The following is a 57,671-nucleotide window of genomic DNA, read 5'->3' as shown; positions in this document are numbered from 1 at the left end:
TCACCGATCTGTTGACCGTGGCCATGGACCGCATCGCCGAACTCTATGAGAACAAGGGTGAGGTGACCGGGCTGGCCACCGGTTTCAGCGACCTCGACGACATGACCACCGGGTTGGGCAAGGGTGATTTGGTAATCGTCGCCGGGCGCCCCTCGATGGGCAAGACCACCTTCGCGATGAACATCGCCGAGAATGTCGCCTTGTACAGCAAGAAGGCCGTGGCGGTCTTTTCCATGGAAATGCCGGGTGACCAGCTTGCCGTGCGGATGCTCTCGTCACTGGGGCGGATCGATCAGACCAAGGTGCGTACCGGTCGTCTGGAAGACAGCGATTGGCATCGCATCTCGGGGGCAGTGGGCCAGCTGAGCCAGACCAAGATTTTTATCGACGATACCCCGGCACTTTCGCCCTCCGATCTACGTTCCCGCGCTCGACGCCTCGCGCGGGAAGAGGATCTCGGCATGATCGTGGTCGACTATCTCCAGCTGATGCAGGTGCCGGGCTCCAAGGAGAACCGGACCAACGAGATTTCCGAGATCTCGCGCTCGCTCAAGGCGGTGGCCAAGGAACTGAACGTGCCGGTGATCGCGCTCTCCCAGCTCAACCGCTCGCTCGAACAACGACCCAACAAGCGACCGGTGATGTCCGATCTGCGCGAATCGGGCGCCATCGAGCAGGACGCCGACATCATCATGTTCATCTACCGGGAAGAGGTCTACGAGCCGGATACCGAGAAAAAGGGCATGGCGGAGATCATCATCGGCAAGCAGCGAAACGGCCCGGTGGGCACGGTTCCGATGACCTTCCGCGGCCAGAACACCCGGTTTGAGGATTTCATCAGCCCCGAGAGCGTTCCGGAAGCCTATCGGTGATGCGGCGTGCGCGACTGCTCATCGATACCCGGGCGATGCGCCATAACCTGGGCGTCGCCCGCCAGGCGTCGGGTACGCGCTCGATCTTTGCCGCGGTCAAGGCGGACGGTTATGGTCACGGCCTGCTGACGGCCGCGCGAGCGTTCTCGAAGGCGCAAACCGACGGGCTTGCCGTGGCCACACCGGGCGAGGGCGTCGCGCTGCGTGAGGCGGGGCTTGCCGAGCGCGTTCTGGTCCTGCAGGGGGCGCTGACAGCCGAAGAACTTGACCTTGCCGCCCATCGATCGCTTGAGCTGATCTTTCACGACCCGGCACAGCTGGACATGCTCGAGCGGCAGGCCGCGTCTTTGCCGGCCGGATGCATCCGCGCCTGGATCAAGGTGGATACGGGCATGCATCGCGCGGGATTGATGCCCGAGGACGTGCAATCGGCCCGTGAACGACTGACGCATTGCCCGGCGGTTGGCGGGACGGTCGGACTGATGACCCATTTCGCCCGCGCCGATGAGCCGGATAGCGCGCCCACCGAGCAACAGATCGAGACGTTCCGCTCGATCGCATCGGATTGGACGGGCGAAACAAGCCTGTGCAATTCCGCGGCCTTGCTGGGTGCGAGTGCGGCCGGTGGCGACTGGGTGCGTCCGGGCATCATGCTTTATGGCGGCAACCCGTTCATTTTCGGCGAGGCGGCCCAGCATCGTCTGCAGGCCGCCATGACCCTCAAGACCGTCCTGGTGGCCGTGCGCACGGTGACGAGCGGCGCGTCCGTCGGTTATGGCGGGCGTTTCGTGGCCCCGGAGACCATGCCGGTGGGGCTGGCATCGGTCGGCTATGGGGATGGTTATCCGCGTCACGCGCCTGATGGCACGCCGATCCTGGTCAACGGTCAGCGCAGCCAGGTGATCGGACGGGTGTCGATGGACCTGGTCACGGTGGATTTGCGTGGCATCAAGGCACAGGTGGGCGACGAGGTGGAGTGCTGGGGCAATGGATTGCCGATCGACCAGGTCGCCCAGGCCGCCGGCACCATCAGCTATGAGTTGATGTGCCAGGTCAGCGGGCAGTTGCGAGCCGAGGCAACGATTCTTAGCTAGGAAAGGACAGCAGCGGGACCTGCGGCAGGCGACGCGTCCCTCTGAGGGAGGTGGAGCCGGGCAGGCAATTGCCGTGTGTGGCCTCAGCCCTGCTCCTGCTCACGTTGAGTGAGCGCAGCGAGGGTGCGTTCGATTAACCCGACCTGCGCGTTTGGATGAGCCTCCAGGAGTGCCTCAAGCTGCCGTTCGCCTTCCACGAGGGCGACGAACGCGTGAGCCGTCGAGCCCTCGATGCCGGCTGCCCGGGCCGCCTCGCGCATCTCGTTCAAGGCCGCCAGGGCCTCGCGCTCCCCCCAGGTGGCGGCGAGGATCAAGGCGGCAATCTGCTCGGCGGCCTCGACTTCTGCCTGTTCGGCGACGCTGTCCAGCCACGTCGGGTCATGCGCGGCCCGTTCGATTGCCGCGAGGATCATGCGGTCTTCGTCATCGAGTTGCGATTCGTCGACCTTGGAATCCGACAGACGCGCCTTGATGGCCGCGGCCAAATCGTTCCAGCCATCTTCCCGGTAACTGTCGATGACCAGCATCGCGGCAGTGCGAGCCGTGGTGGAGTCGGGCGAGGCTAGCGCGGCGCTCACGCTCTCGATCAACTCGAGGTGTGCGGCGGCGACTTGACTGGAAACGTCTGTCATCTCGGCTACTCTTTTGGGCTAAATGGGCCGGGCCCGATTGGCCGGGCATGATCGACATGTCTTACATTGTATGCGGCCGCTCCGCGTGGGCGGCATCACAGGGTAAAACGCGTGGAGTAACGATGGAATACCGACGACTGGGCAATAGTGACCTCAAGGTAAGCGAGATCTGTCTCGGCACCATGACCTTTGGCGAGCAGAACACACAGGCGGAGGCACACGAACAACTCGACCATGCGGTCGCGTCCGGGATCAACTTCATCGACACCGCCGAGATGTATCCGGTGCCCCCACGCGCCGAGACCCAGGGGCGGACGGAGGAGTACGTCGGTTCCTGGCTGCGCAAGCAACGGCGCGACGAACTGACCATTGCCACCAAGATTACCGGGGCAGGGCGCTCCAGTCTCAACCACGTGCGTGGCGGTCCTCGCGTGACGCGCGAGCAGGTCCGGCAGGCGATCGATGACAGCCTGCAGCGGCTGCAGACGGACTACGTCGATCTCTACCAGATTCACTGGCCGGATCGTTACGTGCCCAAGTTCGGCCAGGTCTATTACGACCCCGATGAACGGTGGGAGAGCGAGTCGATCGATGACCAGTTGCGGGCGCTGGGCGAACAGGTCGAGGCCGGCAAGATCCGGTATGTGGGGCTGTCGAACGAGACGCCCTTTGGGGTGATGGCCTTCGTCGAGGCAGCGCGTCGACATGGTCTGCCGGTGGTCACCTCGGTGCAGAACGCCTACCACCTGATGAACCGCACCTTCGAGACCGGTGGCCTGGCCGAGGTCTGCAACCAGCTGGATGTGGCGTTGTTGCCCTACAGCCCGCTGGCATTCGGTCATCTGACCGGCAAATACCTGAACGATCCGTCTACTCCGGGACGAATCACGCGCTTCCCTGATTTCGGTCAGCGTTACGAAAAGCCCAATGCCACCGCGGCGACACGCGCCTATGTGGAGTTAGCTCGCGAGCACGGGCTGTCACCGGCCCAGATGGCAATCGCTTTCACCCTGCGTCGTCCCGAGGTCGCCGCGACCATCATCGGTGCTACGACGATGCGCCAGCTGGAGGAAAACATCCGTGCGACCGATGTTTCACTCTCGTCGGAATTGCTGGACGCGATCGATGTGATCGATGCTCGCTATCCGAACCCCACGGTCTGAAGGATGGCGAGGATGAGCGAAGAGTTGATCGCATCAATTGACGGCAAGTCGTTGTTCCGTGAGGCCTGTTTTATCGACGGGCAGTGGATTTCACCCGAAGATGTGGAACGTCAGGCGGTTACCAATCCGGCCAACGGCGCGCAGATTGGCACGGTCCCGCGATTGGGTCGCGAGCATACCCGGCAAGCGATCGAGGCTGCCAACCGGGCCTGGCCGGCCTGGCGGGAGCAGACCGCCGAGGCGCGGGGCGCGGTTTTGTACCGTTGGTACGAATTGATGCTCGAGCACGAACAGACCCTGGCGCGAATCATGACGATCGAGCAGGGCAAGCCACTGGCCGAATCGGCCGGCGAGATCCGCTACGGGGCCTCGTTTCTCAAGTGGTTCGCGGAAGAAGCGCGGCGGGCCTATGGCCGCACCATCCCGCCGGCCAAGGCGGGGCAACAGATTGTGGTGCTGCGCCAGCCGATCGGTGTCTGTGCGGCGATCACGCCGTGGAACTTCCCTTCCTCGATGATCACCCGCAAGGCCGCCGCGGCGCTCGCGGCCGGTTGCCCGATCGTGGTCAAGCCGGCCAGCGCCACGCCGTTTTCGGCACTCGCGTTGGCGGTGCTCGCGGAGCGGGCAGGGGTGCCGGCCGGGGTGTTCAACGTGTTGACCGGTTCGGCGAGCGAAATCGCGACCGAAATGACGGCCAATCCGACCGTGCGCAAGATTTCGTTTACCGGATCGACCGAGGTCGGCAGTGCCTTGATGCGCCAGGCGGCCGGGAACGTGCAGAAGATTTCCCTGGAACTCGGCGGCAATGCGCCGTTTATGGTCTTTGACGATGCCGATCTCGAGGCCGCCGTTGAAGGCGCGATTGCCGCCAAATTCCGTAACACCGGCCAGACCTGCGTTTGCGTCAATCGCTTCTATGTTCAGGACGGGGTGTATGACGCGTTCGTGGGCCGGCTCAAGGCCCGCATCGAGGACCTCCAGCTGGGCGACGGGATGAACCCCGATTCCGACGTGACTCCGCTGATCGACAAGGCGGCCGCCGACAAGGTGCTGGCACAGGTCGAGGATGCCACGGGACAAGGCGCCACACTGGTTTCCGGCGGGCGGCGTGATCCTCGCGGCGAGAATTACGTGCTGCCCACGTTACTGACGGAAGTGCGCCAATCGATGCAGGTGATGCACGAGGAGACATTTGGGCCGCTGGTGGCCGTGTCACGTTTCACCGACGAGTCCGAGGCGATCGAGATGGCGAACGACACACCCTTCGGCTTAGCGGCGTATTTCTACAGCGAGAACGTGCACCGGGTCTGGCGGGTCGCCGAGGCCATCGAGGCGGGCATGATTGGGATCAATACGGGCCTAATCTCCAACGCCGCCGCCCCCTTTGGTGGGGTCAAGGCATCGGGTCTGGGTCGCGAGGGGGCGAGCGAAGGGTTGGATGAGTACCTGGAGACCAAATACCTGCTGATGGGGTGAATAGGCTGATGCCCGATTGCTTCGCCATCGAGGCCGGCCAGTGGCGTGCGGATCGGGGAGCGGGCAGGCTCAGGCCATGGCGTTGAGGTTCGATCCGCTGTCCGATTGGTCGGCCGTGCGTTGATAGGCGCTGGTGGCGTCGCTGGCCCCGTTGTTGTCGCTGGTCCCGTTGTTCGTCGATGAAGGGTTTGTAGATGATCGGTTGTCGTCGCTTGCTGCGCCGGGGTCCATGCGGGCCTCGCTCTGGGCGCGATTACGTTCGGTCGTGGCCTGCGCGGCCACGGCGAGGTCGGTGGGTGAGGGCTTGGCCGGGGCCAACGCTGCGCGAATGACCTGCGCCATTTTGTCCGCGGTGGCGCGTGGATCGTCCGGGACGGGGGTGGTGTCGATCTGGACATCACCACCGACCGCATGGCGTTTCCCGTCCGGCCCCTGTTGGTAATCGTAGGAGCCACCGCGCACGAGATCGCCACCAGCCGCGCGATGGGCACTCTCATGGGTACGCACCTCGCGATCGCGCGCCTTGAGGTTCGTGAGCATGCGTTGTTCTTCGATCGAGGCCGCATCGGTCGCCACGGGCGAACGCACGGGCCGCCCCTCTTCGCCCTTTGGGTCGCCCTTCGGGCCCGCAGCCGGTGGTGTTTCTGTGGTTACCGCCGGCGCTTTTGGCCTGCCGATTTCCACCACACCGGCCGAACCGCCCGGCACAAAGCGCGGGGCGGGCGGCAGGCTGGGCAATGAGGCAGCGATCGGTGTCATGGGAGAGAGTGTGGAGTCCCGATTCAGATCAACCATTTATAGTCGCTTTGCGGAAGACCTGCAATGTTTGTTGGTGGGGAGGGACGTGAAAGGTGTCCCCAGTGGAGGTGTGTGCAGGGGGCGACGGAACCGCGTGATGCCCACACTGTCTCTACATTGCTCCGTGGTCAGCACGACTTGGATTCGTTCAAGCGGACGACTACGCTCTAGGGCAAGCGTTCCCACTTTTTCATCATGAGGATTACCGACATGGCACAGGCACCCCAAAAAGACAGCAACGAAGAGCTGGAAGCGGTCAAGGCCGATCTGGCGAAACTGCGTGGCGACATGGGCGATCTTCTCCAGGCGGTCAAGGAACAGGGCGAGAGCCGTGTGCGCCATGGCGCCAGCTGGGCACGCGACGAAGCCAAGGACGCCTTCGATGAAGGCCTGGACACCCTGAACCGGGGCTACGAGCAGGCACGCAAGCAGGGGGAAAAGCGCGTCGATGAGGCCGAGCAGCTGGTCGGTCGTCATCCGCTGACCTCGGTGGTTGCCGCCTTCGGCATCGGGTTCGTCATCGCCAAGCTGATCGACGGAGGCCGGCACTGAAAGCGCTGACTGATTACGTTCTCGCCCTGACCAACCTGGTCGAGGCCGAAGGGCGCGTGCTTCGCCAACAGGTCGGTCGCGTTGCGGTCGCCCTCGTGGCGGTAAGCGTGGTGGGCATCTTGGCGGTTGCCGGTATCGGGTTGGCATTGGCGGGCCTGTACCACTGGGTTGCCCCGATCTGGGGCGCGGCAGTTGGTTTTGCCGTGATTGCCTTGTTGTGCCTGTCGACTGCCGCCGCGTTGAGTTTCTGGGCCTACCGATGGTTGCGGTGACCACGGGGGCTCGGCGGCTGCAAGGGCGTGCCCAGCGTCCCGATCCGACCGCCTATCCGCTTGCCCGGCGTGAGCTCTCGCCATCACAGGAACTGGAAGAAGCCAAGTGGGCGTTATCTGGCTGCAGCCAGCGTCTGCAGGGTGATGTCGATACGCTCTGGGTGCCGGTGGCGGTCGGCGTGCAGGTGCATCCCTGGCGAACGCTCGGACTGGTGGTAGCCACCGGCGCGGCCTATGGCTGGATAGACGACGCAACACACGGTTCGCTGTCCCGGCTGGCTCTGAGGTATTTGCGAAGTCAACTGCTTGGCGGCGGTCTCAGGTAGCGATAACCACGTTCACGGGGGACCGCGGCAATGCCGCAGGACGAGAATCGGTCGGAGCCGGATCAGGCACTGGCCGTCGATGGGATACCACGCAATCTGGGCGATCTGCTGCAACGGATCGCGCAGGTGGCGGCTGATCGCGATAGGGTATCGCTCTCCGCGATCATGGATGCCTTGGGCACGCGTTCGTTCGGCCCGGTGCTGCTCCTGATCGGCGTGATCCTGGTCTCACCATTGAGTGGCGTGCCGGGCATGCCGACGGCCATGGGTCTGGGGCTGGCGCTGATCTCCCTTCAGTTGGTCATGGGACGAGAGGCATTCTGGCTGCCTGGTTGGCTGCTGAACCGTCACGTCTCGAGCAACCGTCTTCAGGACGCGCTGCAATGGCTGGACCGGCCGGCGCGTTTCATCGACTGGTGGTTGCGACCGCGGCTTCCCCTGTTGGCGTCCCAGGGCGGCGCGATCGTCATCGCTGTCGTCTGCCTGCTGTTGGCGCTGGCCATGCCGGTGATGGAAGTGGTGCCATTTTCGGCGACGGCCGCTGGGTTGGCCGTCGTGGCGTTCGGCCTTGCGCTGGTCGCCGTGGATGGCCTGTTCGTCTTGCTGGGTCTGTTCTATCTGCTGGCCGTCGGCACGTTGGCCGTCTCCGGACTGGTGGCGACGTGAGGCCGTCCGTTTTGCAAACGTTCTGGCATGGCGACCTGCAATCGACTTGAACGACAACGACGCGAGTCAGTCGTCCCGGACGCAGTCGATAAAGTAGCGCAGACCCTCGTCGGTCTCCGCGGCCACCAGTCCATGCACGTCGGTCTCGAACCCTGGTACCTGCTTATTGAAGTGGCGAACGAACTTCAGGTATTCGACGATGCGGGCATTGAAACGCTCGCCCGGCACGAGCAGGGGAATCCCCGGCGGGTAGGGCGTCACCAATGAGGCAGTGATCCGCCCCTCGAGCTCGTCGATGGGCACACGATCGATCTGCTTTCTCGCCATCTTCGACCAGGCATCCGCCGGGCGCATGGCCGGCTGGATATCGGAGAGGTACATCTCCGTGGTCAGTTTGGCGACGTCGTACTCCCGATAGACCGCGTGGAGCTTTTCACAGAGATCGCGCAGGCCGACCCGCTCGTAGCGCGGATGCTTGTTGACGAACTCGGGCATGATCCGCCACAAGGGCTGGTTGCGTTGATGCTCGTCCTTGAACTGCTGCAGGGCGGTCAGGAGCGTGTTCCAGCGGCCCTTGGTGATGCCGATGGTGAACATGATGAAAAAGCTGTAAAGACCGGCCTTTTCCACTACCACCCCATGCTCGGCGAGATAGCGAGTGACGATCGCCGCCGGGATGCCCCAGTCGTGGAAATCGCCGTCGACGTCCAGCCCGGGCGTAATGATGGTCGCCTTGATCGGATCGAGCATGTTGAAGCCGGTCGGCACCCGCCCGAAGCCGTGCCAGCGATCGTCCTCGTGCAGCATCCAGTCGTCGCGCGTGCCGATACCTTCCTCGGGGATTGAATCGGGCCCCCAAACCTTGAACCACCAGTCCTCGCCGTACTCGGCATCGACCTTTTTCATGGCCCGGCGGAAGTCCATCGCCTCGAAGATCGACTCCTCGACCAGCGCCGTGCCGCCCGGTGGCTCCATCATCGAGGCGGCCACGTCGCAGGAGGCGATGATCGCGTACTGCGGCGAGGTTGAGGAGTGCATCAGGTAGGCCTCGTTGAAGACGTCCTGATCGAAGCGCTCCTTGTTGCAGTCCTGCACCAGCACCTGCGAGGCCTGCGACAGGCCGGCCAGCAACTTGTGGGTCGACTGGGTCGAGTAGATCACCGAGTCCTCGCATCGGCGCCGATCGGCGCCGATGGCGTGGTAGTCACCGTAGAAGTCGTGGAAGGCCGCGTGCGGCAGCCAGGCCTCGTCAAAGTGCAGGCACTCGACGAACCCATCGAGCTCGTCCTTGATCTCCTCGACGTTGTAGAGAATGCCGTCGTAGGTCGATTGGGTAATGGTCAGGATCTTGGGTTGCTGATCCTCGACCTGCCCGGCGAATGGGTGTTCGGCAATCTTCTTCCTGATGTTCTCTTTCGAGAACTCGCTGCGTGGAATCGGGCCGATAATGCCGTAGTGGTTGCGCGTCGGCATCAGGAACACCGGGATGGCGCCGGTGAGGATGATCGCGTGCAGGATCGACTTGTGGCAGTTGCGGTCGACCACGACCACGTCACCCGGGGCCACGTTCGAATTCCAGACCATGCGATTCGACGTGGACGTGCCATTGGTGACGAAGAACAGGTGATCGGCATTGAAGATGCGCGCGGCGTTGCGCTCCGAGGCGGCCACCGGCCCGGTGTGATCCAGCAGTTGACCCAGCTCTTCGACGGCATTGCAGACATCGGCGCGCAGCAGGTTTTCGCCGAAGAACTGGTGAAACATCTGCCCCACCGGGCTCTTCAGGAAGGCCACGCCCCCGGAATGCCCCGGACAGTGCCAGGAGTACGAGCCGTCGGCGGCGTAGCCGGTCAGTGCGCGGAAGAAGGGCGGGGCGAGTGAGTTGAGATAGCTGCGCGCTTCACGAATGACGTGGCGAGCGACGAACTCGGGCGTGTCCTCGAACATGTGGATAAAGCCGTGCAGCTCCTTCAACACGTCGTTGGGCAGGTGCCGGCTGGTGCGCGTCTCGCCGTAGAGGAAGATCGGGATGTCCGCGTTGCGAAAGCGGATCTCCTGGATGAAGTTGCGCAGCTGGACAATGACCTCCAGCGACTCGTCCACCGACGCGTTGCCGCCGTGGAATTCCTCGTCATCGATCGAGATAACAAAGGCCGACACCCGTGCCTGCTGCTGCGCGAAGGCGGCCAGGTCCACGTAGCTGGTAACACCCAATACCTCCTCGCCCTCGGCACGGATGGCCTCGGCGAGCGAGCGAATGCCCAGGCCGGAAACGTTTTCGGAGCGAAAATCCTCGTCGATGATGACGATGGGAAAGCGGAAGATCATGGATGGTCAACCTCGGGATCCGCGGGTGGCTGTCTCGGCGAAACCAATGCCCGTTTGTCGGGTCGGAGAGAGTGCCGCACCAATGGCAAAACCCGGGGCAGGGCCCCGGGTGAAAAGATGGCTCCAAGTTTACAACAAATGCCCGGTAGCGCTGCGTCTCGCCGGATCGGTCGGCAGCCGGGTCGCCGATATGTCCCGGGCCGCTCGAGGCGCCAGGAAATGGGCGGTCAGCGTTCCGACGCGGTTCATAGAAAGGGTAACAGCGATGTCCAATCCATCTGAGCGCGAGGCAGAGACCCCCGATTCGGAGGGCAGCGAAGCGGAGCGGCTGGTCGAGCTTTTGCAGTTGCTAGCCAATATCCGCGAGGATGGCACCTCGGTTCGGTTGGGCACGGTACTGGATGTGATCGGTCGACGGTCGTTTGGGCCGATGCTCTTGTTGGCCGGGCTGATCACGCTCGCGCCGTTGATCGGCGATATTCCCGGCGTGCCGACGTTGATCGGCATCTTCGTGTTTCTGATTGCTCTGCAGTTGTTGCTTGGCCGGGATCACTTCTGGTTGCCGGCGTTTTTGCTCGAACGTCAGATCCGGCATCAGACGCTGAAAAAGGTGGTCGACTGGATCATGCCCACGGCGCGCTTCCTGGATCGTTTCCTGCGCCCGCGATTGACGTTCCTGGTAAACGGCGGAGCGCGCTACGGCGTGGCTATCTTGGCCTTGCTGGTTTCCCTGGTGATGCCGGCGATGGAGTTCATTCCGTTCTCGGCCAACGCCGCCGGCTTGACGCTGACCGTATTCGGACTCGCACTGATCATGCGTGACGGCTTGCTCGCATTGGTCGCGTTCGCGCTCACCGGGCTCAGTGTCGGAACGATTGTCTGGGCGTTGCTATGACGCCTCGCTGGACACAGCGGATCGGGCGCCGAGCAAGGGGCGCATCGCCACTACGCCCAGGGTCGCGCCGGGCAACAGCAACCAGCTGACGTGGGCGCCCAGGTCCTGCCACAGGCTGGTGGTGAGCGGAATGGCCAGTGCGCTCAAACCAAAACCGATGCTATTCATGATGGCGAGCGTACTGGCAACCCCGTCAGGCGGAGCATGGCGGCTGGCGAGCGCCGAGAACTGCGCGGAATCGGCAATGACCGCCACACCCCAGAGTAATAAGGCAATCAGGGCCAACCCGGCCGACAGGTCGGCGAGCCAGGGATAGAACAGGCAGAAACCGCCGGAGGTGGCCAGGGCGATCACCGCGACCCGGGCGCTGCCAAGATGACGTGCAACTCGGCCCGCCGCCACGCAGCCGATCGCGCCGACCCCGATCACCGCAAAGGCAAGCAACGACAGCATGGTGGCCGTGGCCTGCGGATAGAGCCCGGCGATGAACAGTGGTACGAGTACCCAGAAGGCGTACAACTCCCACATGTGACCGAAATAGCCCAATGCGGCGGCACGAAACCCGCGGTGGCGGAAAGCACGAAAGGCTCCACCCCATTGCAACCTCGGCGATCGTCCCAGATGCGGGCCGTCCCCGAGCCACGCGATCAGCCCCCCGCCCAGCAACGCCAGTCCCGAGGCAAACGTGATCACCCACGGCCAGGCGATCCCGAGGCTCAACCCTTGCAAAAGGTGTGGTGTGGCCGTTCCCAGTGTCAGCATGCCGACCAGCCAGGCGAGTGCCTCGCCGCGTCGTTCCGGCGCCCAGCTCACGATTAGTTTCATGCCGACGGGGTAGATCCCCGCCAGGGCGAATCCCGTGAGAAACCGGTAGAGTGCTGCCGTCGCAAGATCCTGAGAAAGCCAGGCGAGCGCCAGATTGGCGGTTGCCCCGGTAATCGTCGAAACCAGGAACACTCGGCTCGCGGCGAACCGATCGGCCAATCCCGATACGGCGAACAGCAGGGTGCTCAGGATGAAGCCCGCCTGCACGGAGGCGGTGAGGGTGCCGATCTCCAGCGGGGATAGGCCCCAGTCATTCATCAAGGCATCGCCTACGCCATTGGCGCTGAACCAGAGCGAGGTGCCGAATAGTTGGGCGAGGACGATGAGAGGGACGGGGCGGATCATGGGCGGTATCGTAACGGCAGGCCGTTGGTTGCGGCGGTCGGCACCGCCAGAATTTTGCACCGGACAACGAAAAAACCCCGCACTAGGCGGGGTTTTGCTGTCGACCGGGTTGGGTCCAGATTAGATCTGGACGTTTACCGCGGCCGGACCCTTCTGGCCTTGCTCGACTTCGAAGGTGACGGTCTGGCCTTCGGCCAGCGACTTGAAGCCGCCGCCCTGAATGGCGCTGTGATGGACGAAAACGTCCTTGGAGCCGTCTGAAGGAGCGATAAAGCCAAAGCCTTTCTCGTCACTAAACCATTTAACGGTGCCTGTAGCCATGATGGATACCTCTGATGCTATGCATATGCATAAAATTGAATGAAAAACGAGGGGTGCTGAAGGACTGCAAAAGCGTCAGAGAACTGCAAATCGTAGCGGGTCATACAAACTGGATAATTCAATCTGTGGTCCTGCGGGGTTCGAGCCTGGTGCAATTGAGGAGTCCTTAAACTGAATCCTCTCGGGGAAACGCTGTTTCGTTTTCCCGGAACGCATTATCCCGCGTTCTGCTCGATAAGCCATAGTTTTTTTGCAAAACAGTCGCTTCTTCCTGCTCAGTAACGATTTTGAATCTAGACAGAGGCAGATGAAGGAGGCGTTTTTAACGACGTACCGGACATATGCCCACTTTTTCCCGGCGCTGTGTATTTTCGCAACGAGTCGCCCAAACGTATCGATTCAGAGCAATCAGATCGCAATTTTTGCCGTGTTGGCAGGCAAAAAGTGGTCTATACGGCTTTGGTGTGGTCAATTTCCGTGTTCAGGACGCGACGAGCATGGCGCCGCTGGCGACGTGACACCGGTGCAACAGCCGAACGCATGCGGGGCGCTGCCGTTCGAGCCGGGGCTTCGCGGAGCTGACGTTCCAGCCGACAAGTCCCTTGCAATCGAGGTTGGGCCTTGCCCCTGCCGGCCCCTGGGAACCAACCGCATGGCGAGTCGAGCAGCGGGGGCGACGCCGACGTCACCTGCGGGCGAGGATCTTCTCGGTTCGAATCGTGGCGGACAAGGTATGTCGCTCGCCGGGGCGAAGCGCGTAGCCGTTATCGATGGCGTTCGCCGTTTCCACGCAGAGCATCTCGCGCCAGGCATCATCGGACATGTCGTCAAAGGCACGCACTCCCTCAGGGCCCGGGTTCCAGACCACCGTGGTGGCGCTCCCGGCCTTTTCGACGACGATCCGCCGGGCATGATCCTCGATTACGGCCTTGCCCTGGTGATCGAAGAACACCCGGTCGATCGGCGGGCGAGCCCGCAAGAGAGTCGATTGGATTCCGCGGATGCCGCCTTGCTGCTTGTCCCAGTAGTTCAATCCCTCCAGGCCCTCGATGGCAATGTCGCGGGCATCCGTGACGCGGAAATAGCTATGCAGCGCCTCCGAGAGTTGCCAGGTCTCGTCATCACGGTTTTCCGCGGTCAGGTCGAGGCGCAGCGTCTCCCCGAGGGTCACCGTGAGGGTGAGGACGAAGTCGTGGGGCCAGATGCGACGGGTGGCCTCGTCGGCTTGCAGCCGCAGGATGGCCCGAGTGATGTCGTCCTCGACCGTCACCGATTCGATCTCCCACGGCAGGTGTCGTGCGAAGCCATGCGCCTTCTGCGCGGAATCGTTCGGATGGGCCCCGAACCATGGCCAGCAGATCGGAATGCCGCCGCGCACCGGACGAGTGCCATCGAAATGGGCCGTCTCGCTGACCCATATCAACTCGTCACCGCCTTGAGGTGTGTAACCGAGCACCGTCGCGCCCATCGTCGTGATCGATGCACTGCCCTGCGAATTTGTCAGTTCCATCACGACAAGCCGGCCATGTTGATGGAAGTGGACCCCGGGCAGGGCGAAGCGATTGCGCAGTGTTTCGATCACGTGAACAGTTCCTGACAGGAGTGAATGAGCTCTTGGCCGGGTTCATTATGGTCGATGCTCATGACGATTCGATCAAAACGGCAATTCGATGCAAGACCGCGAACTGAGCAACGGGATGACCGAGGCAATGCACGATGCCCAGGCCGGCAAGGGCTGGATGAAGGCCGAGGCCGGCGAGACCATGCAGGCGTGCAGCGGCTTTATGGAGAAGGTGCTGGGGGACGACGTCAAGGACCTCAGCGCCCTGGGCATGGCGATCACCGTACGCGGCAAGTATTGCATCGGTATCCACGTGCAGAAGGGGCTCAAGGCAGGAGGGCCCCATCCCGAGATCATCGAGGCGTGCAAGGTCGCCATCCTCATGGACGGCGGCCCGGCGATCACCGACATCGCCGAGGTGCACGATGCAGTAGAGGCCTTTGAGAAGAGCTAGAGGACAGTGACGGGCTAGTCGTCGCCGACCACTCGATCGCGCCCCTGTTGCTTGGCCGCATAGAGTCGCTGATCGACCCGGTGCACCGTTTGCTCCGGCGTTGCATCCTCCGCTAACGGGACGACACCGAAACTTGCCGTGACATGCCCAATTTCGGGGAAGTCGGTGTCGTGGACCAGCCGCCGCAGTTTCTCGGCCAATGCCCTCGCGGCGGGTTCATCGGTGTCCGGCGTGATCAGCATGAACTCCTCGCCGCCCCAGCGAGCAAAGCTGTCCGTGGCACGAATATGCTCGCTGATCAGGCGAGCGAAACGCGTCAGCACGGCGTCTCCGATGGGATGACCGAAATCGTCGTTGATCTGCTTGAAATGATCGATATCGATCATGATCAGGGCGGCCGGGTGGCCGTAACGCCGCACCCGGTCATGCTCGTGGCTGAGGATTTTCTCGAAATGCATCCGGTTGATCAGCCCGGTGAGCATGTCGGTGGTGGCAAGACGTTTGAGCTCGTTTTCCGCGTTGACACGCTCCGTGATGTCCTTGCCGATGGAGACGTAACCGGTCAATTCGCCATGCTCGTTCCTGACCGGCGTGATCGTCTCTTCCATGTGGAGTAGTTGGCCGTTCTTCTGCCGGTCGATGAACGTGTCCCGGAAGACATTACCCTGGTCGAGGGTGTCCCACATGCGTTGATAGAAGCTGCGGTCATGCAGGCCGGACTGGAGAACGCTGGGATTCTTGCCGCGTACTTCCTTGCGGCTATAGCCGATGTGCTTCTCGAATGCGCTATTGACGTCAAGAATGCGGTTGTCCCGATCGGTGATCACCACGCTGTCACTGCTGGCATCGAGCGCATAAACGAGCATCTGACCGCGCTCGTGCTCGCGGGTCTCCGCCGTGATGTCACGCTGGACCGAGACGAAGTGAGTGATGCCGCCGGCCTCGTCGCGCACCGGCGAAATGCTCCATTCGACGTCGTAGGGCGTCCCGTCCTTGCGATAATTGACGGTTTGCGCCGAGAAACCCTTGCCCGCCTCCAACGCCGCGCGCAGTCGATCGAGCATCGGACGGCTGGTGGCCTTGCCCTGGAACAGGTGCGGCGTCTGGCCGAGTATCTCCTCGAGCGGGTAGCCGGTCATCGACAGGAAGGCCGGGTTGGCGTAGACGATTTCCGGGCCGGGGCGATCGAGCTCTGCGGTGGTGATCACCACCGCGTCAAACGACTGTTCCACGGCGGCCTGAAGCAGCCTCAAGTAGTCGAGATCGTGCATGGTGGCCATTAAGCTCAGCGTCGTGTGAATGGGCGGCCAGTGGCCGTTAGTGATCGCAATCCGCGGCACGAGCGGCCGGCCGCGTCACATCGGCACCGTTGAGCGGGACAAGCCGAGAGAAACGCGGATTGTTTTGCCAATGGTGACATGGACGTCCATATGTCCAGTTTGCATTGGGCCTGTGCCGTGGGGTACGCCTTACTGGTAACGGATATCGACGATTTCCCAGGGCAGTTGACCCTTGTCTTCGCCGGCCGGCAGCCGCACCACGTCGCCGGGGCGACGGCCGATCAGCTTGCGGGCCACCGGAGAGTCGATGCTGATCCAGCCGCGCGACGGGTCGAGTTCGTCCGGCCCGACCAGGCGCAGGGTGCGTTCGAGTGCCTGGCTCTCGCATTCCATCTCGACGTAGGCGGCGAAGTAGACCTTGTCGGTGTCGTCGGGTACGCGGTCGACGACCTTGAGGTTCGGCAGGCGCTTTTGCAGGTAGCGGATGCGACGGTCAATCTCGCGCAGCCGCTTCTTGCCGTAGATGTACTCGGCGTTCTCCGATCGATCACCCAGCGCGGCGGCCTCGGAAACCGCCTGCACGACCTCGCGTCGTTCGACGCGCCAGAGCCGATCCAGCTCGGCCTCGAGGGCCTTGAAGCCGGGCCGGGTGATGATCGGCGTGCTCATCGATCGCCGGCGGCGAGGGTCTTCTGGATGGCGCTGACCGCGTGGGCGAGATCGCGCAGACGGTTGTCCTTGAGCTCACCGCCGGCCGCACCGGGATGACCGCCACCGCCAAAGTAGCGTGCGGAAATCTCACCGGCGTTCACGCCGGGGTTGGCGCGCAGTGAGAGGCGGCCATTGCCGCGTATGCCCATTGCCATGTCGATCTGACCGCGCACTTCCATCATGTCCATGATCACGCCACGCCAGACATCGTGCGGCCAGTTGAAGAACACGCCGGTACGCACGCCTTCGATCTCGAGTACCGGGACGAAATCCTCGTCGAGTACCGAGGCCGAGAGCATGTGGAACTTGTCGTTGAGCGGCAGGTTCTCGTCGTTGAAGATGCGTTTTTCCACCCGCCCCTTGAGGAAGCTCTTGCGGGCGTCGAATAGCTGGCGCTCGAACGCCTCCAGCGTCTCGCCGGACTCGTGGGAACGGAAGAACGCCTCCATCACGTGGAAGCGGTAGGCGCGCTTTAAATCCTTGAGCGGCGGGGCGAGGTGATCGTCTTGCATGACCAGGCCGATCAGGTAGATCGCCCGGCGGAAATTGTCGTGGTCGCGTAGCCAGCGGTCACCCACGTCGATGAACTCGGCGCGCTGGCGCATCAGGTCGCGTTGGACCGGGTCGAGGTGATCGGCCACCGCCTCGAAGGTCAGCAGGCTCGCGCAGCGATCGGTGTCGAGGTAGTACCAGTCGAAGGCCTCGGCACAGTCGGCGCCGGTGGCGTGGTGATCGAGCAATTGCAGCTCGACCGGCACCTTCATCTTCGTGATCCGCTTGTCGAGCGCCTTGGCCTGATCCAACGTCAGGTTGAGGTCGGTGATCAGCAGCCCCGCCGGCTCACCGGCCTTGAGGATGCGCGCGACGATGTCGTCGATGGCGTTGTTGATGTCGCGGTAATCGGCGTTGACGAAATGGCAGCGCTGGTCGGTCTGATCGACCATGTACTGAGCGCCGTAGCCGTCAAGGTCGGTGTGCGACACGTGATACAGCCAGCCTTCGGGACGGATGATAGTCGGTGTACTCATGGATGCTCGCTGACAGCGGTCGTCGCGAGGGACGACCGTGAATGAATAGGTGTGTTTAAGCTATTGATTGACCGGGAAAACACAAGTGTTGTCCGGTAAGCCGTGATTGGCAATGGCTTATTGCCGGCGCCAGGTCGTGCCCTGCGGACCATCTTCGAGGGTGACGCCGTTGTCGAGCAACAGGTCGCGGATGCGATCGGATTCCTCGAAGTTGTGGGAGGCCCGGGCCTCGGCGCGCTGGGCGATCAACTGGTTGATGTCGGCATCGTCGAAGGTGTCCTCGCGATCGCCTTCCGCACTCCAGTGGAGGAAGGCATCCGGATCAAGTTGACCCAGGTTCAGGATCGCGCCCATGGCGTTGATCGTGGCCGCATGCGGGGCCGCGGCTTCCTTGTCGGATTCGCCGATCTTGTGCACCAGGTGCAGTTGCTCGTGAATCAGGGCGATGGCCTTGGGCGTGTTGAAGTCGTCGTCCATGGCGTCATGGAAGGCGTCCATCACCTCGGTGATCGGCTCGACGTTGGCCGGCACTTTCTTCAGGGCGCTGTACCAGCGCGACAGGCTGGCCTGGGCGGCATCCAGATGGTGGTCCGAGTAGTTGAGCGGGCTGCGGTAGTGGCTCGAGAGAATGAACAGGCGGACCACCTCGGGGTGATAGCGCTGGGTCACGTCCTCGATGGTGAAGAAGTTGCCCAGCGACTTGGACATCTTCTCGTCGTCGACCCGGACGAAGCCGTTATGCATCCAGTAGTTGACGAAGTGGCAGCCGGTGGCGCATTCGCTCTGCGCGATCTCGTTCTCGTGGTGCGGGAACATCAGGTCATGGCCGCCACCGTGGATATCGAAGGTGGTGCCCAGCGACTCGGTGGACATTGCCGAGCATTCGATGTGCCAGCCGGGCCGACCCGGGCCGAAGGGCGCCTCCCACTTCGGCTCGCCGGGCTTGGCGTGCTTCCACAGCACGAAGTCGAGCGGATCGTCCTTGGCCTCGTCGACGGCCACGCGGGCGCCGGCGCGCAGATCCTCCGGATCGCGCCCGGAGAGCGTGCCGTAGCGCGCGAAGGTCGAGACGTCGAAATAGACGTCGCCGTTGTCGGCGCGATAGGCGTTGCCGCGCTCGATCAGTGTCGTGATCATCGTGATCATCTCGTCGACGTTCTCGGTGGCGCGTGGCTGCGAGGTCGGCGGCAGGCAGCCCAGTGCCTCGGCATCCCGGTGCATCAGCTCGATGAAACGATTGGTCAGCGACTCGATGCTCTCGGCGTTTTCGGCGGCGCGGGCGATGATCTTGTCGTCGATGTCGGTGATGTTGCGCACGTAGTTGACGTCGAAGCCGCGCTCCTTGAGGTAGCGCACCACCATGTCGAAGACGACCAGCACCCGGGCGTGACCGATGTGGCAGCGATCGTAGACCGTCATCCCGCAGACGTAGATCCCGACCTGGCCGGGCCGGATCGGGGTGAACTCGCGCTTGGCGCGGGCGGCGGTGTCATAGATTGTGAGCATGTTGGCTACGATTCCGGGTCGAAGGTCGTTAGACTGTTCTGCATTGGAAATGACGTGTTTCCTGAAAGCTAAGCTTTCGGGAAAGGCGTTAGTTTAACGGCCCCACAGACGAGATAAAACGCATGAGTGACATCAATAGCAAGATCCGCTTCTCCACGCGACTGGGCGAGATCGAGATCGGCCTGTACGACGACAAGGCCCCCAAGACGGTGGAAAACATTCTCGCCTATGTCGACGCGGGCCATTTCGCGGGCACGATCTTCCACCGTGTCATTCCGGGCTTCGTCGTCCAGGGTGGCGGTCTGACGCCGGAAATGGAGCAAAAGCCCACCCGCGCACCGATCGAGAACGAGGCCAACAACGGCCTGAAAAACAAGCGCGGGATGCTGTCGATGGCGCGTACCCCGGATCCGAATTCGGCCACCAGCCAGTTCTTCATCAACCTGGCCGACAACGCCTTTCTCGATTTCTCCTCCGAGACCCCGCAGGGCTGGGGCTACGCCGTGTTTGGTGAGGTGGTCAACGGCATGGACGTGGTCGACAAGATGGCCACGCTGCAGACGGGCTCCCGCCACGGTCACCAGGACGTGCCGGTCGACGACGTGCTGATCGACAAGGCCGAGCGCATCGACTGATCGACCCGACTCACCACCCGACTGATCACCCTGGGAGACGTGCCCGGTCATGGCCGAAACGCTGATCATCGCTGACCTGCACCTGGCGACACCCGAGCCCCGCACGCTGGCCCTGCTCGATACCTTTTTCGAACGCGCCGAGCATGCCGAGGCGGTCTATGTGCTCGGGGACCTGTTCGACTACTGGATCGGTGACGATCAGCCAATCGATCCGGCGATTGCCGAGCGGTTGGGGCGCTTTGCCGACCTGAAGGCCACGGTGTACTTCCAGCCGGGCAACCGGGATTTTCTCGTCGGGCGCCAGTTGCTCGAGCGGCTGGGTGCCACGCATCTGCCCGATCAGACCGTGCTCGAGCAGGGCGGGCGCCGCTGGCTACTCACCCACGGCGACGAGCTCTGCATCGATGATGCGGCCTACCAGGCCATGCGGGCCCAGCTGCGTGATCCGGGCTTCGTGCGTGATTTTCTCGCCCGCTCGCTTTCCGAGCGCATCGCGATCGCCGAGGATCTGCGTAACAAGAGCCGCACGGCCTCGTCGAGCAAGCCCGAGGACATCATGGACGTCAACGTCGCGGCGGTCGACGAGATCCTCGAGCGGACCGGCACCGACGGGCTGATCCACGGACACACCCATCGTCCAGCGATCCACCGGCTGGCCGACGGTCGCCCCCGGGTCGTGATCGGTGACTGGGGCGAGGCCGGCTGGCTGGTCTCGCTCGAGGGTGATGGCGTCGCCCTGGAGCGTTTCACGCCGGAATCCAGCGAGGTCATGGCGACCTGGCCACTACGCCGGGAGGCGATTGCATGAATTTGCCGATGATGCTCACCTGGCTGCGGATCGCGGCCATCCCGTTGATGGTGGTCGTGTTCCTGTTCACCCCGACCGAGTTCGCGCGACCGGCCTCCGCCTGGATCTTCGGCCTGGCCTCGTTGACCGATTTTCTCGATGGCTATCTTGCCCGTCGCTGGAACCAGCAATCGGCCTTCGGTGCGTTTCTCGATCCGGTGGCGGACAAGCTGATCGTTGCCGTGGCGTTGGTGCTCCTGGTGTTCAGTGACGGCGATCTGCCGATCGTTATAGCCACGGCGGTGATCATCGGGCGCGAGGTCTTCGTCTCGGCCCTGCGTGAGTGGATGGCGAGCCGCGGCATCAGTGCGGCGGTCAAGGTGTCGTCCCTGGGCAAGCTCAAGACGACGGCACAGATGTTCGCCATCCTGTTCCTGCTCTACTACTTCCCACTGTTCGGCGTGATCGACGTCTACCTGATCGGCTATTGGCTGCTGATGGTCGCCGCGCTTCTGACGTTCGTTTCCGGTGCCCAGTACGCGCAGGCCGCCATCGCGGCCGTGGCCCGTGCCGAGGCCGAAGGGCGGGAGCACTGACGTCGGTATGAGACCCGTCCTGCGTGGATTGAGTCGCGGTGTGCGGCTGCTGCTCTATTTTGTCGCGGGCCTTTGGCTAACCCGGCGATTTGCTCGACTGGACGAAGCGGTTCGCCTCGAACAGGCCAGGGCCTGGCTGGAGGGGGGCACCCGGGTGCTCGGGGTGCGCGTTCGTGTCGAGGGCTTGGAGCGGCTGTCTGACTTGCCACCCGGAGGTAGTCTTTGGCTCCCCAATCACGTCAGCTGGCTGGATATTCCGTTGCTGGGCGGACTCTGCGACGGAGCGGTGTTTGTCGCCAAGAGCGAGATTCGTCGCTGGCCGGTGATCGGTCGGCTGGCAAGGCTCAGCGGCACGGAGTTCATCGAGCGTGGCCGGGGGAGTGAGGCGGCCAGCGAGGCGGTGGCAAGGGGGCTTGAGCATGGTCGACAGATGTTGGTGTTTGCGGAAGGCACGACCACTGACGGTCTGATGGTGCGACGATTCCACGCTCGTTTGCTTGCTCCCGCCATCGACATGGAACGTCCGGTAGTGCCGATCGCCCTGCGTTATTACGACTCGCAGGGGGAGCGCACCACCGCGCCGGCATTCATCGGCAAGGAAAGCCTCTGGCCGTCATTGTGGCGGGTGCTTTCTTCCCAGGGGCTCGAGGCGCGGATCGACGTGCTCGAGCCGATCTATCCGACGGCGGATGACAACCGCAGCGAGATTGCGCGGCGCGCCCACCACGCCGTGGCGACGCGGATCGCGGCATCGGGAAACGAGGCCGTCGAGGCCATCCCCGACTGACCCGCGAACGACCGTTCGAAGTCGGGATCTCTCCCTTCCCCTAGGGAAACTCTGCACGATTCGATGGCATCTCTGGCTTGCGGGTTTGTTCGCAATCAAGGCGCCGTGCCGAAGACGGGCTCGTTGCCCGTCGAGGGACGGTAACGCCGAGTGCGGGCAAACCCGCAAGCCCCATCCGGGCGGGCCGCCAAGGGCCCATCTGCTGTGTTGCAGCCCTTGTAAAGGGCGACGGCCCTTCACGGCGGACTGTGCCTTGCATATGGGCTCTTGGCGGTCCCGCAGAGACGCTATCGAATCGTGCAGAGCTTCCCTAGTTCCCCATCACCCCACGCATCAGCTGCTGCAGGTCGAGCGGTTGGCTTGGCATAGCAAAGCGGGCATCGGGTTGACGGGCATCCGAAATGGATTCGAGGCGAAAGTCGTCACCAAAGCGCAGCACCGCCAGCCCGCGACGCGTGAGCTCTTGTTCTGCGGCCTCATGGCCACTCACACCGGTGCCACTGGCAATCGCCCGGGTCATGCCGCCCAGCAGGGCGTCCTGCATTTCCCTGACCAGAGGATCGTCGGTCAGTACCGCCTCGTCGATGCGGGCGTTGCCTTCACTGTCGACCCAACTCACCCGGTAGCGTTCGCCGTCGACCCCGGCAACCGTTTCGCGTTGCCCGGTCGCCTCCAGCGACGTGATCTGACTGGGGACGACCGCGTCCGGTCCGAGCCGTGCCAGGGCAGTGTGCTGCCCAAGGAGCTTCGCCAACTGGTCGAGATCCATGCTCACCGGGTGCCCCGCGACCTTCGCCACGCCCCAGGCCCTGCCGTCGATGGCCAGCACGTGGGCGGTTTCGTTGGGCGTATCCAGACGACTGCGTTCAGCTGTTTGCCAACTGAACATCAGCGACGGCAGGGATGGGTCGGCAGTCTTAAAACGAGCTTGGCCATCGGCGAGGGCGGCCGATGCGACGGCCGTGCCTAGGCCTGCAAGCAGTATCGAGCGAATCAATGAGTTCAAGCGCGACTCCCGGTCATGGCGGTGGTGGTGCGCTGCTTCGACCGTTCAGGCGGACAGGAATTCCCCGGGGGCTAGCGATAAGGCAGTTTATCGCGTCCACGCTGGGGGTCAGGCGTGGACAGGCAATCAGGCCAACGAGATCAATCAACGATGGCAAGATGCTCATGGTCATCACGAGGTGTAGGGAGGTTGGCAAGGGCGGGCGATGGTGCCAGGCGCGTCGGCCGGCAAGCGACGGATTGGTCCGGGTCGCTCTGGTGATCCATGCGACGAGCGGGACGAAAAGCACCAACACGGGGCTCCCGGACCAGAGCGCGCCGTTTTGCCGATTAACGGCGTGCCGCGCGGAGAAGTCGCTCGATACCCACGACGACGAGATAGATCGCGCAGGCCGTGGCGATGATCGCGGGGCCCGAGCCGACATCGAACCAGTAACTGGCGTACAGGCCGGCCAGGCAGAACAGCAGGCTGAAGGCGGCCGAGAGCAGCATCATGCCGCCCAGCGTGCGGGTGTAGCGCTGGGCCAGGTAGGGCGGCAGGGTCAGCAAGGCGATTACCAGCAACAGTCCAACCACCTGGATCATCATGACCACGGTTTCGGCGACCAGTAGCAGTAGCATGAAATACAGCCCGGTTACCGGAATTCCGCGGGTGCGCGCGTAGATGGGGTCAAAGGAGAACGAGAGCAGGTCGCGGTAGTAATAGAGCGCCAGCCCCAGGATCACGGCATCGATGCCGGCCATCAGCCAGAGATCGACGGTGGCGACGGTGAGAATCGAGCCGAACAGGTAGGTCATTAGCCCGGCCTGGTAGCCCGGCGTGAGCTCGACCAGGATCAGGCCGAAGGCCATGCCCGCGGCCCAGATCACCCCGATCAACGTGTCGGTACGTTCTCGCCTCCGCCGGGTGAGCGCCCCGAGCAAGAGTGCTGCGCCCGCGGTGAACAGGCCGGTGACCGGCAGTACCGGCAGGCCGAGGAAGATGGCGGTACCCACGCCGCCATAGGCGGTATGGGCGATGCCGCCGGTCATGAACACCAGACGATTGACTACCACGAGCGCTCCGACGATGCCGGCCGCAATGCTGACCAGCAACGCGGCGATCAGCGCGTGCTGGACGAAGCCTTGTCCGAGCAGGTCCATCAGGCTCATTGCGGACCCCTGTCCTGAGCGGCGTGTGCGTGTTGGGAGGGCAGGTGCGCGTTGAGGGCGGCATGTCCCATCGGGCAGTCCGCACCGTGCTGGCCGTACATCAGGCCCAGCATTTCCTCGGTGATGGCCGGCCCCTCGCCACTGACCAGCCAGCGATTGACCGCGATCACCTGCGAGACGGCCTGCCGGGTGATGCCGAGATCATGGCTGACCATCACCCGGGTGAGCGTGCCGCCGAGGTCTTCAAGGGTCTCGTGGATGCAGGCGCGCCCGTAGGGATCGATGTTGGAAAAGGGCTCGTCGAGCAGCAATAGCTCCGGTTCGGTGATCAGGGCGCGCGCGATCAAGACACGCTGCCGCTGACCACCGGATAGCGAACCGAAGGGACGCTGTGCCAGTTCCAGGATGCCGGTGCGTTCCAGCGCCTGCCGGGCGCAGTCCCGTTCGTCGGCGTGGAAACCGGGTCCGTGGCGGCGGCCGTGCGGCAGCCCCATCAGCACCACCTGTTCCACGGTGGCGGGAAAGCCTGGCGCGAGGTTGCCGTGCTGGGGCACGTAGCCGATGCGCTCGGGGTGCCGGCCCGGTTGGTCGCCAAAAACGTGCACCGAACCGGCGTTCGGCTGGTAAAGCCCGAGGATCAGGTGGAGCAGGGTCGTCTTGCCGCCGCCGTTGGGGCCCACAATCACGGTGAACGCCCCGTGCGGAATCACGAGATTGATTTTTTCGAGAATGGGCTCACGTTCAAAGCGGAAACTCACGTTTTCCAGGACGATCGCGGCGGAATCGGGATCGGATGCCGTCATGGGGAGGATCAGTGCTCGTCTTCGTGGTTGGTATCGGTCGCCGGCGTTGACGGTTCGAGTGCCTCGGCCAGCGTCGCGGCAATTGCCCGCATGCCCGCGGGCCAGTCGCGTGCCAGGGGGTCGAGGGTCAGCACCTCGCCGTCAATCTCCCGCGCAATGGTACGGGCCGCCCCCTGGGCGAACTGGGGTTCGATGAAGATTACCCGTATATGGTGGCTGCGCGCCTGCTCGATGATACGGGCCAGTTCCCGCGGGCCGGGTTCCTTGCCTTCGACCTCGATCGGCATCTGCTCGAGTCCGTAACTCGCGCCGAAATAGCCGAAGGCCGGATGGAACACCAGGAACCGGCGCGCGGTGGGATCGATGCCGGTCAGGGCATCGAGAATGGCCTGATCGAGGGTGTTGATCTGCTCGGCAAGTCGGCGAAAACCCCGGTGGAAGTCGGCAGCCCGCTCGGGTGCGGCCTCGATTAATGCATCGCGAATCGTCTCGGCTTGAAGACGCACCAGTGGCGGGGACAGCCAGACGTGGGGATCGCGGACGCTGTCATCTGGGACCACGTGCTGATCGGGTTCGCCATGATCGTGTCCCGTGTGGGCAATCATCGCCCGTCGCTGGATGGTTGCCACGGTGTCGATGACCTTCATTTCGGTGTTGACCGAGCGAAAGCGCGGCAGCCAGCCCTTCTCGAAAGGCACATCGATGGAGAAGTACAGGTCGGCACGTGACAGCGCCGCCATCTGTCGGGGCGTCGGCTCGTAGGTGACCGGTTCGGCGTTGGCCGGGACCATGACCTGCACGTCGACATGCTCACCGCCGATGGTCTCGACGAAATACGCCTGCGGCGGGATCGAGACGGCCACGTTCAGCGGGGCCGCGTGGGCGTTAAGGGCCAGGCCCGTGCCCATGAGGGCGAGACCGATGACGACGAGTCGCGGCGCAAACAGGCGAGGAAGCGGCGAACGGTCGAGTTTCATGGAGTGGCTCTCCCAGGGGAATCGGTGCCAGTGCAAAACGTTATTGTATAACACTAAGGCTGGCAACGGTGCCAGTCCTAGTGCTTGCCGACCGGGTTTCATGGCCGCCGCAGCGGCCATCGACCGCGCCAGAACAGTCGCCGATGCAGGTTTTCCAGTCGCGTCGTCAACAGAGCGGACTGGCGTCGACTCGGGGAACGCGCGTAACGGGTCGCTTCCAGCAACTGACCGACCCGACGCAGATCCTCGCCAGCGAAGGGCAGGGCGGTGGCCGCCCGACGTAGCAACGCGCGCTCGGATTCTGGGTTGTCGCGGTGAATGCCCAGTCGCGCCAGGTCATCCTGGAGTCGCATCCAGAGGTATTCGGCCTCGCTGCCTGCCTGCCGTCGACGTTCACGCCGGGCGAAAAGTACAAGCAGTCCCCACCACACCAGCACCGCGACGGCCAGTGCCCACAGCGCCCCCCAGACGGGATGACTCATCGCCAGGCCCAGTCTGCCGAGCCATTCGTGCTGTATGCGCCCGTCATAGCCGAGGACGTACTGGTTCCAGCGGTTGTCCATCTGTTCGGCCAGCAATCGCATCTGTCGTCCGAACGATCCCTCCGCCCGTCGAACGGTGGCCGGCAGGTTGGCATCGTCGGCCATCGAGTGGGCAATGCCCTCCTCGATGCGTTCGGGCGCGACCGCCGCGGTGGGATCGACACGCCGCCAGCCGTCGGCGGCGGTCCACACCTCGGCCCAGGCATGCGCATCGGATTGGCGAACCACCAGGTAATCGCCGTTGAGTTCACCGCCCTGATAGCCCGTGACCACCCGCGCCGGCACACCGGCGGCGCGCATCAGGCGGACGAACGCGTCGGCGTAGTCCGCGCAGTAACCGCGTTGCGTCTCGAACAGGAAGGTATCGGCACGGTCCGCGCCTTGCCGTCGCCCGGGTGAGCGGGTGTACTCGAAGGATTGCTCGCGGAAATAGGCCAGTGCCTGGTCGATGCGTGCAGCCGGCGGCTGGTGGTGCCAGCTAGAGGCTAGGTCGGCGAGCAAGGGATTGAGGCCGCCCAGGGCGAGGTAGTGCTGCCGGCGAAAACGCGGCAGGGTGCCGACGTCCAGTCGATATTCGAGTGCCGAGGTCAATCGATATCGCAGGCGGTTGTCGACCGGTCGTTCGCGCTGGACCACGAGATTGCCGTCGACCCGGCTTCTGGCCGGTGTGTCGATGGCAGCGGCGAGGCTCGGCAATTGCCGGGCAGCGGTCGGCTCCAGGGTGATCTGATAGGCCACGCGCGAGTCGTCCAGTGTCTCCAGGCGCGGCGAACCGGCCACTGGGTCGGCGATCCAGCTCTCCGGGTCGTCCTCGGCAAAGCCGCTCATCACGAACACCCGCCAGTATCGCTGCTCGGGCGGTATAGGCGGGCCGTCGAAACGTACCCGGAAGGCGGGGCTCGGATCCTCGGCCAGCTGGTCGAATTGTCCCGGTCGCATCTGTTCGGACAGCCCGGTCTGCGCCTGACCACCCGGTTGCTGAACGCCCCACAGGGCCCCTGGTGGGCGGGGAAACAGGGCAAAGAGGATTAGGGTGAACGGCAGGCCGAGTAGCAGCAGGCGCCCGGCATCACGCAAGCGCTTGCCGAGGTGGTGCCCCGCCGGGCCGGCCGGTTGGCTGATGCCCATCCAGGCACCCACCAGTAGCCAGAACAGCACCATGACCAGGGCGAAAATCGCGATCGCCTGATCGAACAACAGCACGCTGATCAGCAGGAAGAAGGCCAGCAGCAACACGCCGTACTGGTCGCGCGTCTCGTGGGTTTCCAGCAACTTGAGACCGGCGGCGACGACCAGCAGGGCCACGCCGGCATCCCGGCCCCACAGCGCATGGAAATGCAGGACGACCACCGCGGTGCTGGCCGTGGCAAGGAGCAGCAACAGCCAGCGCGGCGGCAAGGGCAGGCCGCTGACTTCATGCACACGCCGCCAGGCGAATGCCGCGATGACGATTGGCAGCACCGTCCATGGCAGGTGGGGCAATAGCAGCCCGACCGAGCCGACCAGCACCAGCCAGAGCAAGGGATCGAGTCGCGCCACCGCCATCAGTACGTTTCCCCGGGGGCGACATGGTCGACGCACAGGTCAAAGCCCTGCTCGTCGCGCTGCCGGCCGAAACGGGCCAATCGCTGCAGGGCGGTCTGGTATCGCTGATCGAGGTTTGCGCTGGCCGATGCAGTGAGATCGTCCTCGTCGGGTAGGCGCAGCACCCAGGGCCGTTGAGCGAGGTCGAGGTGCATCAGGCGCTCGGTCATGGCCGAAAGACGGGTTTCGCGTGGCCCGGCGAATGCCTCGTAATCGATGATTTCGGGATCGGGGCGTTCACTGTCCGCCTCCGGGTGACGAGTCAGCAGTTGGCCCGTCTTGGCGTAGTGACGGAAGACGACATGCCGGATCGGATCGCCGGGATGGTAGCTGCGCAGGCGCGTCGGGTCACCCTCCAGGCTCGACTGGTCGCCCGAACCGTCGCTTTCTGTCTGCCTAGCACGGTCGAGGCCTTCGATCGGGGCGGGATGAATCCACTGGCCAATCCCCGGAGAGAGTCGGCGGCGGACGGTCCAGAGCCCGAGCGGATAGGGCGTCTCGAGGGTGATTTCCGGGAGAGGCAAATAGCCGCGCGGTTCGCCGGGCAGGGTCATTGAGATGATCGTGGAACCACGCGGGGAATGGGCGGTATACCCGATGGTTTCCTCAAGGCCGGCGTCGACCTGTAACGGCGGCACGGTTGCCTGGCTGGTGAATTCGATGGAGACCGTGCCAGCCTCTCCGGCGGCACGCATCCCGGGTGGGATGATGCGGGTTTGCACCCCGGAAAGGGCGCGCCAGCCCTGCCAGGCGCTGTTGATCATCAGGGCGATCATCATGAAGGCGATCAAGAAGATCAGGTTGTTGCCGTAGTTGACCGCCGCGAGCAGCATGGCAACGGTAATGATCGCCAGGCCCAGGCCGAATCGGCGCGGACGGATCTGCAGGGGTGAGAGCGTCTGCTGGGGCACAAGGGAACCTCTGCACGTTTCGATGGTGCCTCTGCTGGACGAGGAGCGGGTTACGGTGTCGGCACGCGCTCCAGCAGCAGATCGGCGGCATCGCGGCCATCGTGCCCGTCCATTCCGACCCGGTGGTTGACCAGGTCCGGCAATACCGCCTGCACGTCGTCGGGCAGGACGTGGTCACGCTGGTCGATCAGGGCCCAGGCCCGGGCGAGATTCAGCAACGTCAAACCTGCCCGTGGCGAGAGCCCCACGCGGAACTCCGGCGCCTCGCGACTGGCGGCCAACAATGACTGCACGTAGCCGGCAATCCGCGTGGCGACGTGCACCCGGGCCGCCTCAGCCTGCAGCCGCTGCAGCCCCTCGGCATCGACGATCGGCTCGACCTCGGCCAGGTGGGCGCGTCCCCCGCCGGAAAGCAACATTTCGCGTTCGGTGTCTGCATCCGGGTAGCCCAGACGAATCACCATGGCGAAGCGATCGAGCTGCGATTCGGGCAGGGGATAGGTGCCGGCCTGGTCGAGCGGGTTCTGGGTAGCAATGACGAAGAAGACTGGCGGTAACGGGTAGCGCTTGCCGTCAACCGAGACCTGACGTTCTTCCATGGCCTCGAGCAGCGCGCTCTGCACCTTGGGTGGGGCACGGTTGATCTCGTCGGCCAGCAGCATCTGGGTAAAGACCGGACCGGGCATGAAACGAAAACCCGATGGGGCGCCCGTGCCGCCGGGTTGGAAAATCGAGCTGCCCACCACATCGGCCGGCAGCATGTCGGCGGTGAACTGCAGTCGCTTGAACGACAAACCGAGCACCTGGGCGAGGGTGTGGGCGAGGGTGGTCTTGCCCAGCCCCGGCAGGTCCTCGATCAACAGGTGACCGCCGGCGAGGATGCAGGTCAGTGCCTTGCGAATCGCCGGGCGCTGGCCGACCACGACCGTGTTGGTGCGATCGATGATGCTCGGGCAGATCGTGGCATCCATGCGTGTCCAGTGCTCCTCGCTCAGTCGCTTCGATCGAGTTTTGCCCGATAGGCGCGCCGATAGGCCTCGATCAGTGCCGCGTGGCGGGGTTCGTTGCGAAAGCCCGGCTCCAGCGGCGTTAGCGGATGATAGCCCCATTGCCCGGCGAGCACCTGCCCGGCCTCCTTGACCCGATCACCCGGGAAAAGGGCGGCAAGCGACTGTCGTGTGGCTTGCGCCGTCAGGCCGGCCTCCTGTTGCAGTTGCCATAGCACCTGGGCGGCCCGGTAGCGCTGCTGTCGTTGTTCGGGCAGCGGCGGGACGCTGGCCAGCCAATCGATATCCAAGCCGATTTCCTCGGGCTCCCGTGGGCTGACCGAGTCGGCATGCAGCCGGGCAAGCACCTCGATCTCGCCGATGCGCGTGCCGGCCCAGACCGATTCCGGCCCGGCGCAAAGCCCGATCACGTCGGTCACCGGGGTGAGCGGATCAAGGGCGAGATCGGCGACGGTCTCGGCAAACTCCCCGCTTTCCTCAGGGGTGAGCCGGTCGAGCCGCTGGAAGTAGGGCAACAGCCTCAGGCCCAGGTTGTTGTTGCGCTCGATCAACTCCTCGACTGGATAGATCTCGGAGACATCCGGTACCAGAATCCGGCAGGCTGGCAGGCCCAGGTGCTCGAAATCGGCGATGTAGACGTCGTGGCCCAGCTCGTGGAACGTGGCAATCAGCGCCTTTTCGTATTCGACGTTCTGCTCGTGGCGGGTCATGTCGGCGACGTCGGCGGCATCCATGCCCCAGGGGGTGAAGGGATAGTCCGGCGCGTCGCGCAGCATCTGCCAGGGCAGAATGCCGGAGGAGTCGATGAAGTGCAGTTCGATGTTGTCGGGATCGGCCGCGAGCTGCTGGTCGGCGGTCGGTGCCGGGAAGGCGTGCAGGTCATCGAGATCGCGGCCCTGGACCAGCTCGGTGAGCGTGCGCTCGAGCGCCACGTCGAAGCGCGGGTGGGCACCGAACGAGGCGAACACCCCACCGGTTTGCGGATCGTAGAGCAGCACGCAGATCACCGGGAATCGCCCGCCCAGCGAGGCGTCAAAGGCACGCGCCGCGAAGCCCGACTCGTTCAGCGCCTCGAGGGAGGCGAGGCTGGCCGGGAAGCGCTGCATCACCTCCGTGGGGATCTCCGGCAGGGCAATGCCCTCGACGATGATCTGTTCCTTGACCGAGCGCTCGAAGACCTCCGAAAGGCCCTGGGTATGGGTTTCGGCCAGCGTGTTGCCGGCCGAGAGCCCGTTGGAGACGTAGAGGTTGCCGACGACATTGACCGGGAAGTAGATCGCCGCCCCGTCGCGTTGACGGACGAACGGCAGGGCACAGATTCGGTCGGTCTCGCCACTGTTGAGATCCGCCCAGTCGGCAGTGGATTCGAGCGTGTCGCCACCGTAGAAGCTCCACAGCCGGTCGTCGAGCAACCCGTCGGGGCGCTCACCCGGGCCTTCGAGGCTGAACCAGCGCTCGGCCGGGTCGTGCAGGCTGTCGCCATCGACGCTCGCCAGTTTCCGGTGCCAGTGGAAATCGGCAAAGAAGTACTGCGAGGCCAGTCGCTCGACGAACTCGCCCAGCGCCGAGGCCAGGGCCGCCTCGCGGGTTGCCCCCTTGCCGTTGGTGAACAGCGCCGGGCAACCCCGATCCTTGATGTGAACCGACCAGCAGTTGGGCAGTGGGTTGCGCCACAGGCTGGGCTCGATGTCGAAGCCGAGTTCGGTCAGGCGGTTCTGGACGCGGGCGATGGTGTCTTCGAGCGGCGCGTCCTTGCCGGGGATCAGGGTTTCAGTCATTCGGGAATCGTGTCCAGGCGAGGGGTGATAGAGGGAGCGGGGAAAGAGAGTCGGGGACCGTCAGAAGAGCACCAGCAGGCTCACCCGCCGCAGCTCCGAGGCGAGCACGGTGTAGGTGCGCAGGGCCGCCGACGTGTCCATGTATTCGATGCCCACCCCCCGGCGCATCAGGGCGGCCGACAGGGCAGGTGGGCCCATGCGGGTCCGACTGCCGGTGCCGATGATGATCACTTCCGGGTCGTCGCGCAGCAGCAGCGATTCACCCTGTTCCGACAGGGCGTCCAGGTCGGCAACCGACACGGCGGCATCCAGTGACTCGGGCGTCAGCAGGAAGGTCTGCCGGAGCACCTGGTCGTTGACGGTCACGTGAGAATCGGAGAAGTCGCGGATCACGAATCGGAGACCGCGATCATCTTGGGTCAGGCGCATGGCGTTGCTACGTCGGCGTGGGTGTTGGGCTAGCGTAATGGCTCATCCGCTTTGGCGCCACTCCCTGTCGTCACTGCCGGAGGCGCTCAGACGCTGGACCAGTCGCCGTTGAAGGTTGCCAGAGCGGCGGGTGACGCTGGTCACCGCGCTTTTGAGCACGGCCCGGGCCTGTCGGTCGGGCTCGTCGCCTGCTCGAATCGGCGAGATCAGGGTGAACCGTTGTTTCGCGCGGGTAATTGCCGTGTAGAGCAGTTCACGGGTAAGGATCGGGTTGCTGCGTTCGGGCATGACCATGGCCACCCGAGTGAATTCCGAGCCCTGCGACTTGTGAACGGTCAGGGCAAATGCCGTCTCGACCTCGGACAGGCGCGTGGGGCTGACCCAGTGGAAGCGACGTCCGGGCCGGCCGGTGGCCCGGGCCGTAGCGGGTCCGGCCGGAAACACGACGCGCAGGCCAACGTCCCCGTTTTCCAGGCGGGTCGGCAGCGTCAGCCCCATGTCGCCATTGGCGAGATTCAACTGTGCGTCATTGCGGGTCACGATCACCGGACGCCCTGGGTACCAGGCAGTCGATCGCCCGATCTGCTCGGCGGCGGGCAACAGGCCCTCTCGTGAAAGCCAATCCTGGACCCGGGCATTGAGCCCCTCGACCCCGGACACGCCGCGGCGCAGCGCACAGAGAAGCTGGAAGTCGTTATGGCGGCGGAACAGCTCGACCACCATCGCCTCGTCCTGGGGTGAATCCGGGTCGAAGCCGTCAGATTGCGCGGTAATGATCGACAGCCAAGGGCGCAACTCCTCGACCATCCGTGCGACGAATCGATCGGAGTGATTCGCGCCGGGGTGGTCGAGCAACCAGTCGACCTCGCTGGAGGCCTGATCATCATCGGGAGCCCCCAGTACATCGGTCGCACCCGCGAGATCACCCCGATTCACGGCACGCGCCAGGGCGCCGATCGCGCTGTCTCCGGAGAAGCGATGCGAGACGCGTAGCGTGGCGATGTGTGCCTGGACTGGATCGGCCTGGATCGAATTGGCCTGGACCGGATCGGCATGGCCCGCGTGCGCCGCGTCGTCCGAGGTCTGGTTCGGGACCGGCTGGCCGCTGGTCGCCTGGAGGTAGTCGCGCAGTGCGGCGGGGTAATCCGCGCTATCGGCGTGGTGGCAAAGCTCGCCGAGCACGGCGCCGGCCTCGACCGAGGCGAGCTGGTCCTTGTCACCCAGCATCACCAGACGACACCGCGCGGGCAGGGCCTCGACCAGTTGCCCCATCAACTCCATGCCCACCATCGAGGCCTCGTCGACCACGACGATGTCGAGATCGAGCGGGTTGTCCCGGTGATGCCGAGGTTTTTCCGCCAGCGGGCGGGTGCCGATCAAGCGGTGAATGGTCTGCACCTCATCGGGCAGGTGAGCGGACACGGCCGGCCAGTGCTCCGCATCAAAACCGTCGGCGCGGATGGCGGCGATTTCGCGCACCTTCTCGCCGATGGATTCGGCCAAACGCGCGGCGGCCTTGCCGGTCGGTGCGCACAGGGCAATCCGCGGCAGGGCAGAGCCGTTTTCGCCGCCCAGGTGCAGCGAGGTCAGCGTCGCCAGCAGCCGCACCACCGTGGTGGTCTTGCCGGTGCCCGGTCCGCCGGTGATGATCGAGAACGGCTGGTGTGCCGCCAGCGCACAGGCGACCTTCTGCCAGTCGGTCGCATCGGTATCGTTGCTGCCGGGATAGAGGGCGTCGAGTACCGGGCGCATGCTTTGTGGGGAAGGGGGGGGCACCGCGCCGCGTTTGGCGAGCCCCTCGGCCACGCGGCCTTCCACCTGCCAGTACCGATGCAAGTAGAGCTGTGGCCGATCGGCCTCCACCAGTATCAGAGGCTTTCCCTCGTGGTCCTCGTCATCCTCCTGCCACCGCAGGGTGCGGACCGCCGGATGCTCGGCCAATGCCCGTTGCCAATCCGCCAGGTCGATACCGGCCAGCACGGCGGCCGGGGTGTCGGTCTCCCGGCGGGCTTTCCCCGTGGGCTCCGCCGGCGGCATGCGGAGCGTGAAGTCGGGGTTCTCCCGCACCGCCGCCAGATCCAGGCAGACATGGCCGCTGCCCCCCTGGTGGCTGGCCAGTACCGCGGCCAGCTGGGCCAGCGGGGCGGCCTCGGGCGCGCGATGGGCGAGGAAATCGGCGACCGCACGGTCGATAGGTCGCAACCAGCCGGCGGCGACCCAGCGATCGAGCAGGCGCCGTAGTGCGGCGTGATCGGTCAGGGCAGGGTGTTGGCTCATGCCACCGCCTCCTCGTTACCGGTAAAGAGAGTATCGAGTGCTTCGATCAGTTCCCGGGGCGGGCGACAGGTATAGACGCCCGCATTGTTGGGCGCATCGGTGGCCGACCGGATGCCGCGGAGGAAGACGTAGGCGGCACCACCGACATGGCAGTCGTAGTCGTAATCGGGCAAGCGGTCGGACAAATGCCGATGCAGGGCAACGAGATAGAGCACGAACTGCAGGTCGTAACGCGACGCGAGGACGGCGTCTTTCAGTGCCTCGGGGGTATAGGCCTCTTGGTCGGATCCCAGCCAGTTGGATTTCCAGTCGATCAGGTAATAGCGCCCTTCATGCTCGACGGTCAGATCGATAAAGCCCTTGAGCATGCCGTTGATGGCCTGACCGGAGAGCGAGGGTCGATCCCGGCCCGGGGCGACGTGTTCGCGGACCAGGCGGTCGAGCGACCCGAGGTCGGCGCCTTCCACCGCGAACCAGAACTCCATTTCCGCCTGGTAACGCGACGGCTCGGCGAGTGCCAGTTCCTCTCCGGGGCCGGGCATCTGCCAACGTGTCGCGAGCAGGGTGTCGAGTAACACGGCGATCACCTCGACCTGATCCTCGTCGAGCTGGCGCAGGCCCGGATGGGGGGTGTGGGCCAGCAAACGACGGACCTTCTCGGGGCGACCGGCGCATTGGGTAAAGCCCTGGTCGGCAATCGCCTCGATCAGGTCATGCAGCAGGGTGCCGATCTGTGCGCCGCGTGGCAGGGCATGGATGCCTTCCGGCGTGGGGGCGGGCCGGGATGCCGGCGCGGTGTCGGCCCAGGTGTTATCTGGAACATTCTGCGTCTCGAGGCGGACTTCATCGCGCGCGGCCTCCGGGGCGGGCAGCGGGGTCGCGTGACCGACCGAGGCGGTGAGCGCGGAGAAACTCGAGATCCACCACGGCTCGAAGGCGCCGAAATGCGGTTGGCGTGGCCCGAGGAGTTCTGGCTCCGGTGGCGGGGTGAAACGGTGGCTGACCGGATCGCGGGGCTCGGGCACCGCCTCGATCTGGATGGCCGGATGCTCGGCCCACCGGGCCAGCCGGTCGAGATAGGCGGGGCGTTCACAGGTCTCATCCGGCTGGAAGCCGAGAAACTGACCGAAGGCACTCTTGCCGGGATTGAATGCCTTGGCGTTGCCGAACTTGACCGGCCCGGCCCCGAGCACACAGGCGTGCTCGGCGCGGGTCATCGCGACGTAGAACAGACGGATGTTTTCGGCAATCGAGTCCTGTGCCGCGCACTCGGTCGCCTCCTTGTCGGGTGCCAGCTCCCAGACCGTCCCGTCGTCTCGATGGCGCCGGGTCGGGTCGCCGGCCTTGGTTTTCTCGGTGCCCAGCAGGGCGATAAACGGCAGGAAGACGACCGGATACTGCAGGCCCTTGGAGCCGTGGATGGTCACGATCCGCACCATGGCGCTGTCCTGCTCCAGGCGGATCTCCTGCTCGGCCGCGCCCTCGGTCACGGCCAGGTGCAGCCGATGGATCAGGGCTGTCTCGCCGTCGACGTCCTGATCCGTCTGTTGCAGCCATTCGGCCAGGTGCAGCAGGTTGGTCAGACGGCGTTCGCCGCGGTGATTCTGGCGCTCGTCCGCCTCCAGCAGTCGGGCGGGGATGGCGAAGTGGTGCAACAGGCCCATGACCGCGGCGAGTACCCCCTGCGATTGCCATGTCTGGTGCCATTCGTGAAACCGCTGGCAGATGGCGTCAAAGCGCGTTTCGTCGCGAAGATATGCCTCCAGCTCGTCCAGCGGCAGGGCCATGCTGGCCGTGGCGACCGCCTGGCGAATCCGATCGCTGCGGGACGGCTCGGCCAGTGCCTCCAGCCAGATCAGCATGTCGGCGGCCTCGGCCGAGTCGAATACCGATGAGCGCTCGGACAGGAATACCGCCGGCACGCCGAAGTCCGCCAGCACCCGGCGCATCAACTTGCCTTCGTCCTGCTTTCGAACCAGCACGGCAATATCGCGTGGCTCGATGCCCTGACGTGGTCCGTCATCGGTCTGAAAACCGCAGGTACCGGCCTGACCGGCGTTGAGCATCGCGGCGATCTCGCCGGCCGCGCGAACCGCCAGTTGCTCGCGAAAGATACCGCTGGTCCATTGTTCCTCAAGCGGCGACGTCCACAGCGTCAGTGCCGGCACCTCGCCGTCACGGCGTTCGTCGATCAGGCGACTGTCGCGTCCCTTGGCCTGGACCGACTCGAAGGGCAGCGGCGATCGCTCGCCCTCGTCTTCGCCCTCGCCCTTGCCCTTGCCTTGGGCCGGGAAGCGAAACGCCCCATCGGGATGTTGATCGGCAATGGCAAACAGGTGGTTGACGGCCCCGACCAGCGCCTCGGTCGAGCGGAAGTTGCAGGGCAGGCTGGCGTGTCGTCCCTCGGTCGCCCGACGGGCGGTGAGGTAGCTGTGGATATCGGCGCCGCGAAAGCTGTAGATCGCCTGCTTGGGGTCGCCGATCAGCACAATGGCATGCTCGTCCGACTCCGGTGGCGCCTCGCCCAGTGGGTAGATAGCCGAGAAGATCGCGTACTGCAGCGGGTCGGTGTCCTGGAACTCGTCGATCAGGGCCACCGGATACTGGGCGCGCACCGCCTCGATCATGCCCCGGGCGTTCGGGTTGCGGCTCGAATCGACCGCCTCGCGCATCTGGATCAGCATGTCGTCGAAGCCCATGGCCCGGCGGGCGGCTAGCAGGTCCGCGATGCGCTCCCGGATCCACAGGGCGGCGAAGCCCTGGATCAGGGGTTTGATTTCCTTGGTTTGCCGGTCGAGTCCTTCCAGCGCTTGCTTCCAATCGGCGATCGCATCCAGTGCCGGGTGCGTTGGCGGTTCGTGGCCCTTTTTCGTCTTCGGCGCGGCGAGCTTCCGGCGATCGGTGTCACTGAGTGTTCCCTCGCCGGCGGCCCAGGCATCGATTTGGCCCAGCCATGCTTCAAGTTCCTCGGCCGTTTCCTTCTCGGGGTGGCTCGTCTTGTTCAATCCGTCGCGCGCGGCATTCCAGAGCGCATGCAGCGCCCCGACATCGGCCTGCCACGCCTGGCGGGCACGGTCCTCGGCCGCCTCGGCGCGTTTCTGATCGCCGGCCAGTCGGCCGAGCAAGTCGGCCGGGGCGGGCAGGTCGGCGGAGGAAGCGGCCGTCACATCACCGATCGCGAGCGGGCTGCCGTCGCGTTTGATCAAATCCCGGACCTGGGACTTGAGCTTGCCCGGCGTTTCCACGAGCCTTGCGAACTGCTGGGCGAGGCGCTGGTCGGTTTGTGCCAACGGGTAGCCGTGGGTGCGCCAGAAGTCCCGGATGGCGTCACCGATTAACGGATCGAGGTCGGTGATCAGTTCCTGCTCGAACAGGGCGCCACTGTGAAAGGCATGCTCGCGCAGCATACGCTGGCAGAAACCGTGGATGGTGAAGATCGCCGCCTCGTCCATCCACTCGGCGGCGCGTTGCAGTAGGAAGGCCCCCTGGACGCGTTCCGTCTCGCTGAACTCCTCATATAGGTTGCGCAGCGGGGTGTCGATTTGTGCCAACGGATTGTCAACGTTTGTCGGTATGCGGCTGCCGGCGAACAACCAGGCGGCTTGTTGCAGGCGGCTGCGAATCCGGTCGCGCAGATCGGCAACCGCCGCCTCGGTGAAGGTGCTGACCAGGATTTCCGGTGGGGTCAGTGGCCGGGCGTCCCGCTGGTCGGGGCCACGATGACCCAGGACCAGTCGCAGGTAGAGCAACGAGATGGTGAAGGTCTTGCCGGTGCCGGCGCTGGCCTCGATCAGGCGGCTGCCCCGCAGGGGGAAGGTGATCGGGTCGAGTTGGTTCATGCCTCTCCCTCGGTCAGCAGACCTTTTTGATGCTCGCCGCGGGTGGTCTTTGCCAACGGCAGATAGATCGATTGGGCGAGCCCGTCGAAATCCGGTTGGGCCGCGAGAGTGTTGAAATCGGGCCACAATCGCGTCAGGTCGGCATCGTACTGGGCGCTGCCTTCGAAGGCCGCCCGGGCCGAACTCCGGCGTTTGAAATCGTCCTTGGCCGTCAGCCAGGCGATCTGGGTGCGCGGCTCGGCCGGCAATGGCTCGCGGCTGGCGCGGTGCCAACAGGCGATCAATGCCAGCAAGTGGGCGCGGGCGGCCTCCGGGGCGAGCGGTTGCATGGCGACCGGCCGTTCGCTGAGCGCTTCTCGGTGCGCGTCCGACTCGCTGATCAGGAAGGTGGTCACCGGCCGGCCCGAGAGCTGGGCGGCCAGGTGGTAGGGCCATTCGCCGACCAGGCGATGCCATTTCAGCTCCTTGCCCTTGTGCAAGGCGCCCGGAACGAGCTTCAGGCGGACCGCGCCATCGTCACCGAGACGGATATCGTTGATCTCGCCGGTCAGCACTTCGTCGCCACTTCCCGAAAGGTGCTCGGCCGGATGGAACCCCGCCAGGGTCTCGGGGTAACGGGTCTGAAAGGCCGCCCAGGTCTGGAGTTGGCGACTGACGGCCTCGCCATGCTCGCGGCGCAGCGGCTCATCGAAGGGTGGCAGGGGTAATTGCCCGCTACCGGCGATGCGCTGCAAGGCGTCGTCGATCCACTCGGGCAGGCGTTGCTCGAGGAGTTCGGGCGTCAGTGTTTCCACCGGCTCGCGAGTCAGGCGAGTGACCACCCGATCGAGCAATTGCGCACTGAGTTGCGATTCACCCAGTGCATCGAGTGCAAATGGCTCGTCGTCCTCCGGCAGGCTGATCTGCCGGCGCGGCGGGACGTCGAGATGGCGGCCGAGATAGACGCGCCAGGGTTTTTTCAGTAGTTGGGCGAGATCGGCAAGCGAGGGCGGAGGCGACTCGTCGCTTTCGGTCAGGGGTGAGTTGGCCAGGCTGGGCTCGAGGGCATCGTGAACCTGGTGCCATTCGGTGGCGTAACTGAACAGCTCGGGGTGCTCCGGGGCGAAGTAGTCCCGACTGAAGGCCTGCAGCGGATGCTCGGTCGTCAGTGCCTGGGATGCCTTCCCATCACCCGGGCCACCACCCGGGCCATCACCCGGGCCATCATTCGGGCCATCACCCTGGGCATGGTCCTGACCGGCGACCGACCAGCCGCGGTCGATGTGGTCGCGCAGCTGGTTGACTAGCACCGATGCCGGTCGCTCGTGATTGTCGCGGATATCGCGGCCCACCCAGCTGATCCACAGCCGGTCGCGGGCCGAAAGCAGGGCCTCGAGGAACAGGTAGCGGTCGTCCTCGCGCCGGGAGCGGTCGCCCGGACGGTAACGCCCGCTCATCAGGTCGAAGTCCGCTGCCGGCTGGCGGCGCGGATAGGCCTCGTCGCTCATCCCGAGCAGGTAGACCTGGCGAAACGGGATGGCGCGCATGGGCATGAGCGTGGCGAAATTCACCGCACCGACCAGGAATCGTTGGTTGAGGCGGTGCTCGTCCAGGCGATCGAGCCAGGCACTGCGAGCCGTCTCGATACCGATCGGCTGATCGAAGGCCGCCGAGCGGCAGTCCTCGAGCCAACCGGTCGTGGCGTCTAGCACACGGTCGCGCAGACTGGCCGCCGACTCGCGTGCGGCCAGCGGGTTGGTCTCGTCCTCGTTCGGTGGGATGGCGTCGGGGGCAAAGAACGTATCGACCAGCTCCTCGAAGCAGGCCGCCCAGCCCTGGGGGGAGTGGCTTTCCCCGAGAATATGGCGCCAGCGCCCGAGTGCGTCGACCAGCGAGTACAGCGGCCCGATCACCGCGGCGCTCATGCCGTCCATCCCGCCGACCGGCACGATGCCTTCCCAATCGTCTTCCGCGCCGGCCAGATAGCCGTACAGCAGCCGCTCGAGGCCGAAACGCCAGCTGTTCTGTTCGATGCCCGCCGGCAGGCCGAAATCGGGGCGGTGATCGCCGTCGAGTCCCCAGCGAATGCCCGCGGTCTCGATCCAGTGACGCAACAGCGCGACATCGTCGGCGGCAATGCCGAACCGCGCCCGTAATGCATCCACCTCGAGCAGGTCCATCACCTCGCTGGCCGTCAGGCGTGCCTCGGGCAGATGCACCAGCGTGTCCAGCGCGCGGAGCATCGGGTGCGTCTCGCGCTCGGGGCGATCGGAGATGGCGAAGGGCAGGTGACGTGGGTCGTTGCGATCGATGCGCCCGAATACCGCGCTGATCGCCGCGGCGTAGTCGGCCATGTCCGGCACCATCACGATCACGTCACGCGGGCGCAGCGACGGCTCGGCGTCGAATGCCGCCAGCAGTTGATCCTGCAGGATCTCCACTTCACGCAGCGGGCTGTGGGCGATGGTGAATCGCAGCGAGGCATCGGCGGGGTCGATTCGGCGTGCCTCGGCCTCGATTTCGTTCATCGGGCGCAGGTCGAGCAGGTCGGCCTGAATCCGGCCGAGTAGGTGCACGGGCTGCGGTTCGTCGAACAGATCAATATTGAGCGCCTCGCTGCCCTGCTCCCGCTCGGGCGCCTGATCGAACTCGTCGACCAGGCGCACCAGGTCACGGCCCTGCTTGCCCCAGGAGGCCAATAGGGGGTGGGCATGCTGATGCAGGGCGTGATCATCGAGGGTCGCGTCGATCTTGCGTTCGGTGATCCGCCGGTAGGCGGCCTTGAACAGGTGCCGGTCCTCGACGATGTCGCCCCAGTAGTGCTTGCAGGGGTTTTGCAGGCAGAAGATCACCTGGGTCCAGCGGGAGATCGCGCCCAGCACCTCGAGCACCTGCGGGGGCAGGGCGGAAACGCCGAAGACCACAATGCGGCGCGGCAGCTCCGCCGGGCGTTCGGGCAGGCGGGCCGCCTGGTCGAGAAACGCGCGGTGTACCAGCGCCCGGCCGGCAAACCCGGTTGGAATGTTGCCCTCGTCGGTTTGTGGGGGATGAGTGCTGAGATCATCGAGAATCGCGCGCCACAGGGCCGGCTGCCAACTGGCACCGGCGGGCACGGTCGGGGCTTCTCCCAACGGACCGGGCAAGGTGGCCTCGTCGTTGGCCCAGCGCTCGAGCCAGTCGGCGCGGTAGACCTGGTATTGGTCGAACTGGTCGGCCAGCCGAGCGGCAAGCTGGTAGGCGCGGTGTTCGTCACCGGCAATGTAGTGCGACAGGGTCTCGAAGGCCGGATCACTTTCCAGGTCATTGAGCAGCCGCAACAGTCGCCAGGTCAGACGTGGCTTGTCCAGGGGGGCCTCGGGGGGGACGGCCTTGCGGCCCAACACGGCCCGGTAGCACTGCCACTGGAGCCGGGCGGGGAGCAGCAGGTCCATGGCGGTGGCGACACCCAATCCACCCCCATGGCCATCCCCACGGCCATCCCCATGGTCGCCATCCCGGCGCGATCGTCCCAGGGCCAACCGCAGCCACTGCGCCATGCCGTTGCTCTGCACCAGGATGCGTTCGTCTTCCAACGGGGCGAGCGGCGCCCGCTCCAGCCATTGGACCAGCAGATCCCGAAGACCTTCGAGGCGGTTGCCCTGCAACACGATAAAGCCGGGGATGATCGGGGCGTGGGCGTCCGAGGAATGAGTCAAGACGTCATGTCTTCCGGTTAGTGTCTGGTCGGGAAAGTGTATGGGATGGAATGCTGTGGGGAAAACGCGACAGTCCTTGTCGTGTCACTGGCCGACACTTTGTCTCTGGCCGTGCCTCGGATGAGCGAAGGTACGCAAATCGAAACAAAAACGCATATGATTAGACTGTTGCGCTATGTTGACTATATCGCTCGGGAATCGGGCGACAATAGTTCAAGACGGGAGATCGGCGTATGGATGTACCGATGAAAACCGCTGCAACAAATGACGAGTTTTGCAATTTCCGACGTTTGCCGATGCTCAGCTTACGCGGGCAGGACGCGATCGACGAGGTGCGGCGACTCGCCGAGCCGTTCTTCTGGGAGATCGTCGGTGTCGAGGAGCCGGATCAGTTGCGCCGGCAAATCAAGAGCGAGAGCGTCTGGGTGGCGCTGATCGACCTTCGCGGCGGCATGCAGTCGGCGATGAGCTGGCTGCCTGCCTTCCGCCGGCAGTTCCCTTGCCTGCAACTGGTGGCGATCATCGAAAAGCCGCAGGCCGACAACCCCGAGAACGCCAGTTTCCTGCACGCCTACTTCTTCGATTTCTGCTTTGCCCCGATCGAACCCACCCGATTGACCTTTTCGATCGGGCACGCCTGGACCATGGCGCGGGTCGCTGACTTGCATACCGCGAACGGATTCGGCTTCGATCTTGGCAATGTTGTAACGAACGAACTGATCGGACAAAGCGAGGCCATGCAGGCGATCCGCCGACACGTACACCGTTATGCCGGCAATGATCTGCCAGTGCTGATTACCGGCCCTACCGGGACCGGAAAGGAAGTCGCCGCCCGCTCGATTCATCGGCAATCCGAACGAGCCGACAAGCCGTTCGTCGCGGTCAACTGCGGCACGCTGAGCCCCAACCTGATTCAGTCCGAGCTGTTCGGCCACGAGAAGGGCGCGTTTACCGGTGCGGCCAAGCGACGAATCGGCTGGGTGGAACAGGCGCAGGGCGGCACCCTGTTTCTCGACGAGATCGGCGATCTGCCGATGGACGTGCAGGTCAACCTGCTGCGTTTTCTCCAACAGGGCGAGATCCAGCGCGTTGGCGGCGAGACCACGGTGACGGTTGATGTCCGCATCATCGCCGCCACGCACATCGACCTGACCCGTGCGGTGCTCGATGGCACGTTCCGTGAGGACCTGCTTTTCCGGCTCGACGTATTGCCCCTGGACATGCCGCCATTGGCCGATCGTGGTAGCGACGTGCTCGAGCTGGCTCAGTTCTACCTGGAGCGTTTTTGCAATGAACTCGGGGTGGTGCGAAAGCGTTTGAGTCCGGCGACCGAAGCGGCGATGCGTACCTATGCCTGGCCGGGCAATATCCGCGAACTGATGAACCGGCTGCGTCGCGGCATCGTACTGGCGGAGGGCGATACCGTGTCCTTACCCGAGATCAAATCCTATAACGACGATGGCTCCGACGTGCCCTCGCTAGCGCGTGCTCGGGATCTTGCCGAGCGGAGAGTCATCGCCGAGGCGATCGCTCGAGCGGGAAACAACGTGACCGAAGCCGCCCGGCTGCTCGACGTCTCCCGCTGCACCCTGCACCGTCTGATCCGTAAACACGGGATGTCGATCGACTGATCGATTGGCCGTACGGCATACGCCGTACGCGGGTTGCGGGTCGCCCAGTCCCGCGCGTCTTTCCCGCCTGTCTCACCATTCTCGAACACCTCTCTTCGCCCCCGCTGTCACCCAGATGCGACACCGTGCCCTTGGTGTGGGCCGATGCCGTTGCGAGCGGGCTGTGGTGACGTTTACGTTGCATTGCGGATGCGACAAGTCCGGCTTTCAACCTTCCTGCTGTATCAATACTGCGACAGGCCCAATGTCACAAACCACGCCTTGATCGCTGGGCCGCTATACGACCCGTTGCCGGGTGTATCAACAATTCAACACTTGCTGTCGGTTCAGTCACAGACCGTGGCTAACTAGCTGATTCTTCGCCTATCCAATACTTGGCCCCGCTTTTGCTCAGGTGTCAGCCGTGGGGCACGACGCTCCCATCCACGTTGAGAGCCGGATCATGTCTACATACAGGTCATCATCTCGACGGGCGGTATCCAGTCGGTGGAACATCGACCCGTCCGACGACCACGTTGACTGCCCGATCCGGCCCACGGAACGCCAATCAGCGCTCCTCAATGGGGGCGCTGCCCGGTTTGAAAACAATGTTCGAATCCCGGGATCGGGATCGGATTGAGCAACCGAGTGCCAGCGATGGCAAGCGAATGGGCGATCGAGAGAGTCGAGTTGTCGAGCTTATTATGAAAAACAAGGATCAGGTTATGTCGCATTCTCGCGCCTTTCTTCCATTCGCGGACGATACGAAATCCTATGTGGCTCAAAGTAATAGCATCCCTTTGGGTGATGCATTGCCGATGGGTATTCTGGTGACCGATCGGGATGGCAAATGCCTTTACAGCAACAAGGCCTACCAGAAACTCTGTGGATGGTCCGAGGAGGAGATCCTTGGCTCGCTCTGGAGTGCGGTGATTCACCCGCACGATCAGCAGGAAGCGTTCCATCACTGGATTGCCGCGTTGGCGGAGCTGGAGCCATTCATGTTCGAGACGCGTATGCAGAGTCCGACCGGCGAGGTTATCTGGACTCGCCGCAACGCGGCCCTGCTGAACGAGAAGCTCCCCGATCTCGGGTACGTGCACACGATAGAAGACATAAGCGTCTACAAGGCGCATGAGGAGGCGAGGATAAAGGCTGAGGAGCAATTATCCGAGGAAAAGGACCGGGCGCAGGTGGCCCTGAATTCCATCGGCGATGCGGTATTGAGTACCGATATTGACGGCCGCGTCGTCTATATGAACGTCGTGGCGGAGGAATTGACCGGATTTAGCTGCAAGGACGCCGTCGGACGGCCCTTGAGTGACGTTTTCCACGTCGTGGGTGCTGACGGCCAAAAGCGGGTAGCCGATCCCGCCCGGCGTGCCATTCAGTCCAACAGTATTGTCGCTCTGGAAGCAAACGCCCTGTTGGTGGCCCAAGACGGCTCGGAGGTGGCAATCGAGGATTCGGCAGCACCGATACGTAACCGCTATGGTGTGGTTACCGGCGCGGTGATCGTGTTCCATGACGCGCGTTTTTCCCGAGAAGCCACGACTCGGATGGAGTACCTGGCGCGGCATGATGCCCTTACCAGCCTCTACAATCGCAACGCCTTTTTCGAGCGATTCAAGCAATCTCTGGAACTGGCAAGGCGGCACGACAAACAGATGGGCCTGCTGTTCATTGATATTGATAATTTCAAGACGATCAACGACTGGCTCGGCCATGACGGCGGTGACCGCCTGCTGGTTGATTTGGCACTAAAACTGAAAAATAGCGTGAGGACAACGGATACGGTCTGCCGTTATGGAGGCGATGAGTTCGTGGTGTTGTTAGGGGAGATCGACCAGCCGGGTCAGGCCGTCGCCGTTACTAACAAGATACGCGAAACCGCTAATGTCCCGATGGTAATCAATGGCTACGAGGTTCAACTCCAGATTAGTATCGGGGTGGGCGTGTATCCCGACGATGGGGCGACCGCCGATGAACTCCTGAAAAAGTCGGATAAGGCCATGTACCACACTAAATTATTGAACAAGAAGCCGGCTGCAGTGCGCGCACTGCCAAGGGGTGCAAGCCACCAATGACCGACTCAATACCGGTAGTGACTAGAGATCAGGCGGTCGGTTTCACGCTTGACCACGGCGTAACATTCGCAGCTATGTTCTTCCAGCCTTGGTCGGTCCAGCACGGTGATGCGCCCGCGGTGGTATTCGATAATCCCCAGGTTCTGCAGTTTGCTTGCGGCTTCGGTGACACCCTCGCGGCGGACACCCAGCATCTTGGCGATAAGTTCCTGCGTCATGTTCAACTGGTTGCCTTGGAGGCGGTCGAGCGATAACAGCAACCAGCGGCACAACTGCTTATCGATCGAGTGATGGCGATTACAGACGGCCGTCTGGGACATCTGGGTAATCAGCACCTGGGCGAACCGCAACATCAACAGCCGTACGTCGGCATCATTGTCGAACTCAGCCTTGAGTACCGATGACGGCAGCCGGTAAGCGAATCCTTCGCTTTGTACGACCGTGCGGTTGGGGGTGCTGTCGCCACCCATCAACACGGAAATGCCCTCCATACCCTCATTTCCCACGACCGAGATTTCGGCGGAGGAGCCGTCAAGCATCACGTAAAGCAGCGAAATGATGCAGTTGGTCGGGAAATACAGAAACTCTATCGACTGATCCGATTCGTGAATCGAATCGCCGAGGTGCATTTCGACCAGTTTGAGGTGCGGGAAAATCCGCGCTTTGGCACTGTCGGGCAGGGTGGCCAACAGCAGGTTCTGCTCGTAGAAGGGTGATGTGCTGATCATAGACACCGTCTTGATGGCGATAAAAATGCTGGTTGAAAACGTATCAGACTACGACGGGCTTGTTGATCCGAGGTGCTGCGGACAAATCTGCGCGAAGCGCCCCCAGGAATCGGATCCGGGTCGTTCTAATATTCCCGCAAACACCAAATTAAATCTTTTATTCTCCCATGCAGACGTTCGCTCCAGTGATCCACTTTTAAAGGCATTCGGCAGCACAAGCATTAGGTCTGAGGTGTTTCCCGTAACGAGGATTCCAATTTCTTTGTTTCGGTAATGTCGACCAAGGTGATGACCACGCCGTCGATCACATCATCCTGCCTGCGGTAGGGTCGGATTTTGACCGAATACCAGCGATCATCGTTGGTGGTGATCTCCTTTTCGATGATCGTGAGGCTGTCGAGGGTCTTGCGGGCGTCCTCCTCCAGTTCCGGGTAACGCAGGCTGGAAGTCAGGTCGCTGAGCGGGCGGCCGATGTCGCTTTTGCGCAGGTTGATAATTTCTGTGGCCTGCTCGGCGTAACGCCTTACGTTCAGGTCCTTATCCAAGAAGAGAACCGCGATTTCGATGCTGTTGAGCACGTTCTGCATGTCACTCTGAGCGAGTGCCAGGTCGTCGAGTTTGGTTTGCAACTCGGTATTAACGGTCTGCAGTTCCTCGTTCATCGACTGCATTTCTTCCTTGGAAGTCGTCAGCTCTTCGTTGGCGGACTGTAGTTCTTCGTTGGCGGACTGAAGCTGCTCGTTGGACGCCTGCAATTCTTCCCGCGTGGATTTTGCCTGCTGTTGCAGGCTTTCAATGACCTTCTGATACCTCAGGCTCTCGGCCGCGCGATCCGATTCGGCGCCCCCGGCCGGTTTTCGGCGGCTCGACACAGTCGGTGTGTTGGTATCGCGGAACACGACCATGGTCATGTCTTTCAGGACATCGGGTTCACTGAGGGCCTGGATGGTCACATCCACGGCCTGGGTGCCGGCGTCGGTCTTTACCGGCACCGCGGTAAGCTCGAGCGGTTCCGATTGGTCCGAGGTCTGCTGCAAGGCGGTATATAGCGCTTCACGCAGACCGTCACGGGCCATGGCATGAATGTTCCAGTTGGCTTTGCCGGCCGCGGGCTCCAGATACTTACCGGTGCGCCCACTGATATACACGATATCAGCATCATCATTGACGACTACGGCGGCGGGGGCATAGGACTGCAGGAGCACATGGTCCGCGGCGGACTGAAGGGTGTTGGTAGTCTCCTGCGAGGGATTCGCGTTGGATGGCATGTGGCGTGTCTTGTGCAAGTTGGACATTGGCGGGAAAGCTTTGAGCAGGATGTCAGCATGGCAGACGGATGAACAGGGTTTGTATCGGTAAAGTCGCATCCTAGGCTTGATTGGTTCGAACAGATGCGTCGTCCGGCCGATGGTTTCCGACGTGCCCAGCATCAGCAATCCGTTGGGGCGAAGGCTGTAGTGGAACAAGGGAAGTATCTGCCGCTGCAGCGTCGCGTCGAAATAAATCAGCAGGTTGCGGCAGGTAATAATGTCCAGCCGGGTGAATGGTGGGTCAAGAATGACATCGTGCGGCGTAAACAAGATCTTTTCGCGTATTGACGGCCGTATCTGGTAATGGTCGTCGTTTTTGATGAAAAAGCGCGCCAGTCGGCTCTTGGACACGGATTTTTCAATACTGTGTGGGTACTGTCCCCGGCGCGCCACGGTAATTGCGTCCGGGCTGATGTCGGAGGCGAAAATCTGGAGGTTCGGCTTGCGCGCGGGTTTAGCCCGTCCCAGTGCCTCGGTGAATGCCATGGCCAGGGAATAAGCCTCTTCCCCGGTCGAGCAACCCACCACCCAGGCTCGTAGGGTTTGTTCCGGTGGTTGGTTGGCGATCAGGTCTGGCAGGACATCTTTGATTAAATAATCCCAGGTGTCAGGATCCCGGAAAAACTCGGTAACGCCGATCAGCAGTTCCCGGAACAACATCTGTACTTCCTGTTTGTTATCGGCCAGGAAGTGGGTGTAATCGGACAGATCCGAAATCCGATGGATCGCCATGCGGCGCTCGATCCGTCGGTTGAGGGACGAGGGTTTGTAGTGAGAAAAGTCATGCCGGGTATGCTGTTGCAGCACGCTGAGGAGGGGGGCCAGTCGCGTCATGGACTCGGGGGATTGGTGATCACGACCAGGGCTCTCACCCGGCTCAAGCACCCGCCGGACATACTCCAGAATGCGAGCCGGCATTTCATCTGGAGGCGCCACAATATCGGCACAATCTGCCTTTATGGCACTTTTCGGCATGGCGTCGAACTGCGCTGAATCGGGCGTTTGCACCACCGTTAGCCCGCCCGTGGCCTTGATGGCCTGCAGACCCAGAGTGCCATCAGACCCCATGCCCGAGAGCACGACGGCAATGGCCCTTTCGTTGTGGGCGCTGGCCAGCGATGAAAACAGCACATTGATGGGCAGGCGCAGCCCCCGGATCTCCTCTGGCTCCTTCAGCTTCAGGGTCTGATTGAATACCCTCAACTCCCGATTTGGGGGGATGACGTAGACCGAATCCGCGTGTATGGGCATGTCCTGGTGGGCTTCATGCACCGGCATCTCGGTATGGCGCTGCAGGAGCTCCGGCAACAGCGATTCCTGGGTCGGGTCGACGTGCTGGACGACCAGAAATGCCATGCCCGTGTCGCGGGGCGTGTTGTCGAAAAAGGCTTCGAACGACGCCAAGCCACCCGCGGAGGCGCCAATGCCAACGATATACATCAGGACGTCGCGGAGTGAGTCGTGGCTTCAGTGAGTATCAGCAGGACACGGTCACCGGTAGATGCAGACCGTGCGCTGATCGTTACCTGCCGGCGATCGGCAAGTTCAAACGTCGCATTCGCTGGGCCCTGTTTCCCCAGATTACTGAGAAGGGCATTGATAGCGCCTTCCTGCCCCGGTGCCAGCAGTGCGCCGAGGGCTTTGTCCGCAAGATCCGTGGCTAGGCTGCCGAAAAGCACGCCTGCGGCCTCGTTGCCTTCAATAATCTCACCGTCGTTGGCCACGATCAGATAGGCGGCAGGCGCCTGTTCGTAGAGCGAGCGGTATCGAGCGAGTTCCTCGCTGAGCTCGTGCTCGTTGGCTTGAAGCTGCTCGTACAGCAGATCTAGTTCGACCTGATAGGTTTGCAGCTCATGGAGCAGCTTGAGGGCGTCGGCAGCGGATTCCGGATCTCTGGCACGCTCGAACAGCACCCGCAGAGCATCCACGGTGAGTTTGCCGCCGCTGCTACGCGGTGCCACACCCTGTTCAATGAGGTTCCGGGCACTTTGGCGCAGTAGCTCATGGTTTTCGGCATTCGGGTCACCGTGCTTGTTGGTCATATTGTCTCCTTGACAGACGCGCGTTCCAGAGTGCCTCTCGAAGTCGGCGCCAGGTGGGGTCTCGCCTGGGTCACATCATCCAAGTCTACTCCCCCTCGAGGCACCCACGATAAAGCGTCGGCTGGAATTGCTAACAGACCAACGTTGTGTGCGTTAGCGAACAGACGATATCCGAGCCAGGCCCCAACCTGCAGTAAGACACTGGGTTTCTGAAAAAGATTCGCCTTGCCTGGGTTCAGGTTCGGATCGAACGACCGAGTGTCAGCGATCACAACAGATTGTGTTACCGGAAAGCGAGGAGTTGAACGTATTTCCACTATAAATGTTGTAGCAGAGGGCTCGACCGGAGCGAGTTGCGATGAAGTCATCGGACGGCCGGGCGCTCGATATACGGATGTTCCGAATATGGATGTTCCGAGGAAAACCGCAGCGATGAATGACGACAGTTGCATGTTCCGGCGCTTGCCGATCTTCAGTTTGCGTGGCCAGGAAGGGATCGACGAGGTTCGGCAGATCGCCAAGCCGTTCTTCTGGCAAGTTGTCGGCGTCGAAGACCCGGATCAGTTGCGCCGGCAAATCAAGAGCGATTGCGTTCGGGTGGCGTTGATCGATCTTCGCGGCGGCATGCAGTCGGCGATGAGCTGGCTGCCTGCCTTCCGCCGGCAGTTCCCTTGCCTGCAACTGGTGGCGATCATCGAAAAGCCGCAGGCCGACAACCCCGACTACGCCAGTTTCCTGCACGCCTACTTCTTCGATTTCTGCTTTGCCCCGATCGAACCCACCCGATTGACCTTTTCGATCGGGCACGCCTGGACCATGGCGCGGATAGCGGACTTGCATGTCGCGAGTGTCGACGCCAGCGGTCCTGGGGGCGGCAGCAACGAAATCATCGGCCATAGCGAGGCCATACAGTCGGTGCGACGAAAGGTACACCGCTATGCCGGCAACAACCTGCCGGTGCTGATCACCGGTCCCACCGGTACCGGCAAGGAGCTTGCCGCCCGCTCGATTCATCGGCAATCCGAACGAGCCGACAAGCCATTCGTCGCGGTCAACTGCGGCACGCTGAGCCCCAACCTGATTCAGTCCGAGCTGTTCGGCCACGAGAAGGGCGCGTTTACCGGTGCGGCCAAGCGACGAATCGGCTGGGTGGAACAGGCGCAGGGCGGCACCCTGTTTCTCGACGAGATCGGCGATCTGCCGATGGACGTGCAGGTCAACCTGCTGCGCTTTCTCCAACAGGGCGAGATCCAGCGCGTTGGCGGCGAGACCACGGTGACGGTTGATGTCCGCATCATCGCCGCCACGCACATCGACCTGACCCATGCGGTGCTCGATGGCACGTTCCGTGAGGATCTGCTTTTCCGGCTCGACGTATTGCCCCTGGACATGCCGCCATTGGCCGATCGTGGTAGCGACGTGCTCGAGCTGGCTCAGTTCTACCTGGAGCGTTTTTGCAATGAGCTCGGGGTGGTGCGAAAGCGCTTGAGTCCGGCGACCGAAGCGGCGATGCGTACCTATGCCTGGCCGGGCAACATTCGCGAACTGATGAACCGGCTGCGTCGCGGCATCGTCCTGGCAGATAGCAGTACGGTGTCGTTACCCGAGATCAAGTCCTATCACGAAGACGAACCCGACGTTCCTTCGCTAGCGCGTGCTCGGGATCTTGCCGAGCGGAGCGTCATTGCCCAGGCGACCGCCCAGGCGGGGAACAACGTGACCGAGGCCGCCCGGCTGCTCGATGTCTCCCGCTGCACCCTGCATCGACTGATCCGTAAACACGGTCTGTCAGTCGACTAATCCCTGGTTACGCAATGAGCCGGGTCCATGTCCCCTTGGGCCGGCTCAAATCCGCCTGATCCTCAGCGTTGCATCGCTGCAATCGCTCTCCATTTCCCCTGCATTTTTCCGTCGATCGCGCTTGCGGGTGCGATTCAGCGCCTTGCCATTCTGGTACGCCTTCGTACACCACGAACGCGGTGTATCGAAACTGAAACACGTGGGAAATCACGGAAATGCGCCACAAGCGCGTATTCGCCATCTGCCGCCTTATGCGGTGTATCAATGCCGCGACACTTCGGCCTCATCACACCATCAGCGTCACTTAACCATCTGTTTATCAAACAGTCTTTTTATTGGCCCAGCTCTTGCAACCCTGTTGGCCATGGGGGCACCGCTCCCCGACACATTCCACGGAGCCAGATCATGAACAACGCGATTGGCAAACAGAAAACCACCTTGACGGAAACGACCCGGATGATCGCCAACGGCGGTCAAGGGACGCAGGAGCGACGCTTCCCGCACGACGTCAAGATCCCGCTCACGCTGGTGCTGGCTACTACCGGTGCGCTGGTCGCACTGATGATATCAGGCAACGCGTTTGCCGCTGGGTCCCGTTCTGCCGTCGAGGCCAAGCCGGGCGAGATCGTCATGCTACGGGCCGTACCGGCCCGCCCGGCAGTGCGCTCCAAGCAGCCCGGGAAAGCCTTGTTGATCGATGCCAGTCCGAAATCGGAACTGGACCAAGGTTTTTCTAATTTGGAAATTTCGTCCAATGGTTACGGCCAGGTAGCCGCCGGGGCAAACAGTAGTCCTGTCGTCCCCACCGGCCTTGGCGCAACGATTTCCTCGATCACCCAGCAACAAATGGGTGGCTCGACGCACCGTAGCGATTCCGCGCCCTCCGCTGCGGGTGGTGCGATCGGCTCGGCGACCGGATCGATCGGCTCGACGGTGACCGGTGCCTTGTCCAGCTCAGGTCTGATGGGAGGGCAACGCTGATGGCTACGCAAAACAAGCAGATGATCGACTTCACACGCCTGGTTCGATTCGCCTTGGTGGCGTTCGGCCTGTTCGCCCTGGCGATGACCGCCCAGATGATCTACGCCGGCGATGCGCGTGCTGACGACGCTCCCTCGGACTCTGACGATTACAGCTGGATGATGGGCGTACTCAATAACAACCACATTGGAGAGCGCTTCGCCCAAGGGGCGACCGGCAACGTGGCGGTGAATGCGGCGGCGGGTTCCGCGAACCTGCAGGCCAACCTACGGGCTCTGAACGGCACGATCCAGGCCGCGCAACGTATCGACAACCCGGGCTTGGTGATACCCGCGTTCATGAACGCGCAGACAGTTATCGATGAGCAGGCATTTTCCCGCGGACATGGCGCCTTGGGTGTCAATCAGGTCGCCGGTGACGGCAATGCCCAGATCAATTCAATGGCCCTTGCCCCAGCAGGCAAGGGATTCAAAGAGATTCGTACGCTTGGACCGGTGAACACGGTGCAGGCGTCGAATTCGGCCGCCCAGGACGGGCAGTCGGGGGAGGACTCTTCGGGACGGTATAGCGCGGTTGTCTCGGACACCGCCTTTAACGGATTCGGAGGGGTACTCCAAATCAATCAGGTGTCGGGAAGCCGAAACGTGACAGGCAATCACTTCTCGTTTTCCGGCCAACGACCCTGAGATCATGATCGAAGTAACCCCAACAAGAAGGTAAATGATATGAAAACGCAACTCAAGATGACATTGGTCGCTTCCGCCGTTGCAGCGGTAATTTCCGGCCCAGCCATGGCGATGGGCGGCGACTACGTCGACTACGTCAACAACGATTACGGCGATCAGTACGAGCAGGACATCGACCGTGACGTTTCCATCGATGTTGACAAGAACATCAACACCGATGTGAACACCGACGTTGCCGTCGACCACGACATCAACATTGACAAGAACATCGATGTTGATAAGAACGTTGATGTCGAGAAGAACGTCGCGGTCAACAAGACCCATAACGAGATGGAGCGGGTCGATCGCGTGTTGCGTGACATCGCCATCAACGCCTCGGCCGGTGCCACAGCCAACGACCGTCAGATCAACCAAGGGAACACGGTCGATAACCTCGGCGTAACCAACGACGCGTTCATCAGCGACAACGTCGGCAATGGCGCTTCGGGCAACATCGGCATGAACGTCGCCGCTGGTGATACCAACGTGCAGGACAACGCTGCAGCGCTCGCCGCTGTAGACGCCGGTTTCGTCTTTGGCGAATCCTACTCTGAAGTGAATGTTGCCCAGACCAACACCGACAACGAGACGATGAACGAAGGTGTCATCAACGGCGCTAACGTCCAGCAAAGCGCGTTTGCCAATGCCTCGGGCAACATCGGCGTCAACGTCGCTTCCGGCACCGGTAACGCTCAGAAGAACACCATGGCCGCGTCCGTTTCCACGGCTCGCATGGCTAGTGCCTCCCTGAACAGCAACCAGGAGTCGTACGACAACAACATCCGTAACGAAGGTCGTGTTGCTGAGTACACCGAGACCACGGCAGTCACCCTGTCAGGTACCGGCACTTACACCGGTAGCGGCAGCGGCCAGATGAGCGCTGACATCACCGGCTCGATGGACCAGATCGGCGATGTCTACCCGGACCAGTGGGACGACGCTCCGCACCCGAACGGCGATGCTGATGGTCACTTCGACCTCGACACGGCCACCCAGGGCGGTTCCGACCTGAACGACGACGGCGGGGCTTTGGCCTTTGGCGCCTCTGACATGGAAGCCAACGGCAGCATCGGCTTCCGTGAACGCGGCACCATCGATCTGGCAGGTGTTAGCGGCGAAGTGGCTACCACTCGCTACGTGGTCGTCAACGCCGAGAACAACGCCTTCCTGTCAGACAGCGCGTTCTCCAACGCTTCGGGCAACATCGGCGTGAACGTTGCTTCGGGCACCGGCAACCTGCAGAGCAACTCGCTCTCAATGGCCGTGGCTTGCAATACCTGCGTCGGCGGTAGCGCTGGCAACGGCGGCGGCGAGCAGTAATTAATAACCGATAACCCATCGGTCGACGGGGCGCGCAAGCGCCCCGTCTTTCCAGACGGCAACACTCGATCGGTGCCGTCCGGAAAGACGACAGACCACAGCAACACCTTTGAATTTCCAGGGAGCATCACCTTGCAGGCACCGTCCATCACATCCTCTATCCCCGGTCCCGCTCGGACGCATCGCGCGTCTAAAGGGCTGTTGGCGGTAACCGGCGTGATGACCGCCGGCTTGATGACCGCGATGGCTGCCTTGCCGGTCCAGGCGGCCGATGTTCAGTTTGCCGGGATCCTGCCGCATGGCCAAGTGATGGAAAAGCCGGTGGAAAGCATGCTGGAGCGGCGCTATCGCAACGTCGTGCGTCAGCAATTCGATTTCTCCTGCGGGGCGGCGGCACTCGCCACCCTGTTGAAGCACGCCTACGGCCTGAACCTGGACGAGGCGACGGTGCTCGCCGGGATGTGGGGTGTTTCCGATCACGAGCAGGTGCGCACGCGCGGCTTTTCCCTGCTCGAGATGAAGCATTACCTGGCTGAACTCGGCTATCGCGGACGCGGCTACGAGATCGATCTTGCTCGTCTGGGCCGAATCAGCGTCCCCACGATCGTTTTGATGGACATCAACGGGTACCAGCACTTTGTCGTGCTCAAGAGCGCCGCCAATGGCTACGTTCACGTCGCCGACCCGGCCCTGGGCAACAAGCGTTACACGACGGAAGAATTCATCGAGGCCTGGCCGTCGCAAACCGTGTTTGCGGTGATCGGGCCCGGGTTCGATCGACAGACGGTGCTGCTGGAGGACTCCGGCATTCCCGATAGCGGCGAGCTGCATCGTCGATCGGGATTGGTGCCCACGGCCGACCTGCTCGATTTCGGTTTTAAGCATGCCGACCTGTTCTGAGGTCGACGGCTCTTTGAGGGCAAATATCATGAATAGCAAGCGTTTGAACAGCATTCCATCGATTCACGATCACGACCGGCACGTGCCCGGTCTGCCGACCAAGGCGTTGTTGGTCGGGGGCGTTGCGATCGGCGTGGCCGTTGCCGGATTGTTGATCAGCGGAAAGGTGCTTGCCGCCAATCCCTACATCGTGTCATTGACCAATCCGGAACTGGCCGAGATGCGCGGACGATTCGTCGCTGCCGACAACCGCGTCATGTATTTCGGCGTCGAGATGATCACGCAGTGGCAGACCTCGAGCGGCACCATGTCCGGCGCACTGACGGTTGGCATCGATCGGGCCGGGGGCCGACCCACGATCACTTTCGCGCCTACGGTGACGATCGAGGGCTCGCCGAGCGTGGCCACCTCGGGCACGCATACGGTTGCGGGAAACAATACCGACGACACGCGCGGTGTTCGCCAGCAAATCCAGGTGGCGGGTAACGATAACCGTGCCGCGAATCACTTTGACGTGAGCATCGAGCCGCATCGCGGTGGCACGGCGTCGAGCGGCGGTTCCAACGTGGAAACCCAGCAAGGGGGCGCCGTGGTGACTTCCGGGCTGTCCGACGGCGGACGACAGGCGGGTGTAACCATGCAACTGGGCAACTCCCGTGTCTTTCAGGGCTTCCAGTCCGGTAATGCCACTCAGTCGATCCAGTTGGCAGGTGACCACCAGGTGGTCAATAATCAGCTGCGCCTGACGGTCGGCATCGATCCAAGCCAAATGAACAATCGTGAAAGCCTGCAACGTCAGGTAGGACAGTCGCTGGCCACATTGCGCGGCGGCATTTGATTTGTATTGATAACGACTTGCAATCGAGGGTAATTTCCCAAGGAGACGGGTCAATGGAAGTACCGAAGAAGGTAGGAGCGGGGCGCTTGATGAGTCGCGTCCCGGTGGGATTGTCGACGCTAACGGTTTGTGTGTCCCTGGGGTTGGCGCCGATGACCTGGGCGGCCAACGAGGCAGATAACGTTCAACAACTGCGCTCCGAGCTGGACGAGCTCAAACAACGCTACGTCGACGAAGTGCGGCGATTGCGCGAGATCGATGCCCGGTTGATGGCCGCGCAGACTCGTCTGTCAGAGGCCGGAGTTTCGCCGGAAGGTGATCTCGACGCGCAGGCGCCCCAAAGTGCGGCACAGGCCCCGGTCAGCGAGAACGGGGACGGAGAAACAGCACGCACGGCGCCAACCGCCGAGGACAAGCGAGAGGCCACCCGTCGTAGTGTCGATGACTTCATGCAGCAGGAACACGTGGCCTTCGATCGGCCATTTGTTCTCGAGGCGGGTATGGAATACAGCCGTTACGATCGCACGCAGTTGACGCTCAACGGCTTTCTCGCCCTGGATGCGATCTTTCTTGGCAATATCGCGGTCGACAATGTCGCCTCCGATACCTTCAAGTACACGCTGGCGGCCCGATACGGCCTGACGCCGCGCTGGAACATCGGCATCTCGGCACCGTTCATTCAGCGTTTCACCACCTATCAGAAGGGCGGTGCCGGTGGTTCAGCGGCCGCTATCGCCGAGGTGGATCAGAGCAGCGATCTGGCCATCGGCGATACCACGGTCAACGTGAGTTATCGACTGTTCCCGGAAACGGCCACTCGACCCGACGTGGTGCTGACCGGCAGCGTGATCGCGCCCACCGGCCAGGAGCCCTACGGGACCGACTGGCGGGTGATCGAGAAGCCCGGCGATGACTTCATTCGTTTTGCGGTGCCCGAAGAACAGGCAACCGGCAACGGGGTTTGGGGCGTGGGTGGCTCGGTATCCATGGTCAAGACGCTCGACCCGGCCCTGCTGTTCGCCAACTTCGGCTACACGCATTATTTGTCGCGGGATTTCGACGACCTCAACAACGACCCTGATACCGTCACCCCCGGTACGGTCAGCCTCGGCGACAGCTGGAACTGGGGCCTGGGTCTGGCGTTTGCGTTGAATGATCGCGCCAGTTTGTCGATGTCGTTCTCCCAGCAGATCAGTGGACAGGCTCGTACCCGCGCGGACGGTGACAGCTGGGTTGACCTGGTCGGCAGTGACGGCAACTCAGCGATGTTCAATCTGGGTCTGACGTACGCGCTGGGCAAGAAAACCACCCTGGTCACCACCCTCGGTGTCGGCCTGACGCCGGATGCCCCGGATTTCAGCCTCGGTATTCGCATTCCCTACGCGCTCTGACCGCCCGAAAGGGTGGCGTCGACCGACGCTCCTGCGGTCTTTCCTCCGTCG

Annotated in this window: 48 protein-coding genes (1 of these 48 running past the window's edge); 23 read left to right on the top strand and 25 right to left on the bottom strand. The window is 63.1% G+C overall.

All coding sequences use genetic code 11. From position 1 onward, the window contains the following. Positions 1-872: the 3' portion of a replicative DNA helicase gene (gene dnaB / locus ABGV18_RS07230; protein ID WP_396585459.1), read on the top strand. 553 nt of this gene lie to the left of the window's left edge; only the last 872 of its 1,425 coding nucleotides appear in the window; its start codon lies beyond the left edge, outside the window; the stop codon is at positions 870-872. Next, positions 872-1,966 carry an alanine racemase gene (gene alr / locus ABGV18_RS07225; RefSeq protein ID WP_396585458.1) on the top strand — a complete coding sequence of 365 codons (1,095 nt, stop codon included), beginning with the start codon at positions 872-874 and terminating at the stop codon, positions 1,964-1,966. Before dnaB ends, alr begins: the two co-directional genes overlap by 1 nt. Before the next feature lie 83 nt (positions 1,967-2,049). Here the strand turns inward: alr and ABGV18_RS07220 are convergent, their stop codons facing one another. Next, entirely contained in the window at positions 2,050-2,598 is a 549-nt protein-coding gene (locus ABGV18_RS07220) for a hypothetical protein (protein WP_396585457.1), read from the bottom strand. Positions 2,599-2,720: 122 nt separating this feature from the next. On the opposite strand from ABGV18_RS07220, the gene ABGV18_RS07215 reads away from it, so the two are divergent. After that, positions 2,721-3,761: an aldo/keto reductase gene (locus tag ABGV18_RS07215; RefSeq protein ID WP_396585456.1), complete on the top strand. Its 1,041-nt coding sequence runs from the start codon at positions 2,721-2,723 to the stop codon at positions 3,759-3,761. A 12-nt stretch (positions 3,762-3,773) separates the two neighbouring features. Further along, positions 3,774-5,237, top strand: coding sequence for an NAD-dependent succinate-semialdehyde dehydrogenase (locus tag ABGV18_RS07210; RefSeq protein WP_396585455.1), 1,464 nt, complete (start codon positions 3,774-3,776; stop codon positions 5,235-5,237). Between the two features lie 69 nt (positions 5,238-5,306). Here ABGV18_RS07210 and ABGV18_RS07205 read toward each other — a convergent pair whose 3' ends face one another. Then, entirely contained in the window at positions 5,307-5,825 is a 519-nt protein-coding gene (locus tag ABGV18_RS07205) for a putative metalloprotease CJM1_0395 family protein (protein ID WP_396585454.1), read from the bottom strand. Positions 5,826-6,245: 420 nt separating this feature from the next. On the opposite strand from ABGV18_RS07205, the gene ABGV18_RS07200 reads away from it, so the two are divergent. The 4 genes from ABGV18_RS07200 to ABGV18_RS07185 are packed head-to-tail and all read left to right on the top strand — an operon-like array spanning position 6,246 to position 7,851. Next, positions 6,246-6,587, top strand: a complete 342-nt coding sequence (locus tag ABGV18_RS07200) for a DUF883 family protein (RefSeq protein ID WP_396585453.1) — start codon at positions 6,246-6,248, stop codon at positions 6,585-6,587. Positions 6,588-6,643: 56 nt separating this feature from the next. Beyond that, the gene (locus tag ABGV18_RS07195) at positions 6,644-6,859 is read left to right on the top strand and encodes a hypothetical protein (RefSeq protein WP_396585452.1); all 216 of its coding nucleotides are present in this window, start codon (positions 6,644-6,646) and stop codon (positions 6,857-6,859) included. After that, positions 6,847-7,185, top strand: a complete 339-nt coding sequence (locus ABGV18_RS07190) for a hypothetical protein (RefSeq protein WP_396585451.1) — start codon at positions 6,847-6,849, stop codon at positions 7,183-7,185. Before ABGV18_RS07195 ends, ABGV18_RS07190 begins: the two co-directional genes overlap by 13 nt. A 30-nt stretch (positions 7,186-7,215) precedes the next feature. After that, a complete protein-coding gene (locus tag ABGV18_RS07185; protein ID WP_396585450.1) occupies positions 7,216-7,851 on the top strand; it encodes an exopolysaccharide biosynthesis protein in 636 nt (211 codons plus the stop codon). Between the two features lie 66 nt (positions 7,852-7,917). On the opposite strand, the gene ABGV18_RS07180 is transcribed toward ABGV18_RS07185, so the two are convergent. Beyond that, positions 7,918-10,179, bottom strand: coding sequence for an Orn/Lys/Arg family decarboxylase (locus ABGV18_RS07180; protein ID WP_396585449.1), 2,262 nt, complete (start codon positions 10,177-10,179; stop codon positions 7,918-7,920). A 265-nt stretch (positions 10,180-10,444) separates the two neighbouring features. Between ABGV18_RS07180 and ABGV18_RS07175 the strand changes: the two genes are divergently transcribed. Further along, positions 10,445-11,074, top strand: a complete 630-nt coding sequence (locus tag ABGV18_RS07175) for an exopolysaccharide biosynthesis protein (RefSeq protein ID WP_396585448.1) — start codon at positions 10,445-10,447, stop codon at positions 11,072-11,074. On the opposite strand, the gene ABGV18_RS07170 is transcribed toward ABGV18_RS07175, so the two are convergent. From ABGV18_RS07170 to ABGV18_RS07160, 3 genes are all read right to left on the bottom strand, one after another. Next, the gene (locus ABGV18_RS07170) at positions 11,069-12,244 is read right to left on the bottom strand and encodes an MFS transporter (protein WP_396585447.1); all 1,176 of its coding nucleotides are present in this window, start codon (positions 12,242-12,244) and stop codon (positions 11,069-11,071) included. The two genes, ABGV18_RS07175 and ABGV18_RS07170, sit on opposite strands and share 6 nt — an antisense overlap. A gap of 120 nt (positions 12,245-12,364) precedes the next feature. Beyond that, positions 12,365-12,565 (bottom strand): cold-shock protein, encoded by a 201-nt coding sequence (locus tag ABGV18_RS07165; RefSeq protein ID WP_125198616.1) that lies wholly within the window; start codon positions 12,563-12,565, stop codon positions 12,365-12,367. A gap of 685 nt (positions 12,566-13,250) precedes the next feature. Beyond that, positions 13,251-14,147, bottom strand: a complete 897-nt coding sequence (locus ABGV18_RS07160) for an aldose epimerase family protein (RefSeq protein WP_396585446.1) — start codon at positions 14,145-14,147, stop codon at positions 13,251-13,253. An 88-nt stretch (positions 14,148-14,235) separates the two neighbouring features. On the opposite strand from ABGV18_RS07160, the gene ABGV18_RS07155 reads away from it, so the two are divergent. After that, the gene (locus tag ABGV18_RS07155; protein WP_396585445.1) at positions 14,236-14,580 is read left to right on the top strand and encodes a carboxymuconolactone decarboxylase family protein; all 345 of its coding nucleotides are present in this window, start codon (positions 14,236-14,238) and stop codon (positions 14,578-14,580) included. A gap of 14 nt (positions 14,581-14,594) precedes the next feature. Here the strand turns inward: ABGV18_RS07155 and ABGV18_RS07150 are convergent, their stop codons facing one another. The 4 genes from ABGV18_RS07150 to cysS all read right to left on the bottom strand — a co-directional run bounded on the left by ABGV18_RS07150 (position 14,595) and on the right by cysS (position 19,105). Beyond that, positions 14,595-15,869 carry a diguanylate cyclase gene (locus ABGV18_RS07150; RefSeq protein WP_396585482.1) on the bottom strand — a complete coding sequence of 425 codons (1,275 nt, stop codon included), beginning with the start codon at positions 15,867-15,869 and terminating at the stop codon, positions 14,595-14,597. Positions 15,870-16,049: 180 nt separating this feature from the next. Next, positions 16,050-16,529: a transcription elongation factor GreB gene (gene greB / locus ABGV18_RS07145; protein ID WP_396585444.1), complete on the bottom strand. Its 480-nt coding sequence runs from the start codon at positions 16,527-16,529 to the stop codon at positions 16,050-16,052. After that, entirely contained in the window at positions 16,526-17,599 is a 1,074-nt protein-coding gene (locus tag ABGV18_RS07140; RefSeq protein WP_396585443.1) for a DHHA1 domain-containing protein, read from the bottom strand. Before ABGV18_RS07140 ends, greB begins: the two co-directional genes overlap by 4 nt. 117 nt (positions 17,600-17,716) lie before the next feature. Continuing rightward, complete coding sequence (gene cysS / locus ABGV18_RS07135; protein WP_396585442.1) at positions 17,717-19,105, bottom strand: cysteine--tRNA ligase; 1,389 nt, start codon at positions 19,103-19,105, stop codon at positions 17,717-17,719. Positions 19,106-19,227: 122 nt separating this feature from the next. On the opposite strand from cysS, the gene ABGV18_RS07130 reads away from it, so the two are divergent. The 4 genes from ABGV18_RS07130 to ABGV18_RS07115 are packed head-to-tail and all read left to right on the top strand — an operon-like array spanning position 19,228 to position 21,910. Continuing rightward, positions 19,228-19,740 carry a peptidylprolyl isomerase gene (locus ABGV18_RS07130; RefSeq protein ID WP_396585441.1) on the top strand — a complete coding sequence of 171 codons (513 nt, stop codon included), beginning with the start codon at positions 19,228-19,230 and terminating at the stop codon, positions 19,738-19,740. Between the two features lie 49 nt (positions 19,741-19,789). Further along, positions 19,790-20,548, top strand: coding sequence for a UDP-2,3-diacylglucosamine diphosphatase (locus ABGV18_RS07125; RefSeq protein ID WP_396585440.1), 759 nt, complete (start codon positions 19,790-19,792; stop codon positions 20,546-20,548). Next, on the top strand, positions 20,545-21,123 hold the full coding sequence (gene pgsA / locus ABGV18_RS07120) for a CDP-diacylglycerol--glycerol-3-phosphate 3-phosphatidyltransferase (RefSeq protein ID WP_396585439.1): 579 nt from the start codon (positions 20,545-20,547) through the stop codon (positions 21,121-21,123). The genes ABGV18_RS07125 and pgsA overlap by 4 nt, the downstream gene beginning before the upstream one ends. Positions 21,124-21,130: 7 nt before the next feature. Then, on the top strand, positions 21,131-21,910 hold the full coding sequence (locus ABGV18_RS07115) for a 1-acyl-sn-glycerol-3-phosphate acyltransferase (RefSeq protein WP_396585438.1): 780 nt from the start codon (positions 21,131-21,133) through the stop codon (positions 21,908-21,910). Between the two features lie 310 nt (positions 21,911-22,220). Here ABGV18_RS07115 and ABGV18_RS07110 read toward each other — a convergent pair whose 3' ends face one another. From ABGV18_RS07110 to recC, 12 genes are all read right to left on the bottom strand, one after another. After that, positions 22,221-22,916, bottom strand: coding sequence for a hypothetical protein (locus ABGV18_RS07110; RefSeq protein ID WP_396585437.1), 696 nt, complete (start codon positions 22,914-22,916; stop codon positions 22,221-22,223). 329 nt (positions 22,917-23,245) lie between these two features. Next, positions 23,246-24,067: a metal ABC transporter permease gene (locus ABGV18_RS07105; protein WP_396585436.1), complete on the bottom strand. Its 822-nt coding sequence runs from the start codon at positions 24,065-24,067 to the stop codon at positions 23,246-23,248. Beyond that, positions 24,064-24,870: an ATP-binding cassette domain-containing protein gene (locus ABGV18_RS07100; RefSeq protein WP_396585435.1), complete on the bottom strand. Its 807-nt coding sequence runs from the start codon at positions 24,868-24,870 to the stop codon at positions 24,064-24,066. Before ABGV18_RS07100 ends, ABGV18_RS07105 begins: the two co-directional genes overlap by 4 nt. 8 nt (positions 24,871-24,878) lie before the next feature. After that, a complete protein-coding gene (locus ABGV18_RS07095) occupies positions 24,879-25,847 on the bottom strand; it encodes a metal ABC transporter solute-binding protein, Zn/Mn family (protein ID WP_396585434.1) in 969 nt (322 codons plus the stop codon). Positions 25,848-25,945: 98 nt separating this feature from the next. Next, complete coding sequence (locus tag ABGV18_RS07090; protein WP_396585433.1) at positions 25,946-27,934, bottom strand: transglutaminaseTgpA domain-containing protein; 1,989 nt, start codon at positions 27,932-27,934, stop codon at positions 25,946-25,948. Then, a complete protein-coding gene (locus ABGV18_RS07085) occupies positions 27,934-28,884 on the bottom strand; it encodes a DUF58 domain-containing protein (RefSeq protein WP_396585432.1) in 951 nt (316 codons plus the stop codon). The genes ABGV18_RS07090 and ABGV18_RS07085 overlap by 1 nt, the downstream gene beginning before the upstream one ends. A gap of 50 nt (positions 28,885-28,934) precedes the next feature. Continuing rightward, on the bottom strand, positions 28,935-29,855 hold the full coding sequence (locus ABGV18_RS07080; RefSeq protein WP_396585431.1) for an AAA family ATPase: 921 nt from the start codon (positions 29,853-29,855) through the stop codon (positions 28,935-28,937). Between the two features lie 20 nt (positions 29,856-29,875). After that, positions 29,876-31,669 carry a YcaO-like family protein gene (locus ABGV18_RS07075; protein ID WP_396585430.1) on the bottom strand — a complete coding sequence of 598 codons (1,794 nt, stop codon included), beginning with the start codon at positions 31,667-31,669 and terminating at the stop codon, positions 29,876-29,878. A 60-nt stretch (positions 31,670-31,729) separates the two neighbouring features. Beyond that, complete coding sequence (locus tag ABGV18_RS07070) at positions 31,730-32,098, bottom strand: Mth938-like domain-containing protein (protein WP_396585429.1); 369 nt, start codon at positions 32,096-32,098, stop codon at positions 31,730-31,732. A 42-nt stretch (positions 32,099-32,140) separates the two neighbouring features. Then, the gene (recD, locus tag ABGV18_RS07065; RefSeq protein ID WP_396585428.1) at positions 32,141-34,375 is read right to left on the bottom strand and encodes an exodeoxyribonuclease V subunit alpha; all 2,235 of its coding nucleotides are present in this window, start codon (positions 34,373-34,375) and stop codon (positions 32,141-32,143) included. Continuing rightward, positions 34,372-38,214 (bottom strand): exodeoxyribonuclease V subunit beta, encoded by a 3,843-nt coding sequence (gene recB / locus ABGV18_RS07060; protein ID WP_396585427.1) that lies wholly within the window; start codon positions 38,212-38,214, stop codon positions 34,372-34,374. The genes recD and recB overlap by 4 nt, the downstream gene beginning before the upstream one ends. Continuing rightward, on the bottom strand, positions 38,211-41,888 hold the full coding sequence (recC, locus tag ABGV18_RS07055) for an exodeoxyribonuclease V subunit gamma (RefSeq protein WP_396585426.1): 3,678 nt from the start codon (positions 41,886-41,888) through the stop codon (positions 38,211-38,213). The genes recB and recC overlap by 4 nt, the downstream gene beginning before the upstream one ends. Before the next feature lie 296 nt (positions 41,889-42,184). On the opposite strand from recC, the gene ABGV18_RS07050 reads away from it, so the two are divergent. Both ABGV18_RS07050 and ABGV18_RS07045 read left to right on the top strand, forming a co-directional pair. Further along, positions 42,185-43,519 (top strand): sigma 54-interacting transcriptional regulator, encoded by a 1,335-nt coding sequence (locus ABGV18_RS07050; protein ID WP_396585425.1) that lies wholly within the window; start codon positions 42,185-42,187, stop codon positions 43,517-43,519. 683 nt (positions 43,520-44,202) lie between these two features. Beyond that, on the top strand, positions 44,203-45,585 hold the full coding sequence (locus tag ABGV18_RS07045) for a diguanylate cyclase (protein ID WP_396585424.1): 1,383 nt from the start codon (positions 44,203-44,205) through the stop codon (positions 45,583-45,585). Positions 45,586-45,590: 5 nt separating this feature from the next. Here the strand turns inward: ABGV18_RS07045 and ABGV18_RS07040 are convergent, their stop codons facing one another. From ABGV18_RS07040 to ABGV18_RS07030, 3 genes are all read right to left on the bottom strand, one after another. Beyond that, the gene (locus ABGV18_RS07040) at positions 45,591-46,313 is read right to left on the bottom strand and encodes a helix-turn-helix domain-containing protein (protein WP_396585423.1); all 723 of its coding nucleotides are present in this window, start codon (positions 46,311-46,313) and stop codon (positions 45,591-45,593) included. Between the two features lie 221 nt (positions 46,314-46,534). Beyond that, the gene (locus tag ABGV18_RS07035; protein ID WP_396585422.1) at positions 46,535-49,063 is read right to left on the bottom strand and encodes a chemotaxis protein CheB; all 2,529 of its coding nucleotides are present in this window, start codon (positions 49,061-49,063) and stop codon (positions 46,535-46,537) included. Continuing rightward, positions 49,063-49,665, bottom strand: coding sequence for a PAS domain S-box protein (locus ABGV18_RS07030; RefSeq protein WP_396582834.1), 603 nt, complete (start codon positions 49,663-49,665; stop codon positions 49,063-49,065). Before ABGV18_RS07030 ends, ABGV18_RS07035 begins: the two co-directional genes overlap by 1 nt. 432 nt (positions 49,666-50,097) lie before the next feature. Between ABGV18_RS07030 and ABGV18_RS07025 the strand changes: the two genes are divergently transcribed. From ABGV18_RS07025 to ABGV18_RS06995, 7 genes are all read left to right on the top strand, one after another. Then, complete coding sequence (locus ABGV18_RS07025) at positions 50,098-51,465, top strand: sigma 54-interacting transcriptional regulator (protein ID WP_396585421.1); 1,368 nt, start codon at positions 50,098-50,100, stop codon at positions 51,463-51,465. 405 nt (positions 51,466-51,870) lie between these two features. After that, positions 51,871-52,446, top strand: coding sequence for a hypothetical protein (locus ABGV18_RS07020; RefSeq protein ID WP_396585420.1), 576 nt, complete (start codon positions 51,871-51,873; stop codon positions 52,444-52,446). After that, a complete protein-coding gene (locus ABGV18_RS07015) occupies positions 52,446-53,132 on the top strand; it encodes a hypothetical protein (RefSeq protein ID WP_396585419.1) in 687 nt (228 codons plus the stop codon). Before ABGV18_RS07020 ends, ABGV18_RS07015 begins: the two co-directional genes overlap by 1 nt. Before the next feature lie 39 nt (positions 53,133-53,171). Next, positions 53,172-54,491 carry a hypothetical protein gene (locus tag ABGV18_RS07010; RefSeq protein ID WP_396585418.1) on the top strand — a complete coding sequence of 440 codons (1,320 nt, stop codon included), beginning with the start codon at positions 53,172-53,174 and terminating at the stop codon, positions 54,489-54,491. A gap of 219 nt (positions 54,492-54,710) precedes the next feature. Beyond that, positions 54,711-55,391, top strand: a complete 681-nt coding sequence (locus ABGV18_RS07005; RefSeq protein WP_396585417.1) for a cysteine peptidase family C39 domain-containing protein — start codon at positions 54,711-54,713, stop codon at positions 55,389-55,391. Next, a complete protein-coding gene (locus ABGV18_RS07000; RefSeq protein WP_396585416.1) occupies positions 55,375-56,229 on the top strand; it encodes a hypothetical protein in 855 nt (284 codons plus the stop codon). Before ABGV18_RS07005 ends, ABGV18_RS07000 begins: the two co-directional genes overlap by 17 nt. A gap of 53 nt (positions 56,230-56,282) precedes the next feature. After that, positions 56,283-57,620, top strand: coding sequence for a hypothetical protein (locus ABGV18_RS06995; RefSeq protein WP_396585415.1), 1,338 nt, complete (start codon positions 56,283-56,285; stop codon positions 57,618-57,620). The last annotated feature ends 51 nt before the right edge of the window (positions 57,621-57,671 follow it).

Source organism: Guyparkeria halopsychrophila (assembly GCF_044582135.1).
In the GTDB taxonomy this organism is placed as follows: Bacteria; Pseudomonadota; Gammaproteobacteria; order Halothiobacillales; family Halothiobacillaceae; genus Guyparkeria.
Note: the sequence above shows the minus strand (reverse complement) of the source record. Positions and strands in the feature narration are given on the sequence as shown.

Coding starts and splice junctions, on each gene's coding strand:
- cysS (WP_396585442.1), bottom strand. CDS start 19,105: ATGCTCACAATCTATGACACCGCCGCCCGCGCCAAGCGCGAGTTCACC.
- ABGV18_RS07030 (WP_396582834.1), bottom strand. CDS start 49,665: ATGACCAACAAGCACGGTGACCCGAATGCCGAAAACCATGAGCTACTG.
- ABGV18_RS07035 (WP_396585422.1), bottom strand. CDS start 49,063: ATGTATATCGTTGGCATTGGCGCCTCCGCGGGTGGCTTGGCGTCGTTC.
- pgsA (WP_396585439.1), top strand. CDS start 20,545: ATGAATTTGCCGATGATGCTCACCTGGCTGCGGATCGCGGCCATCCCG.
- ABGV18_RS07125 (WP_396585440.1), top strand. CDS start 19,790: ATGGCCGAAACGCTGATCATCGCTGACCTGCACCTGGCGACACCCGAG.
- alr (WP_396585458.1), top strand. CDS start 872: ATGCGGCGTGCGCGACTGCTCATCGATACCCGGGCGATGCGCCATAAC.
- ABGV18_RS07105 (WP_396585436.1), bottom strand. CDS start 24,067: ATGAGCCTGATGGACCTGCTCGGACAAGGCTTCGTCCAGCACGCGCTG.
- ABGV18_RS07020 (WP_396585420.1), top strand. CDS start 51,871: ATGAACAACGCGATTGGCAAACAGAAAACCACCTTGACGGAAACGACC.
- ABGV18_RS07070 (WP_396585429.1), bottom strand. CDS start 32,098: ATGCGCCTGACCCAAGATGATCGCGGTCTCCGATTCGTGATCCGCGAC.
- recD (WP_396585428.1), bottom strand. CDS start 34,375: ATGAGCCAACACCCTGCCCTGACCGATCACGCCGCACTACGGCGCCTG.
- ABGV18_RS07040 (WP_396585423.1), bottom strand. CDS start 46,313: ATGATCAGCACATCACCCTTCTACGAGCAGAACCTGCTGTTGGCCACC.
- recB (WP_396585427.1), bottom strand. CDS start 38,214: ATGAACCAACTCGACCCGATCACCTTCCCCCTGCGGGGCAGCCGCCTG.
- ABGV18_RS07170 (WP_396585447.1), bottom strand. CDS start 12,244: ATGATCCGCCCCGTCCCTCTCATCGTCCTCGCCCAACTATTCGGCACC.
- ABGV18_RS07200 (WP_396585453.1), top strand. CDS start 6,246: ATGGCACAGGCACCCCAAAAAGACAGCAACGAAGAGCTGGAAGCGGTC.
- ABGV18_RS07075 (WP_396585430.1), bottom strand. CDS start 31,669: ATGACTGAAACCCTGATCCCCGGCAAGGACGCGCCGCTCGAAGACACC.
- ABGV18_RS07005 (WP_396585417.1), top strand. CDS start 54,711: ATGACCGCCGGCTTGATGACCGCGATGGCTGCCTTGCCGGTCCAGGCG.
- ABGV18_RS07215 (WP_396585456.1), top strand. CDS start 2,721: ATGGAATACCGACGACTGGGCAATAGTGACCTCAAGGTAAGCGAGATC.
- ABGV18_RS07180 (WP_396585449.1), bottom strand. CDS start 10,179: ATGATCTTCCGCTTTCCCATCGTCATCATCGACGAGGATTTTCGCTCC.
- ABGV18_RS07165 (WP_125198616.1), bottom strand. CDS start 12,565: ATGGCTACAGGCACCGTTAAATGGTTTAGTGACGAGAAAGGCTTTGGC.
- ABGV18_RS07080 (WP_396585431.1), bottom strand. CDS start 29,855: ATGGATGCCACGATCTGCCCGAGCATCATCGATCGCACCAACACGGTC.
- ABGV18_RS07010 (WP_396585418.1), top strand. CDS start 53,172: ATGAAAACGCAACTCAAGATGACATTGGTCGCTTCCGCCGTTGCAGCG.
- ABGV18_RS07095 (WP_396585434.1), bottom strand. CDS start 25,847: ATGAAACTCGACCGTTCGCCGCTTCCTCGCCTGTTTGCGCCGCGACTC.
- ABGV18_RS06995 (WP_396585415.1), top strand. CDS start 56,283: ATGGAAGTACCGAAGAAGGTAGGAGCGGGGCGCTTGATGAGTCGCGTC.
- ABGV18_RS07210 (WP_396585455.1), top strand. CDS start 3,774: ATGAGCGAAGAGTTGATCGCATCAATTGACGGCAAGTCGTTGTTCCGT.
- ABGV18_RS07175 (WP_396585448.1), top strand. CDS start 10,445: ATGTCCAATCCATCTGAGCGCGAGGCAGAGACCCCCGATTCGGAGGGC.
- ABGV18_RS07220 (WP_396585457.1), bottom strand. CDS start 2,598: ATGACAGACGTTTCCAGTCAAGTCGCCGCCGCACACCTCGAGTTGATC.
- ABGV18_RS07025 (WP_396585421.1), top strand. CDS start 50,098: ATGAATGACGACAGTTGCATGTTCCGGCGCTTGCCGATCTTCAGTTTG.
- ABGV18_RS07140 (WP_396585443.1), bottom strand. CDS start 17,599: ATGAGTACACCGACTATCATCCGTCCCGAAGGCTGGCTGTATCACGTG.
- ABGV18_RS07050 (WP_396585425.1), top strand. CDS start 42,185: ATGCTCAGCTTACGCGGGCAGGACGCGATCGACGAGGTGCGGCGACTC.
- ABGV18_RS07090 (WP_396585433.1), bottom strand. CDS start 27,934: ATGGCGGTGGCGCGACTCGATCCCTTGCTCTGGCTGGTGCTGGTCGGC.
- ABGV18_RS07015 (WP_396585419.1), top strand. CDS start 52,446: ATGGCTACGCAAAACAAGCAGATGATCGACTTCACACGCCTGGTTCGA.
- ABGV18_RS07185 (WP_396585450.1), top strand. CDS start 7,216: ATGCCGCAGGACGAGAATCGGTCGGAGCCGGATCAGGCACTGGCCGTC.
- ABGV18_RS07000 (WP_396585416.1), top strand. CDS start 55,375: ATGCCGACCTGTTCTGAGGTCGACGGCTCTTTGAGGGCAAATATCATG.
- greB (WP_396585444.1), bottom strand. CDS start 16,529: ATGAGCACGCCGATCATCACCCGGCCCGGCTTCAAGGCCCTCGAGGCC.
- ABGV18_RS07100 (WP_396585435.1), bottom strand. CDS start 24,870: ATGACGGCATCCGATCCCGATTCCGCCGCGATCGTCCTGGAAAACGTG.
- ABGV18_RS07155 (WP_396585445.1), top strand. CDS start 14,236: ATGCAAGACCGCGAACTGAGCAACGGGATGACCGAGGCAATGCACGAT.
- ABGV18_RS07115 (WP_396585438.1), top strand. CDS start 21,131: ATGAGACCCGTCCTGCGTGGATTGAGTCGCGGTGTGCGGCTGCTGCTC.
- ABGV18_RS07045 (WP_396585424.1), top strand. CDS start 44,203: ATGAAAAACAAGGATCAGGTTATGTCGCATTCTCGCGCCTTTCTTCCA.
- ABGV18_RS07190 (WP_396585451.1), top strand. CDS start 6,847: ATGGTTGCGGTGACCACGGGGGCTCGGCGGCTGCAAGGGCGTGCCCAG.
- ABGV18_RS07130 (WP_396585441.1), top strand. CDS start 19,228: ATGAGTGACATCAATAGCAAGATCCGCTTCTCCACGCGACTGGGCGAG.